The sequence below is a fragment of the Priestia sp. ABM2_011 genome, from assembly GCF_056158845.1.
The window spans coordinates 1-57,671 of record NZ_JBSWUB010000002.1; the positions used below are offsets into that span (position 1 = coordinate 1).

Consider the following 57,671-nt stretch of genomic DNA (forward strand, 5'->3'; position numbering starts at 1 on the left):
AGCGCCGCCCTTAAGCGACTTTAATATCATAACAATCCATTAAACAAATGTCAATAACTTTTTTAAAAATCGTTATCAACACTTTCTCTCTTAACGACGCTTTATTATCATAATTCACTTATTTTTAAAAATCAATAGTTTTTTATTTTTTATTTTAGTTGTATTTTGATCTCCTACCTGAATTGGTAACAATTATATTTCAGTTGTAAAATTTATAACTCAACCCAAAATAAGAGATTTGATGAAATAGTGTTCCATAGCTTAAACGAGACTTAATTAAAGTACAATACCCTTCAGAATATATGTTGAAACAAGAAAAAAGCAAAAAGATTAATCTTTTTGCTTTAAATTAACTATTGCTCTATTCTATAAAAAATAAAAACGATTAGTCTTTAGAAGTACAAGGTATATTAGGTACACAATTTGGAACGTCAGGTACACAGTTTGGTATCTTAGGCATACAGTTTGGCACTTTAGGTAGACAATGCGGTATCTTAGGCATACAACGTGGAACATCAGGTATACATCTTGGCATCATTTTTGTCCCTCTTTTCAATATTCATTTACTTATTATATGTATAAACCTAAGGACAAGCTTGTACGCTCGTCCAATATCATAGAAATTTTTCTAACTTAATATATTGACGCAGATAGAAATAAACTTAGTATAATTCCTTAAATCGCATAATCTTCAATTAACGTAATTCATTCAAAGAAATCAGAATCATTCAGTTCAATAATTTTTATCATGTCTAAATAGGTGCAACCTCTTTTTTCTTAATCCATAACCTTTCTAATAATAAAAATTTCTTTTCTAAAACATATTTATTACAAACAATACCTTTAACAACCTTGGCATATATTTTTTAGTTACTAGATAACTCACCCAAGAGTTTGTCCTATTTTCACATATACTAATATTAGAAATCTAACCTTTATTGGGAGTGAAATACATGTCAACACCGTTAACAGGACGAGTCATCTTTAAGGGAAATCCTGGCTATCAACAAGCGATTAAGAACTGGAACCCTTATGTTGATGTCTGTCCTCTTGTCTTTGTTTTTGCACAAAATTCTTACGATGTCAGTAATGCTATTAAATGGGCTCAGGAAAATAAAGTACCTTTACGTGTCAGAAGCGGACGCCATGCTTTAGATAAGAACCTTTCAGTAGTAAATGGCGGAATTGTTATTGATGTAAGTGACATGAATAGAGTTTGCCTTGATAAAAAAAGTGAGATTGCAACGGTTCAAACAGGAATTCACGTGGGTCCACTTGTAAAGATGCTAGCTCGAGAAGGCTTTATGGCTCCGTTTGGAGATAGCCCCACTGTTGGAATTGGAGGAATTACGATGGGAGGAGGATTTGGAGTAGTCTCACGATCAATTGGCCTTATAAGCGATAACCTTCTTGCCCTGGAAACAGTAGATGCCAAAGGCCATATTCTTCAAGCAGACCAATCTTGCAATAAGGACTTATTTTGGGCTTCTAGAGGTGGTGGCGGTGGGAACTTTGGATATAATACCGAATACACGTTTAAAGTTCACCGTGCCCCTAAAACTGCAACCGTCTTCAATATTATTTGGCCATGGGATCAATTAGAAACAGTATTTAAAACTTGGCAAGAATGGGCACCATTTGTAGACGAACGATTAGGGTGCATACTTGAGATTTACAGCAAAGTAAATGGTTTGTGTCATGCAGAAGGGATTTTCTTAGGTTCAAAAAAAGAACTGACTAAATTGTTAAAGCCTTTACTAAATGCTGGAACCCCAACACAAACAGTTATAGAAACATTGTCCTATCCAGATGCTATAGATTTCTTAGACCCTGACGAACCAATCCCTGGCAGATCCGATCAGAGTGTTAAATTTTCATCAGCTTGGGGACTTGATCTGTGGTCCGAAGAGCCTATTTCATTTATGAAAAAGTTTTTAGAAGAAGCTACTGGTACAGAAGCCAATTTCTTTTTTATAAATTGGGGTGGTGCTCTAAGCAGAGTACCAAGTAATGAAACAGCCTTCTTTTGGCGCCGTCCATTGTTTTATACAGAATGGACATCTAGTTGGGAAAATAAATCCCAAGAAGCTTCCAATCTTGCATCAGTTGAAAAAGTACGTCAACTAATGAAACCATATGTAAAAGGGTCCTATGTTAATGTTCCAGACCAAAATATTGAAAAGTTCGGAAAAGCATATTATGGGTCAAACTTCGCAAGACTTCGAGAAATAAAGGCTAAATATGATCCTGAAAATTTATTTCATTTCCCTCAAAGCATCCCACCATCTTGTTAATTACTCAAAATTCAATCAAGCCTCAACCTATACAACTGAATATTTAATATAGAAAGAACTATTGACGAAAAAAAGCAGCAATAGTTCTTTCTATATTTAAACCCTATATAGTATAGAAATCTCTTCAATACAATGGCCTGTATATCACACATAAAAATCTTTCACCTTAAAAAATTTATCCAAATCTATGAAAAAGAGCTTTACTATTACATATAACCCCTAAACCCCCTTGGCTTTTATAACAGGCTGTTTTAGAAGTCGTAGTTTCCTTAGGAAGGAAATGTTCGTCCAATTAGATCTTTTAACAATAAAAACACCCCTTGTACATTTAAATGTACTTACTCTCGTATCACAACAGCCACTAGACCTAATATGAAAGGCTCTTTTTACCAAATATAGGCTTTTTCATATTGCAGCTTGTCTACCTATGAATACACTATTAATGAGTAAAAGTGAATTTACTCACGTCTTCTCCCTAACTTATCAGAAAAGAGGTGATCGCAATAGAAAGGAATAATTATCATCATAATAAAAAATCTAATTGCAGCTCAAAAAACAAAAAGAAAAAAAGAGAAAAAAACTGCACCTATATTAGCATTTATATTTATAACCATGCAGAAACTGGAGGACAGATTAGTGGTAACCACAGTCAAAATGCTAATCAGGGCGGTCAGGTTGCTAAACATGGTGGACAAAATGCGAACCAAGACGGTGTAATTGTTAAAGAATGTGGAAGAAGAAATAAAAATGCTAAAGTAAAAAAAGTTCAGTTTTGAAGAGAAGTGAAGAAAAAACCATTCTAATAATATCTCGCAAAATCCCTCTAAAATATAAGGGGTATAGAAAAGGTGATTAAAATACAAACATATTATATGAAGTATAATTTTAAAAATGGTATGTATTATGTAGACAAGTCCTTCCCACAAAAAAAGAAGAAAAGAAGTGTAAGTATTAATCCCCCAGCAGAAACAGCCAGTAAGAACCCTAATTCTGAAATAGCTACTCATGCTTATAACGTAGGAATCGGATTTACAAACACTGAGATAATTTCTTCAAGGGTAATTGTAATAGATGGCGGTATGAAGTTTTAGCTAGTGTGGAAATTCCATTATATGTAAGGACTTAAAAGAGATTTCATATAACAATTCCCTCTTAAAGTCCTTATTTTCAATCACAAAAAAAGATTAAATGAAAATGATTAAATAGTACAAGCCTTTGCTTAAAACTTACATATAATAAATTAAATATAGATTCATATGATCTGTATTTAATTTGGTATAGCAAGGGGGGACACCGCGTATGATTCCAGAGGTTTTGAGAATTCTTGATCCTGGCACACCGATTGCAAGTGTACTTTTAAGCGGTACTCAAATTAATAACGTTATTTTTTCAAGCTTCGATGAGGCAAGATCTTTAGCTTATTTCGCTACTTCAGCAGGAGTGATTGTTTTAGACGCTGAAGAAATCCAAGGTCTGCAAACAGCTTAATTATTTAAATTAGGACAAGCATTTAGTAGGGAAGCTTGAAAGTATGCTTCCCTACTGTCTAAATATATATTAGATACAACTTTAAGAGATATAACTATTCATTTAGAACAAAAACGAAGATTGTAGGCCTAAAGGTTCTAACACAAACTTAATTACATAATATGTAAGTTTCTATACACCTTATATTTACCAATGCCTTTCCAAAGCCCATAATAAAGAATTTGCTTTGTATAGATAGTAAAATCACTTAAATGTTTGTCCAAAATTTGCTGAAGAATATCTTGATTAATGGCTTGATAATCGTGAACAGCAATATTTTTGAAACCTACCATAGCTTTCATTCTATAAACAATCTCGCTTGTAATAATAGATTGAGACTCCTACATATCAAAAGCTTCTCTGCTCGTTTTTGGAAGACCCAAACGTTCTTCAGCTACAATGAGCATCGCTAAATCAATAAAAGCTTGGCAAGCGCGTTGTATATTTAAAATAATAGAGTCCTGTTTCGTATAATCCAGTAAGTTTTGGGAATTTTGCTGGTATACGTGTAGGACATATTGCATGTTTCAATCACATTTATTTTATTTAAAATGATATCATTTTAAATAAATACTCCCAGTCTCATCTACTTTCTGCAGTACACCTTTGCACACACCTTTAAAGCCTTCATTTGCTCATTCATACGCAGCGTGTCATCATCTGAATAAATAACAATGCCTGTCGTATAATTTTGGCTAATGGCTTTTCTCATACACAAGATGACGTAGAACAACCTGTAAATCAGGGCATTAAAGAAGGCAAAATTGCAGATTTAGAACACGTTTCTGGACCTTTAGATGACGATGATTTCGAAGAATTTAGCGATTTTTAAAGACTAAGCCACTAGATATACTAGTGGCTTTCTTTCTAATTACAAATTTGGTGCTTTAAAGCGAGACATAACACTCATTATCTAAAGATAAATTAGTAATATGACAGATAGGATAACTTTTCACTTTTAATAACTCTCTTAAAATACACAATTATTTGTTTAAATAAAGACTCTGTCCAAACCCTTTTAATAAATCGTGAATACTCTATAAAAAGTGCGATTTCCAGGAGGGAACAAATGCTTAATTTATTAGCTACTACTTTATCAGTTTCTGTTGTTATCCTGTTGTTTTATGCAGTGAAATATATTATTAAGATTTTAAAACAACAATCAGTCAAAAACCTAAGAACCATTTCAATAAAAAAGGCATCACCACTATTTAAGCGCCGTATCAACGCTAGTACTAAGGAATTTACAGCTGATGATTTTCAGAACTCAAGCCAAATCATTGTAAAGTTCAAAAAGAATGTGTGCTTTGAAAACCAAGTAAATATTCATCGTAAGAATAAATGTACACTGATATATCACAACAAAGATCTTGATTTCCAGGTCTTACATTCTAAAAAAAAGATTAATGACTTAATTAAACGCTATAGTGAATTAACTGAAGTAGAATACGCAGAACCAGATTATACATTTAAAGCTTCATATACCCCGAATGACCCCTTTTTTCCTTATCAATATGGTCCTCAGAAGGTACAAGCCCCAGATGCTTGGGATGTTACTACTAGTAATGGAAATATAAAAATTGCTATTGTAGACACGGGAATTCAGTTAAATCATCCTGAACTATCTATTAAGCTTTGGCCTGGCTATAATTTTGTAGATGGAAATCTAGTTCCTAACGACGGTAATGGACACGGAACTCACGTAGCAGGCATAGCTGCAGCCCTTACAGAGAATGGTTTAGGCATTGCAGGAATGGCTCCGTCAGCATCAATAATACCCGTTCGTGCTCTTGACAACAGTGGAAATGGTCTATTGAGTAATATTGCAAATGCAATTACCTATTCAACAAATGCAGGAGCAAAAGTTATTAATTTGAGCCTAGGTTCAACTCAAAGTTCAATCACTTTAGAGAATGCCGTGAATTACGCTTGGAGCCAAGGAGTAGTAGTTATAGCTGCAGCCGGAAACGAAGCTTCTAGTACCCCAACATACCCAGCTGCTTATCAAAATGTAATCGCTGTGGCCTCTACAGATAGCAATGATCAAAAATCTGATTTTTCCAATTTTGGCACTTGGGTAGATGTTGCTGCTCCAGGTTCAACAATTTTGTCTACTTATATAGGCAGCTATTACGCATATCTAAGCGGTACTTCTATGGCTGCCCCTCATGTTTCAGGACTTGCAGCCTTGCTAGCAGCTCAGGGAAAAACCAATCTCCAAATTAGAAATACTATTCAATCCACGTGCGATGTAGTACCAGGTACAGGATTATACTGGACTTATGGAAGAATTAATGCAAATCGAGCAGTTCGCTAGCATTAAACTTTAAAGAATCCATCTATTGCGGGTGTTAACAATTTTATTTAACACAGGTCTATAAAGGGTATAAAAAGCGCTGAAACCCCGATTATCAGTGCTTTTTATATTATAAGAGCAACTGACTGAATAACCATGTACATGTATGTCTTCTAAGTAAATCTACCAATCAAATATGTGTATATAAAAATTTAAATAATAGGAGAATTAATGTGAATTTACAGGATGTTAAAGGGCAATATGATTTAATCATTAGCTTAGGTAGTGCTTGTAATCCTGCACTACAACTGAATCGATTAAATTTGAGAAGTTTTACCTCAAGTCCACTTGACTGGAGCTATTCTCCGTATCTTTCAGATGTAAATAGACTACTTCAGAATAAGTTTAATGGATTTATGCAGATTGAGAATATGAGTTTAGTAGATGACAGCGGAGATTATGTATATTTTAATGATAAAATGCTTAGATTTCCTCATCAAAATCTATATAAATCAACTAAATCTTATATTATACAGGACACTTATTACAATATCTTCTCAGCTCATGATTTTGCCATAGTGCCTAATAAAGATTGGACCGATATGTATCCAAAATTCAAAAAAAACCTTGATTACAGAGTTAACAGGTTTATGAAAAAGATGATGAGCAGTAAATCAATTTTGTTTATAAGGTGGGGAGCTAAATATGAGGAAGCAACTGAATTACAAAAAATCTTATCCTCTCTTACAAAAGCGCAGATTAGAATACTTATCCTTAATCCCGTAGACGGTATACAGACTCCTACCGAAGTTGACTGGGAAATTAATAATGTATGTATGGTCAGTGTACCACACGATCCAAATAATGTTTCGACTTGGGACTATGTTCTAGATGGAATATTACTACGTCACTAGATGGGCGCCACGTGGAAATCTATCCTATTCAGTCCCAGTGTCTTTTTAACTAAGACTTTCTTATAAATATATAGTTACTTTGTCCAATCAAATGTACAAGGTTTAGCATTTACTATAATAGGATTGCTAAATAAAAAGGGATGATTATATTGAATTTACAGGATATTAAAGGATCTTATGACTTAATGCTAGGGCTAGGTAGTTGGTGTGGTCCCTCCCTTAATTTAAGAAGACACAATTGGAGAAGATTTTCATTCCCTCTAGACTGGATGATATCTAATTCAATTGCTGATGTCAGTAGGTTGTTAAAGAATAAATTTAGTGGATTTATGGACCTTGAAAATCTACAGCGAACTGATGGATATGCTCATTTTCTTGATGACGGTGTCGCAATTTTCCCTGAAGAAGGTGGAACAGAACCAGTTAATGCTCATTTTATTCACGATATGCATTACAACATTATTTCTGTTCATGATTTCCCAATCATTCCAAATGTAGACTGGACTGTAATGTATCCTTCTTATAAAGAGAAGCTTAATCAACGTATCACGAGATTTTTTGAAAAAATTGAGAATAGCCCTTCTGTTTTATTTATTAGATGGGGAGCAGCTACTCCAGAAGAAGCGATAGAATTAAAAACCACATTATCGGAATTAGTAAAAGGTCCATTCAATATACTACTACTTCAACCTTTAGACGGATTAAAAGGCGTAATAGATATGAACTGGACAATTGATGGAATTTGTTCAGTTCAAGTACCTCTAGACAACCCAAATGATGAAGCTGTTTGGGACTATGTGCTAAATGGATTAAGTCTAACTAATTTTTGGGCTTAATTTCCACAACTATTTTCATACAATTTTATGTAATAAGAATAAAATTAAGCATCAAAGACCTTGTTTCTTTTTAAAAAGGAAGCAAGGTCTTTTCTGATTTTCGAACCCCTGTATTTACTCTTTAAATATTCGTACTCGACGGCCTAAAATATAAGATTTTAGCCTCTAGGAGAGAACTTACAGAGAAAGATTTAAACATTGAACCACAAAAAAAGCAGCCATCATTCTTATTAAATTAAAGAGGAGGGCTTATCATTTTAGACTTATCACTTTTTATTGGGAAGATTAATAGATTAGCCTATAGCAAGAAAAAAGGAAAAGCATATTTTAATAAATAAGGGGCCGAATGCGAGTTAGGAGAGGGTAATTATGCTTATAAATAAGGTGGATAGGGTGTGTAAAGAATGAAAGTTATGACTATTTTGGGTACAAGGCCCGAAATTATACGTTTAAGCCTCATTATTAAAAAGTTAGATGAATATGCTTCACAGCACGTTTTAGTGCATACAGGACAAAATTTCACTCCTTCATTAAGTGAGGTATTTTTTCAAGAGTTAAACATACGCAAACCAGACTATATATTGGCTAATCAGCAGCTCTCATTAGGTGAACAGTTATCGAAGATGTATAAAGAGCTCGAACAGCTATTTTTAAAAGAAAAGCCGGACAAAGTTTTAATATTAGGCGATACTAATAGTGGTTTAAGCGCAATTCTAGCAGAAAGAATGGGTATATCAGTCATTCATATGGAGGCCGGAAACCGTTGTTTTGATTTAGAAGTGCCAGAAGAAAAGAATCGTCGAATTATTGATGCAATATCGAGCTTTAACCTCCCCTATACTCCTCAAAGTAAAGAAAATTTAATTAAAGAAGGTATTCCCTCAAATCGTATTATTACTTCTGGAAATCCAATTAACGAGGTTTTAAAACATTATGAATCTTCCATTGAAAACAGCAACATTCTTAATGAACTATCCTTAGAAAAAAGTGACTATTTTCTAGTTACAGCCCATCGTGCGGAAAATGTAGATCATGAAGATCGACTGTTGGAAATCATGAAAGGTATTAATATGGTAGCTGAATTTTACCAAAAGAGAATAATATGCAGTATTCATCCTCGTACTAAATCCCGGATAGAAAATATTCCACTGCTAGAAGTCCATCCATTAGTAGAATACCATGAACCTTTTGGTTTTTTTGATTTTGTAAATCTAGAAAAGAATGCTTTTTGTGTCTTAACAGACAGCGGAACAGTTCAGGAAGAATGCTGTTTGTTTCATATTCCTACGGTAACTATTCGCAAAACAACTGAAAGACCAGAAACCATTCAGTGTGGAAGTAACATGCTGTCAGGAATAGATGCTAACCAAATCGTAACCTGTGTTCATGTAATGGTGAACCAATTAAAAAATTGGTCGTACCCTGAAGGATATGGTCATGTAGATGTTTCAGACAAAGTAATTAAAGTGGTACTAGGAGGAATGAAAGGTGTTTAATAATAAGACAATTTTAGTAACAGGTGGCACAGGTTCTTGGGGGTATGAACTTGTTAAACAATTACTAACACATAACCCTAAAGAAATACGTGTTTTTTCAAGGAATGAATCAAATCAATTTACTATGAAGCAAGAATTTGATAATCATCCTAAGTTAAATTTCATTATTGGAGACATTAAGGAAAGAGAAGCACTAATTGAAGCGTGTCAGGGCGTAAATTATATCTTTCACTTAGCTGCTTTAAAACATGTTCCTGTATGTGAAGATCAACCAATCGAAGCCTTAAAAACCAACGTACATGGTACTCAAAATGTAATAGACGCAGCAATAAGCTGTGATGTAGATAGAGTAGTTTATATTTCCACTGATAAAGCGTCAAATCCAGCTAATTTTTACGGTTTATCAAAAGCAATGGGGGAAAGATTAATCATTCACGCTAACACATTAAATACTAAAACTAAATTTGTTTGTATACGTGGAGGAAACGTTCTAGGAACTAACGGAAGCGTTATTCATGTATTCAAGAAACAAATTCAAGAAAAAGGGAAAATCGGTATTACTGACCCTGGGATGACTCGTTTCTTTTTAACATTAGAGGATGCGATAAAGCTGGTTTTTAAAGCCACATTTGAAAGTCTAGGTGGGGAAATATTCGTCATGAAAATGCCTACTTGTCGAATTATTGACTTAGCAAATGTACTAATAGAAGCTTCTGGAAAAGACAAGATTGAAATTGAAATATTAGGTATAAGACCTGGAGAAAAAATTCACGAGCTTCTGTTATCCGAATATGAAAGCGCAACAACTGTTACTTATGATGATGAGTATTATGTGATTCTACCTCCAATTTATATTAAAGGCTTAAAAGAATATTATTCAAACTATGCTCAAGTAAACTTAGAAAAATATGATTCAAGTAAACAAGTGATTAGTAAAGAGGAAATTAGAGAGATGTTGCTGAAAGGCGGGTTTATCTAAATGAAAGTACTAATTCTTGGTGGAAAAGGAATGGCAGGGCATGTAATTACTAAATATTTTATACAGCATACAAATCATGATGTTTTCTGTACATCAAGAGACCCGAAAGATAAAGATGCTATTTACTTGGATGTAACTGACTTTAAGCATGTTGAAGAGACTATAGAATCTATTAAGCCCCATGTCCTCATTAATTGTATCGGAATTTTAAATGAACACGCTAGTCATAATCCGATGCGTGCTTTTCAGGTAAACAGCCTACTCCCACATCAGTTGGCCAAATTTGTTGAACGTCATCAAGGAAAATTAATTCATATCAGTACAGATTGTGTTTTTTCAGGGGCAAGAGGAGATTATACAGAACATGATGTTCCGGATGGTACCTCTGTATATGCTCAATCTAAACAGCTTGGTGAAATTATTGACGAAAAACATTTAACAATCCGCACCTCTATAATAGGACCTGAGTTAAAGGAGAATGGCATTGGCTTATTTCTTTGGTTTATGAAACAAAAGGGTACCATTAAGGGTTATAAAAAAGCATTATGGAATGGAGTAACAACATTAGAATTAGCTAAATCGATTGACTTCTTCTTAGAAAATAATACTTCCGGACTCTATCATTTGCACTCACCGAAAAAAATATCAAAGTTTGCATTACTAGAATTAATTAAAGATATCTTTAAAAAAGATGATGTCAAAATTATTCCTAATCAGGATGTAATATTGGATCGTACTATTATTAGTACTCGGACAAATATTTGTTATCCAACTCCTAGTTACCAACAGATGTTAATGGAGCTGAAAGAGTGGATGTCAAAATAAATAGCACTAACTATGAGTAAAAGAAAAACATGATAAAATGAGAAGCACTAAAAATGATTTCTCCTTTATTGTATTATGGGAAACAGATAATAAAATTCATTGTATACTTCTACAAGAATAGACAGCTAGACTATTTCTATAAAAATAGCTTAGCTGTCTATTCTTATTCTAATTTATAGTAAAATGAAAATAAAGTTACATTAGAGATTATTCAATGTGCTCAGGTATCACGTATACAGTAAGACCGTAGCGTTCTTTTATTTCCTTTGCAACTTGTTCTGCTATAATCTTATCAATAAATGCTCCTGTTACAATTCGATAACGTTGCTTTCCAGTTATATCGTATCCTTGTTTCAACTCTATTTGTTTATTATCCATATCCTTTCCCCCCTTATCCGGTTAACAAATTAGTTTTTTTAACATTGACTTTTATATAGGCACCTCGAAAAGCACCTTAACCTTCGCAAGGAAAAGTTTTTTGCACTGTATCCATTTCAATTAATACAACTTGTCCATTAGTATTGTATAGAGATTATATGTATAGAAAATATTAAATAAGCTTCAAGAGGCAAGTGAGTACATACACCAAATAAGTATGGTGGAGGTTTTCTTCCCATTCAAATCTCCTAAAGATGTCATTTGAAAAACATAACCTTTTATAAATACATTAAAGGGAAAGCTAACGTACTTATAAAAGGGAAACACCATCAAGTATCCTTTTCCAATAATGATTATTTGCGTTCCATTTATCTTGATTGGGTAATTCAATAGCACAAACTTTATTTAGCGACCATTCTTTTTCAACTAAATCATTCACATCCGTATGATTAATAATTAGAATGCTAAAGTCACTTTCAATCATAGTAGATAAAATGCTCTCAAGCTCTGCAGCTTCTTCACGATTAGCTTCCGTTCTAATAAACAGAATACGCTGGCCAGTAGATAAATTCTCTAAAAACCGGTGAATTCTTCTATCGTACTTCTCTTTAACCTCCCCGTATCCTCCTAAGTGAGAAAGTGTATTTTTATCAGTCTTAAAATCGTGGTTAAACCCTATATTATAAATTTCATCCCACACTAATAAATCCCAATCAGATACGTACTGGATTATCCTTAAATTATCCGGGTTTAAAAAGTCAGCAAACTGATCTTTCAAAAGCATGTTTACCTTTTTCAAATCCGGTGAGGATACCCAATCTAAAATCCCCGCAAATTTTCTTAAGTTATTGTCTCTCAGTTGAAGAGATGTCAAACATAAATCGCCTAAACTAAAAATGGCGCTATATGCCCCTTTTAAATCTTCTAGTTTCATATGGGTTGCTCCTTAAAGGGTCTTATTGTACAAGGCTATACAATATTAAATGCAGGCCTATCCTAAAATGTTAGGGCTAATGAGCATATAGTTAATAAAATAGACAACTAGTTAAGAAATGTAGAAAAGCTTAAATACTAAGCTTTTTTTCTAGAGAAAGTATATGTTTCCTTTAACCCCTCTAAAACAGATACTCTTGAAGACCATTCTAATAGCTTTTGTGCTTTCTCACTGTCGAGACAACTATGTTTGATATCCCCAGGTCTTCCTTCTGTATAAACAACATCAATATTAGAACCATGAATATACTCAAGGTTTTTTAATAAATCGTTCACTGAAGTTTTGTTTGTAGTACTGGCGTGAACAACCTCTTGGTTCCCTTTTTTAATTGCTGCAATATTAGCTTGAACAATATCTTTTACATATATAAAATCACGTGTCTGTTCCCCATCACCATGAATATTAAATGAAAGCCCTTTGCTCAACCTTTCTAAAAAAACTGCTACTACTCCGCCTTCTCCTTTTGGCGTTTGCCGTGGCCCATATACATTTCCGTATCGAAGAATTGTATATGGTAAATTATACAAATAATGAAATAGACGTATATACGATTCAGCAGCTAGTTTCGACAGACCGTAATAAGAAGCTGGCACAGTTGCATCTTGTTCAGTAATTAAGTCCTTTTGTAGATTTCCATATACAGCTGAAGTAGAGGCAAATATAAACTTACCTACCGAAGCATCTCTACAGGCTTCCAGCAAATTTATAGTTCCTTTTATGTTCACATCTGCGTCATATTGAGGCGATTGGATAGATCGTGAAACATCTGCCTGAGCAGCTAAGTGAAAGACTACGTCAGGCTTTTCATCTAGAATGATTTGTTTGGCTTGATCACTACATATATCTTCTATATGAAAAGTAGCAAGAGGGTGTATATTATCATACTTTCCAGAAATTAAGTTATCAATTATGTGGACATTAAAGCCTTGTCTAATGAGCTCTTCTACAAGATGGGAACCAATAAATCCCGCCCCACCAGTTACTACAGCCTTCATATACTATTCTCTCCTCTTTAAAGTTTTAATAGTATATGTCACCTATAGGGCTCCTGTATAAGCTACATACCCAATAATTTCCAAAAAAGACATTTAGCTTCCTTTTCGATATATTTACATTTCACTCTTATGTGAAAGCACCTCTTTATAAACATCTAGAACTTTTTGAACTGCATCTTTCTGATCCCAATGTTTTAAAGCCCATTCTTGTGCATTGGCTCCTAACATGCCTCTATATGCTGGATCTATTAGCAAATTATAAAGATTTTCACATAACGATGTGGCATCACCTGCCGGGAAAATTAATCCTGTGGATCCATGCTGAACCATTTCAGGTAATCCCCCTGCGTCACTTACTATTACTGGTTTTTTAGCAATCTGAGCTTCAATAACTGATAAAGGTTGATTCTCTATAAGACTTGGCAAAACAAAAATGTTAGCAAGAGAGAGTAAAGAAGGCACATCGTTTCTATTACCTAAAAATAAAACCCTCTTACCTAAACCGAGCGCTCTACTCTGAGCCTTCAACTCAGCTTTTTGATCTCCATCTCCAACGACCCAGCAGACCCAGCCTTTCTTAATTTTTTTGAGTTCACTGAGAGCCTTTAATAGATGATGAATACCTTTAATTTCAGCTAATCTCCCTGTATAAATAATTACTTGTTGACCAACTGGTGGATGAACCTTAGATGGTGTTTGCATTCGCTTTAAAAAAGAATCTATATCATATCCGTAATGAAACACTTTAAGTTGATGCTCATTAACCCTAAATTCCTGAATTAAAATTTCCTTTAACCAATGATTTGCAACTATAGTACAATCAGCAGCCATAGCACCTGTATGTTCAAGTTCATTAAAATATTTAGTAGCTATATCAGCTGTAGGAGCCTTCAAAATGTCTTTGATGTAGCGATTTAACTCGTGAGCAACACAACCATGTATAGTTGCTACCACCGGCGTTTTTACACTCTTTAAGGAACGAATACACGCAGTTGCTACAACGTCTTGTGTGTGAATTAAATCATATTGGTTGATATTTAACCGAGAAACACCTCTTGTATAACCAATACGTTCTTTTTCATAAAATTTCACTACTGGATCTTTATATAGAATAGGAGTATTTTTCTCATGTTGTTCCAATTCTTCTACTAATGATAGTTCATCTTTAATTACCTCTATATTTTTATTAACAATATGAACTGATTTATTTCCAAGTCCATGTCCAAGTAAATCTACTTCATGACCTAACCCTTCAAGTTCTTGCTTTAATTGCTGCATATAATTCCAAACTCCACCTACATGGGGAACTTCCCAAAATGTAGCAAGCAGTATTTTCATTATGTTCTCTCCTCTTCCCATAGCATTCACGTTCTAAAAGTCTCTCTATATAGGTATTCATGGAATTTGGTAATGCTATAGACCTCTGCCTGTATTTTTACCCTATGTTTTAGGATCGTGTCTTGTTGAGCATTAGATGAAATATTTAGCTTTTTAAGCATACATCTATAATAAGTTTTATTTATTAGATTATTATTCAGAGTGGGGTGTCGTTAGTGGATAAGAAACCTACGTTACTAATTACCGGTGCTAGTGGATTTACTGGACTTCACGCATGTGATTATTTTTCAAGATTAGAGTTTGACGTCGTAGCTATCACAAACATGAATTCATTTTCTAATAAGCAAATTAAATGCAGAACATGCAATCTATCTAATAATGAGTCAGTAAAGGAGTTAATTTCAATAACCAAGCCGGACTACCTCCTTCATTTGGCAGGTCAAAACGCTGTGGGATTATCCTGGGATAATCCCATTCAATCTCTAGAAGTAAATGCAATGGCTACAGCATACTTACTCGATGCTCTTAGAAAAGAGATGCCTTCTTGTAAAGCTGTTATTGTAGGTTCTGCTCTTCAGTTTGATCCAACGGTTCCAGCCACGTTTAATCACCCCTATGGTCTGAGTAAGACCATTCAAACCCTCATTTCGCAATTTTGGTCAAATCAATACAATATGAATGTTGTTGTCGCTCAACCATCAAATCTTATAGGTCCTGGCTTCTCTAAAGGAGTTTGTTCCATTTTCGCTAAAAAAATTATAGATATGGAGAAAGCAGGGGAAGAACAATATCTGAGGGTCAGTAACTTAAATAATCATTTTGACTTCTTAGACGTACGAGATGCCGTTAGAGCCTATGATTTTCTACTTAGAAAAGGAGAGAATGGGCGTTCGTACAATGTCTCCTCCGGAAAAAATCATTCTTTACAAGATGTTATAAATATCTTCAAAAAGATAACTTCTATCAAGTTTCAAGTGAAAGTAGATGATACAAGTCCGTTAAATACTTTCGTTACTTTAAACCCTACAGCACTAACTGAATTGGGTTGGCAACCAACTATAACATTAGAATCTACTATCCAAGACATTATTGAATTTTATCGTTAAAGAACCTTTCTATCGTTAGAATCCCTTCCCCTTTACCTTTATGGAGAATTAAAATTCAAGTGCGTAAAAGTAACCATTCTCTTATAAAATCGAATGTTTTATGTAAATGAAGTTTCTGAGAAAGCATGTCACTTAAGGAGGTTTATGCATATTCTAATCAAGAGTGTGCTTTCATTAATAAACTTAAAATGATCATCTTCACCTTTTATTCACCTGCAAAAGTCGTAATTTAGACTACGTTTCACTTATGCTATTAAAAATTTTTTTCGGAGGGGAAACAATGGGTCCAAAAGTATCAATAATTATTCCTTTTTACAACTGTGCCTTTGTCGATCAAGCGATCGAAAGTGCCTTAAACCAAACTTATGAAAATATCGAAGTAGTTGTGGTAGACGATGGTTCAACGTCCCACACTGCGAAGATAGAGTCATTTAAAGATAAAATTGTTTATATAAGAAAAGAAAACGGTGGAACGGCTACTGCAATAAATACTGGTTTATTCGTTGCTACAGGAGAGTATATAGCTTGGTTAAGCTCAGATGATTATTTTGTTCCTGAAAAAATTTCTAAACAGCTAAACTTTATGACGCAAAAGAACATAGATGCCAGCTTTACTAACTTTGACTACATTAATAAAGATAATGAAGTTTTAATACCTTGGTGCTGTAAACGTTTCTCCAGTTTAGAAGAAGTGTATAACGCCTACTTAACGTATAATGCTATCAACGGTTGTACCATTCTTATAAAAAAGAAAATCTTTGATGAAATTGGGATTTTTTCTCCGGATTTTCGCTATACTCAGGATTATGAGATGTGGTTTCGTATGCTTGTTAATGGCTATGAAATCCATTATTATGATGAAGCACTTACAAAATTTCGTTCTCATGAACATTCGGGCACCAGCAGATACCAAAATGAGATGAGAGAAGAAATGAAAACTATCGAGTTTCATTACCGCCCTCTGCTGCAAAAATATATCAGCAAGTCAAAATCACACCCTTCGCAAGATTAGGTGAGCTTACTCTTCTATGATTACCCTTCCCCCCCTATTTATTCCTTTTATAAGCATTCCACTCGTTACTTTCATTTAATAAATGAAACGCATTATTAGGACACAAGTTTATCTTTCACTCTAAAAACTTTACATGGAAATGTGTAAAGTTTATTACATACAAATCTGTATGGAAACTTTAATAAACACACTTTGTAAAAAAATTTGCAAAACTTGTCATTATATTTATCTACTATCAGCGTGCACTCGTCCGTGCCAATTAAAAATTTTGGACATATTATATAAATAGGGATTTGCAAAACAATAAAAATTTAAGCATATATCAATTTTGAGAAAAGAAGGGACATACATGAAGGATAATAAGGATTCGTTATTTGATGAACATCTAATTGAGTTTTTAAATGAAATAAAAACTAATTTACCTACCAATTATAAGATACCTGATCCTGGGGTTGTAAGTATAATTCTTTCTCATACTAAATGAAGTGCTTTAGACGTTGAAAATTCTTATTCTTCTCCTCTTCCTATTGAATAGAGAGAAAATAATTAAAGGATGATTATAAAATGAAGATTTTATTAGTTTCCTATTACCCACTCCCCTATACCGGAGGCGTTTGGACATTTGTCTCCTCACTCCAACAGTCACTGAAAGAGTCAGGTCATACAGTTCATGTCCTTAGTCAGACGCCTGATTTAAATAAATATCGAATCATTGGACAAAAGCCAGAAATAGATATTGAAGTTTTTTCCTCCTATATTGAAGAAAAATTGCTTACTGAGCTTCCTTCACTCCCAGTGAAGAGTTGGATATACAACACTGAGTTATTTCGTTATAGCTTAGAGCTTTCGGCAGCATGTTATAATCTTCAGCAATATGACCTCATACATGCGCTAGATGTCACAGCGGCAAACGCTATAAATCGAGTTAAACCTTCTCATACCCCACTTGTGACTAGTGCTCTTGGAAATCTGTCAAAAGATATTTTTTTCACACTCAAAACCATGCATCCTCATAAAACAGACAAACAAATAGAGGCCACATTTGAATATCAATATCACCAGGTAATTGAGAAGTTAGGATATGAGGCAAGTGATTTCATTCATAGTCCAACCGAATGGATGTCTCATAATATCGTAGATAATTTTTCTATTCCTTCAGAAAAAATTGTTACCTTTCCATATGGAATTAATAGCCAAAAGTTCCATATGGATGCCATAGAAAGGCCATTTATCGGGCCTAAGCAGAGTAGAAAAATTATCCTTTATATGGGAAGGCTCGTCTATTTAAAAGGCATTCATCACCTCTTAGATGCCCTTTCCCTCTTAAAAGAAGATAGAGAGGATTGGGAATGCTGGATACTGGGGGAAGGCGAAATTAAAGGGGCATTAGAAAAACAATGCACAAACTTAGATCTAAAAGATAAAGTTAGATTTTTAGGTGCTTCGAATAATGTTCTTCATTTCCTTAGAGAAGCCGATATCTTTGTTCACCCTAGTATTCACGATACTCAGCCTTATTCTGTTATGGAAGCCCAGCTTGCAGGTCTTCCTGTTCTTATTAGCGATACAGCTGGATTACCTGAAATGATTGAAGTGGGAAGGAGCGGGCTAGTCTCTTCTGTAGGAAATATTTATGAACTGTATGAGCAATTAAAGTATTTGCTTGCAAATGATTTACTTCGAAACCAGCTAGCTTCTTGTACAAAAGAGTGGGCTCAAGATAAATGGGACCTTAACAAAATGGTTACTAATTTTTTGTCGCTTTACGAACAAGCAGAAAAACTTAACACAGAAAATCAAGAAAAATAAAATACCAGATACTAGAAAATATCTGGTATTTTATTTACTTACTGAGGTTTAGTCCCAGTGATTGAATCATTGAAATAAAATTCACACAGTATAAATCTGGGTTGAAATTTACTTTTACGTGCTCAAAAGCATCTTTACGTATCTTTTCTCTTAACTGAGAATCCGTCATTAACTCCTTTGCCTCTTTAACAGCTTCGGTAACGTCACCTAATGTATAGTATTTCCCCGTTTTATTATGAATAATTGAGCTTCTTACGCCATCGGAGTCAGTGGTTAAAACCGGACATTTACAACTCATCGCTTCAAGAAGAGAATATGGGGCTCCTTCTACCTTTGAAGTAGAGCATAAAAATCCGCCTGATTCCCCTATCATGGAAAAATAAACGGCCATTTGATCATTCGGAACGTTTGCATGAAGAAAAAGATGTTTTTCTAAATCTAACTGTTTAATTAATTTTTCAAATTGACCTCTTTCCTTAGCTTCGCTTAGAGTAGGGTCTTCAAACATATGTAATCGTATGTTTGAATTGTGATTATGGATTAATTCGCTACCGATTTTTAAGAACTCTCTCCAATTTTTGTTATCTTCGATTCGCCCAATCCATGCGACGTTAGGCTGATGACTAGTAGGTACAGCTTTATAGGAGAACTGATTAGTATCAAAACAATTGTTGAAACTAAACTTTGGAAATGAGGGGTAGAGTTCATCTAGTAATTGCACGATATGAGGAGTCTTGGGATTAAGAAATCCTGAAGCATAGTTAGTGACAAGAGGTATAGCATCTGTAAGAGCAGATTTCGCTGTACTTTTTGGGCCGTATCCTTGTATTTCAATAATCATTTTCCCTTGATATCCAAGCGATCTAAACCGAGGAAGAGCTTGAAAATCTGAGACAATGACAATGAGACTATAATCTCCTTCATCAAGTATTTTTTTAATTTCATGGTCTTCATTCGTTACAAACGTTTGGGTCCCATGGTCATTTATGCTTTTCTTTCTATTTTCATAATAAAGGCAATGAGCATTAATGTTGTACTTTTTAAGGGCTTTACACCTTTGACGATTTAACGTTTCTACTCCTCCACTTGGAACATAAAACACGAATAATACATTCATTTTCCCTCTCCACCTTTACGTGTAGAATTAATAAACTTCTATTTCATATGTAAACCGTGTTACATATGTTAATAAATGCGATGTAAATTTAAAAATTGTTATTTTTCCTAAAAACATAATCACAGATTTTTAATTCTTGAAAGGAGAAGTGAATATGTCAAAAGTATCTATTGTTGTGCCATTCTTTAATTGCTCTTATATCGATCATGCACTAGATAGTTTAACTAAACAGACCTACACCAATATTGAAATTATAGTAGTAAATGATGGATCTACTAAGCATACGGATAAAATCCTTCCCTATTTAGATAAAATCATCTATATTATAAAAGAAAATGGTGGCACAGCGAGTGCTTTAAATGTAGGAATTCAGCAAGCAACAGGTGATTATATATGTTGGCTTAGTTCTGATGATATTTATGATCATCGTAAAATCGCCATACAACTAGAATCGATGAAAACTCATAATGCCTTTTTTAGTCACACAAATTACTACGCCATCAATTATAGAGGACGAATCATTAGTCCGCCTTTAGGTATTCAGACGTTAAATAAATTAGATCTTATCACTAGAATAAGCAAAGGAAATATTATTAACGGCTGCTCAATTATGATTCACAAAAGTGTGTTTGACCATGTGGGTCTTTTTGACGAGACACTTCTTTATACTCATGACTATGACTTATGGTTACGAATCATTCAAATATTCGATTTACAATACATCCCTCAGCCCCTTTTGTTATCAAGGATACATGAAAATATGGGGAGCAAAAAATATGCTTCTTTTATAAAAGAAGAAAACAAAATTGTAATTAATAGTCATAAACACGTAATGGAACAGCTAGCGTTAAAATATAAAGAACACTCTTAATTACTATTTAGTTCTTGCTACTGTATAAGAAAGGCGGATTTTTAAGTAAATTAGGTAAACCGCCGAGCACCTTAAAATCGGATAAGCATATTATAAAACATAGATAATAATGCAAAAACTTTGCTTTAAGAAAGGATGAATTCTATTGGCACTATCAAGTGAAGCAAGAGCAGCGTTGTTAAAAAACCTGCTTTCATTACCTCAAACAGTCAACACAACTACTACTTCTGCTACAGACCTTTTAAATGCTGTCAACCCTGCTACTACTGTAACTAACGCCTTAAATACTATTAATCCTACTACTGTCGTAACAGATCTTTTAAATACTGTTAATACAACTACAACTGGCCTTTTAAATACCGTTAATACGACTACAACTGATATCTTAAACACTACTACGGGCCTTGTAAGTACTACTACTACTTCTGCTAGTGATCTTTTAAGAAATCTTCTCTCCATATTAGCAGGACTACCAATTTCATCTGGTTCAGCCCCGATTAGAAACGACTTAAAAAATCGTGTTAATCAAACAGTTCAACTATCTACACCAAATGAAACCATTACAGGTGTTTTACTTGCTGTTTTATCAGACTACGTGGCAGTTGCCGAAAGTGACGGATCGTTAAACTATATCCCACTTTCTAAAGTTGAAACAGTATCATCACTTTAAGGAAGGAGTCATACTATGTTTGAAAGTACTTTAGTAGCTGAATTAACAAAGCGTATTGGTACACCAGTCGAAATCGCACTAGCAGATGGCTTTGTTGAAGGAATTATCACTGCTGTAACAAATGGCCTTATTACAATCCTTCAAACTGTGGGATATGGATATGGCGGAACTACTCTTCCTTTAACTATTGCTCTTCCATCAATTACTTCAATTAAAATTTCACCAGTTGCGTAAACTAGTCAAGGTATTTTAAGAAATCACTCCAACTGGAGTGATTTTTTTTCGTGATACTTAACGGATGTTCCCTGACGTTATAAACTGTCATATCCTTATATAACAATCGATGTGTTTTTATTAGATCATTTAATACACTTACATCCTCATACATTCGTCCTCCTTCAAAATCAATTAAAGGAAACCCGTTATTTTGTTTTAAAGTCGACGTGCGATAGATGCGAGGTCCTAAGGGAAATACATAAGAAAGAAGGTCGTTTCTATTGAGAATCGCTCGTCCTTTCCTTAACCCTTTATACCTTATATTTTCTTCTCCATTCTGCTTCCATGCTCTTAAATTACCGTAGAGAACAGCTACATCTTCCTTTAAATTTTCTAAACATCTTCTTATAGTGTAAAATGCATCTGGGTCTAGCCAGTCATCGGCATCTAACTCCATGACAAATTCTGTTTCAACATATGATAGAGCCGCATTAAGAGCCTTTGCTTTCCCACCATTATCTTTACTAAGAAACCTAAAACCTGGTGTGTTTTTAAAACTTTTTATAATCTCTAGGGAATGATCGTTTGATCCATCATCAACGACTAGTATTTGCTCTGGAAGGCTACTTTGTAGAATGCACGAGTTAATAGCTATTCCTACGTAATTACCCATATTGTAATTAGCTATCATAACCGTAATTGAAGGAGGTATGTTCTGTGTTTCTAATTTTTGCTGATACTTTTCGATAAAATTCAATTTTTGAAGGTGACTACTGGTCTTATCTATAGATACCTGATTAACTAATTTATTGGGTGAAGGAAGGATAGATAGTTCATTTATTTGTGAAAGCCAAGATGGAAGAACTGATTCTTTAAATGGAAGATAACTCTTAGATAAGAAAGGGTTTTGCTTCAGAAAAGATGTTTTTATGAGAAACGGTCTTTTTATAACTTTATTATTAATTATAAAATCGTAAGTCATAGCACCTTTTTTATCATTTAAAGTTAATGTGTGCTTCATTACATTATCATTCAAATAATCATAACTATACAAAAACATAACATATTCACACGACAATCCGTGAATGTAATAATTTAACGTTAATCCTAGGTCATTATTTATTAAGTTTATACATTGTATCTTTGTGTCTTCAAAAGTCATTCCTGATTGCAGTAAAGTCTCTGGTATGTCCAAGATTATAATTTCATTTATGCGGTTATTGATAAAATGTAACGAGTCCACGGCCTTTTTTATCGAACTTGAGTTTACATAACCAACTAAAAATATCTGAATATCCCTCATTTATATTCCTCCGTCCTTAAGAACGCTAACTATGCTGCAGCTTCATGATACCTTATTTATTGTTTTTCATACCTTCAGTTTATGTGTATTGATCTATATGTATGGTTTAAACCTAAACGCTTTTTATAAAAAAGCATTCTTAATTGTATCTTGATTTAATTGAGAACAGTTTAATTAACCTTATAAATTAATTAGTTTGTCCAATCACTGGGGGACAAGTTTTCATATAGTAATAGTACAAAGAAAGGGGGTTTAAAATACCATGACAATATTATTAGATTCTAGAACATCTCAAAATGCTAGTATTGCTAACTCTATTTCTATCCCTATTACACTTCTCTCTAATCCAGGTCTATTCGGTCAAATTGGCCTCAACGTTACAAGTGCTACAGGTGCTATCCGTACTCAATTAAGTGGTACTGTAGCTTGCCAATTACCACTCCTCCCTGTCGCAACTACTGTTACAATTACTATTGTAAGAGGTACTGCCTTTAACGACCCAGTTGTCTACTCTTCGTCGGAGGCGTTGAATATTAATCTTTTAGGACCACAGCTTTTTACGTTTACTGCTTCAGATTTTAACGTACCAAAGCCAGCTTCTAACCTTTTAATTTACACAGCTTTTATCACTTGTAACATCCTAGGAACTGTGAGAGTTGGACCAGAAAGTTTTAATGGAGTTGCTTATTCGGATTAAGGATATTATTGAATTTTATTTAATAAAAAAGTCTTCGCTTTTGCAAACGCGAAGGCTTTTTTACTTTCTTTTATTTACTAAAACACGCACGAATAAATTTAGCTAAATGCATTCACAGAATAAAAATTCCTCTTTATTCTGTTTTCCTATATAGGATTAAAATGATTTCCCTTCCTTGTTTTTACGCTCAGAAGGTTAGTTACATATTAAAGGATGTCTAATGTAACTAAGATAGCGATTAATACTTGTAATAGTACTTGAAGGTTTACAGCGATATCTGTGTCAGTAGCTGTAACATTTACATTTGTAGAGTTTTCAATAATTGTTTTTTGAGAATTTTTTTGTTTAATGCTAGCGAATTGTTTTAGTTCTTCAACGACGCTGTTTCCTTGAACATTATCACCGATTGTAATACGAACTACTACTGCAATAGCTATTTGTAAAGCTACTTGAATAGTTGCTGCTATTTGAGTATCTGTTGTTTGTACTCTAACACCTTCTGAATCTTTAACAATAATTTTCTCAAAAGATTTTTGTTCAGTAGCTGCTATTTGATCAGCTTCTTGCCATACGTCTCTACCACTGAACCGTTTATTTTCACAATGGTCTAGTGCTCTCCATTTTCTTTCACCCATTTTTCTCACCTCGTTTAATTTTTAATTAAAGAACATCGACAAGTACAATAATAGCTACTAATACTTGTAACAGTACTTGAACGTTAAGAGCCACGTCTGTATCAGTCGTTGTAATTTCTACATCTTTGGAATTCTCAATATAAATTTTTTGTTTATTTGTTTGCTCTATTTCAGATAGCTGTAATAAGTCTTGAAGCACACCATCTTTTTGAACAGTATCGCCGATGGCAATACGGATTACAATAGCGATGGCTACTTGGATAGCCACTTGAATACCGATAGCTGCTTGAGTATCTGTTGTAGTGACGTTAATATCGCAAGAATCTTTAATCCAAATTAATTCGTCTGATTCTTGATCGATTAAAGAAAGTTGATCTGCATCTTGAACTACTTCTGCATTAAAACTTTCGAAACTCTCGTTGCTTTCGAAACTCTCACGACTATTATAGTAATCATATTCTGTAGATTCACTTTCATAGTGATCTACTTTACAGCCATCTTTACAATGCTTCTTAGAATCATCTTTTTTATGTTTGCTTTTGCATTTTTTCTTTACATCGTAAGAATAATACTTTTTAGATGACATAACTAACACTCCTTTTTCATGGTATGTATTAATATATGAACATACCAATCAATAGGATTGGGCCAATTGACCATTGAGTGCAACCATTTTAAAAAACAACAAAAACGCCTATTTAACGGCGTTTATGAATGGTATAATTCATTTTTTCTTGTTGGTAGCATTTGTTTGTTTTACAAACTCATCCACTCGTTTTGACAAATCTTCAACCATTTCTTTAAGCATTTGCTTCTTCTCTTCAGATAAATTTCCTTTGATCTGTTCTTTATCTATGCCATGTTTAGAAAAAACGTCATTTACTAATAAGTCCATTAGCTTATTTGGAACAATCTCTGGTCTTTTGGGTGAATCACTCATATTAATCGCTCCTTTTGTATAAGGTCGTATTCATAACAACATATGCAGGAATGGCCTAAAAGGAAACAATTCCCCAGTGTTTTCCTGTGTTATTGAAGCGATTTTTTATTCACCTATATTTTCATTTAAATAAAACAGCAACATGTCTATCTCAGGTGCACTCTAAATAGTCATATCCTTTCCCTAAAAAATTTAAGATAATAAAATAAATTTAACATCATATATTTGTACATAAGGTAAGTGCCTTATGTTTTCAACGATTTTCCTAACAGTATTTATGAAAAGAGTTGAGTTAAATGGGAAAAAAAGCAAAGGTTGTGCATGTTGCAGGTGATTTTTTATCTCCAAGAGGAAAGTCATCTACTAATCAAATTTATACAATAAATGAGGATAACAATACGGTTTCTGTAATGGATGGATCAACAAATGATTTTATTGCCACTATAAATGTAGGTCGTCAGCCAACAAATGTAAATGGAAATCCATCTACTAATCGTATTTATGTAACTAATAAAGGTGATGATACTGTTTCAGTTATTGATGCAGGAACTAATACAGTTATTGGCATTATTCCAGTTGGTGATCAGCCTTCAGGTGTAGGAGTTAACCCCTACACAAATAGAGTTTATATCACAAATGCAGGTCAAGATACTGTTTCCGTCATTGATGGTGCAACAAATATTGTTATAGCCACAATTGCTGTAGAAACCCATCCAATTAATTTAGATGTTCATCCCTATATTAATCGTATTTATGTAGCAAACAAGTTCAAAAATACTGTCTCTGTTATTGATGGATTAACAAATACAGTAATGTCTACAGTGCGAGTGGGTGATCAGCCTACTGACTTAGGGGCTAATCTATCCAGCAACCGTATTTATGTAGCTAATAAAAATAGTGACACTGTTTCCGTCATTGATGCAGGTACAAACGCTGTAATTGGGATAGTACCAGTCATAGAACAACCGTCTATGGTTGATGTTAACGTCGATAATAATCAAATTCACGTAACGAACGAAGAAAATAGTGTAGTGTCTGTCATTGATGGTGCAACGAATATTGTCATTGCTACCCTCCCTGTAGGTGATCAATCAACTTATACAATAACTGATGCCTAATACAAGAACATAATGTGGATATTTATGCTCTATAAGAGGTGGCATAACAGTGATTTTATGTTATAACCTGTAGCGACAATAACCCTATTAGCACACAGTTATTGTTGCTACAATTAATAATTTTGACTACTGCTTAGAGAATTCACTTTTCATCAAATTTTTTCCACCTTTGATAAAGAGAAGGACGGATATCTTTAACATGAGATAAAAATTCTTTTGATAATTTTAGTTCCTTCAAATCGGTTAGCAATTTAATAGGAATAGGTCGGTTAGAAGTAAAAGCTCTTTTAAGATCAATCATTTTAAAATTCCCCTGTTCATTTATTAAAATATGTCGTAATTCGGTATCTTGTCTACGAAAATTTAATTTTTTTAATTCATCAAAGAAATCTATCAACTGTACAACCAATGACTTTTCTATATCTCCGTTTTTTTTAAGCTGTTTTGCCAAAGAAATCCCTTCAATATACTCCATGACTATGTAATTTGGTCCATAACCGTAGAGTTGAGGAATAATAGAAGAGGGCTGTCCCACTTGTATCGCTTCCAACTCTTTTTCATATACCTCCTCTTTGAAAAATACTTTTATACATCGATCAGAAGACAATCGATAAATAACACCATCTTTTCCTTGGCCAACTACCTCATACCTTTTAAAGCTCGTAAGTACATTCTCGTTTTTTTCCACCAACCTCTCAGAAGAGTGTACAAATACTTTGTCACTCAAAAAATCAAGTTGTTTAACGCTGCTAGACGAAATAAATTGATCATTATTATTACTAAGCATTTGATACTTTTTCTTATCCTGCCATTTAAAGAAAGTTGTTTTCGGCAACCTATCCCATCCATTATGATTATGTTGGTAATGAAAATATGATTTCCCCATTCTGTTCCTCCTTCCCCATTTATTATTCTATTCCTTTATAAATAAATTGCTTGTATGCTTATCTATCTACATACAATTTCATAAAAAATTTTTGTTAAAATCCAAGACAAGCACCCTCTCCTGTTACTAATGGTTACATATTATAGTAATGAAAGAGGTGATATTGGTATGAAATACAAAGAAGATTGGACTTTAGAAGAAAAAGCTCACAAAAATCCGTGCAAAAAGTGTGAAAAGCATGAGAAGCATGATTCTTGTAAAGATATTTGTAAAAAAATGAGAGTTATTAATTTATGGAAATTTAATTCTAAATAATAATTTTAGCTAAAAAAGAAATAAGACCTATTGGCTTTTATCAACAGGTCTTATTTCTTTTTTATTGGGAACCTTTCATTACTACTAAAATTACATAACAAAGGATACAACAAATATCTCTTCTATGTTAACTAGTAGAGCTCTAATTTTTAATTCTCCGCCAATGACGGTTTCTAATATATGGATAACCTCATATATTGTTTATAGTACAAGTATAGAAGAAAAAGTTACAGGAGGCACAGATATGAGCGATTGTATATTAGTGATCGGGGCTCATCCTGATGATGAACTATTGGGAACTGCAGGAACCTTAAAAAAATTTGTAAATGAAGGTTATAAAGTAATTTCGGTAATTACTGCTTTAGGGCGAAAGGAAGAAGCCCATCACATTCAAAAATTTGGTCGACTTGCCAATCAAGAAATTGGCATTGAAGAAGTAATATTTCTTGAGCATGTCAATCTGGAACTAGAAATGATTCCTCTTCACGAGTTAACTAAAGAGATTGAACAACTTATCAAACGATACAAACCCGTCAAGATTTTTACACATCACTATGGAGATTTAAATAAAGACCATCAGATTACTTTTCAAGCAGTGTTAACTGCAGCTAGGCCAATTCCTTATATGCCCCCCATAGAATTAATTACATTTGAAACCGTTTCATCGAGTGAATGGGGTGCTTTTGGTTGCGAAAAAACATTTAAACCGAATTACTTTGTAGATGTTACGGACACTATGGAAAATAAACTTAATGCCCTTAAACATTATGATCTCGAAATGAGAGCGTTCCCTCATCCCCGTTCTTACGAAGGCATTGAGTACTTAGGAAGGGTAAGAGGCATGAGTGTTGGCGTACCTTATGCTGAAGCTTTTGAAATTATAAGGAGGGTTTGGAAATGAACCATGAGATTGCCTTTCCCTACCCCTATCTAATTGAAACATTAGATCAATATTATGGACTTAAGTCACGTTCTCCTAAAAAATCCGTTGCAAAGGAAATCCCTAAGAGGAGAAGCTCATCAAAACAAAGTTCAAAAAAGAAATTTTCTATTTTAATTGCTACCTTTTGGAGCTTTCCTCACGTAGGTGGACTTTCAAATTATATTTCTACTTTAAGTAAAAGTTTAAAAAGCCAGGGACATAGAGTAGACATTATTTCCCCCAATCAATTTTCAACTTCAAAAGTAAAGCAATTTCGAGAATTTGCCACTCCAAACCTAAAACATTTGTTTACCAAACGCTATGGAAATTACAATGAGAGAATTTTAAATCATCAAAGGCTTATATATGTATACGAAAAAATGCTTGAAACAGTGAATTTAGAGAAATACGATATTCTTCATGCACAAGATTTGTTTACAGCAAATATTCTAGGAAGGTTTAATGAATTTTACAATAAACCCTTATTTTTTACACCTCATGGCATGTTTACATCTAATAGACTCAAATTTAACATCATCAAAAAAGGTTCCGTAGAAGAAGCGTATTTTACGGAGCTTGAAAGTAAAGCGATTGAATATGCAAGTCATATTATTGTTTTAAGTGATTCATTTCGTGAACCTTTAATAAAGCTAGGAGCAAAAAATAGAAACATTACTACAGTTATTACGGGAATTGATTATCCAGTGAACCAAAGGGAAAGAAAAGAAAAGAACTCACAAAAGCTAGTTATTACGTGCGTAGCTAGGCTTGGTCCTCGAAAAGGACATAATTATCTGTTTGACGCGCTGGCACGCCTGAAAAAATACACTTCCAATGTGGAGGTATTAATCGTCGGTGATGGACAAATGAGAGAGAAATTAGAAAAACAGAAAAAGGCTCTAGGTTTATCAATGGTAAACTTTTTAGGTTCCAGAGATGATGTACCTTCACTCTTAAATAAAACTGACATTTTTGTACTTCCAACAATTAATGATAGCTTACCCATTTCAATAATTGAAGCTATGCATAACGGCACTGCTGTAATTTCCACAAATTGCGGAGGAATTCCTGAGCTGATAAAGCATAATAAAACCGGTATTATTGTTGAACCTGGAGACCCTGAACAGCTAGCACATGCACTAAAATTTCTTATTACAAATAAAGAAGTGCGAAATAAAATGAGTATGAATGCGAAAATTCATGCTAAAAAACACTTAACTATAGACAGCATGGTAGGGAAAATACAGCATTTGTACACTGATTTTTGGGAGATGAATTAAAGTATGAACCATGAACATTCTGCAGTTATCCTTGACCTAAGTGCTAACGGAGTTGGCATTATTAGAAGTTTAGCAACAAAAGGCATAAAAGTTTATGCTTTTGACACGAAAAAAGCGTATAAAATAGGAAAATCACGCCTTGCTACTTGCGGTATATGTCCTAGTCCTTTAACTGAGGAAAAGAAACTATTAAACTTCTTGATTACCCTGTCTAAAAAAATCGGTTCAAAACCTGTTTTATATACAGGAGCAGATGACTACGTACAATTCATTTCCAAAAACCGAGACGAATTGCTAAATTACTTCTTGTTTTTATTACCTGATGATAATTTAGTTGAGCAAGTGCTTGATAAAAATAAAACTTACGAGCTCGCTGTCAAGCATAATATTCCATGTCCAAAAACATATGTAATAGATAGTAAAGAGGAACTTGAAGAGGCTATCTTAAATGTTGAATTCCCATGTATTTTAAAACCTGTTCTCGGCCACGAGTTCAGAAAGAAAATCAACAAAAAAGCAATTGTATTTGATACTCCAGAGCAGTTAAGGAATGATTATTGTTTTTATAGAGAATGCGGACAATTAGTTATTCAAGAACTAATTCCTGGAGACAATCAATGCTTTTATAAAGTAGCTACTCTCTATACTGAAAATATGGAACTACTTGCATTATTCTCCTTACAAAAAAACCATCAGTTTCCTGCAGAATTTGGAACAGGTGCTCATATTGTCAGCAAAAGAGTTCCTAAACTTATCGATATATGTCTTCCATTTTTTGAAGAAATAAAGCTCAAAGGCATAGGTATGGCTGAATTCAAAAAGGATCCAAGAGATGGAATTTATAAATTCATTGAAATAAACCCTCGCTTTTGGCTTACCCATAGTCTCACAGGCCCCTCAGGTATTGACTTTGCCTACACCTATTATTTATACCTCACTAACCAAAACCCAGAGCCTAGATTGAATCAAATAGACGGTATTAAATGGATTTACCTTATAAGGTATTATCTTACTTTCCTTCAAAAGAAAAAAACTTCCGAAATGACATTCAAAGATTTTTATCTGGGGCTGCAAGGTCAAAAAGAGTTTGCTTTATTTGCATGGAATGATCCAATGCCATTTTTTAGAAGCGCATGGTCTCATTTAGTTAATACGTGGAAACGTAAGCGAAAGGAATGACTACTATTGTATGATCCTAAGGCACTCTATTATCGGATTACAGATTTAAAAATAGCAGAAAAACTTTCTTATTCGATGGGTGAGAAAATTACAATTATCCCTTCAGAAATTAAGTGTTTAAAATCCACAAAACGAAGTAGTATATATAAATTACTGCTTCAAAGAAAAAATGGTTATTATCCAATTATCTTTAAGGTCTACAATTCAACAGCCTATAAAAATGAAGTAGAAATCAATATTTATAAAAAATCTTACCCAATTTTAAAGGAGTTTTTGCCTCGTATTTATCTTGTAGAAACAGTAAAAAATGAAACTTGGATCTTTATGGAATTCGTTAGTCAAATACGTGGACAATTGACCTTCTCTCCGTCTCACTTTCAATATATTATCCCAAGTATAGCTAAACTTCATGCTCAAACTTTTGAAAACAGGTTCAAAAAGAAGGAAAGCGTTTGGAAAAATTGGCTCCCTGTTTATACTTCTACAAAAAAGACTAGGGCCAAATCTATGAATGAAACAGTTGATCTGTTGCACGCATCAATAAAAGATGCTCGGGTTAATCATATTGTAAAACCTTATTATCTATCATTAATTAAGCTATACAATAAAGGACCAGATTTCTTCCCTGAATTAATTAAAAATGGATTAGCTATCACCCATGGGGATATGCATATGCAAAATATATGTAGCAAAAATGTTACTGGTCATACACCATGGCCTATTCAATTCATCGATTGGGAATCAGCAAAATACGCTCCAGTATGGTTTGACATGGTTGTATTAGTAGAACTACTGCTAGGCTTCAGAAAAGATTGGCAAGCCAATGCAGAAACAATACGTACTAAATGTGTACGTCTGTACGTGGAAGAAATGAAAAAATACGGAATTACGTTTAAAACAAACCCTATGACTCTTTATAAAATGGCCTACCTCCAGCGCACCTTAGAAAGAGGTCTTCATACTCAGTTGAGAAGGATTGCTGATAATCGTGAAGGTGAGCTCTTAAGTTATCACCTTGAAAAAATTTCAACATGGGGCAGGGAACTAGGAATATATGAATAAATAGATTTTGGAAAATAGCTTTTAGACTATCGATTTAACAATAGTCTAAAAGCTATTTTTACCTTAATGTACAAGCAATTTCCCTTTTCAAAAATACAATATATAGAAACACCAATTTTAAATAAAGGCAGGGAATTTATTTGACTAAATTTTATTATGATTCTAATGAAGAAAGTAAGCACTGCTTGAAAGCGATGTATGACATGCGTAAAAATAAAGAAGAAAAAGACTATGGCAAAGATAAATGCAAAGACAAACATGAAAAAGACTACGGCAAAGATAAATGCAAAGACAAACACGAAAAAGACTACGGCAAAGATAAATGCAAAGACAAACACGAAAAAGACTACGGCAAAGATAAATGCAAAGACAAACACGAAAAAGACTACGGCAAAGATAAATGCAGAGATAAACATGAAAAAGACTACGGCAAAGATAAATGCAGAGATAAACATGAAAAAGACTACGGCAAAGATAAATACAAAGATAAACATGAAAAAGATCATGGCAGAGATAAATGCAAAGATAAACATGAAAAAGATTATGGCAGAGATAAAGTTGTCTTTTACGAGAAAGACTATGCTAAAAATAAATGTAGATGCAGTAAAAGTTACTACAATTAAGCTATTTGATTCTAACTCTAATTACTTGTAACTAAATAAGTATCAAGAAAGGACTATTGACTCTCGGGTTAATAGCCCTTTTCTTTTTCACAGACAGAATGTCTAAAATATAGCTGCAGTAATCAAGATACTTAAAATTTTCTAGTAATAAAAAAACCACCATGCACAAAGTAAATTGTACATGGTGGTTTTTTATTATTTTAGAAGCAACAGCCTTTATTGGATTTTTTATTTTGACTGTTACAACCAATACAAAATGTTTTCTGTATAAAGACATTTAAAGTTCCAGCCGTAGTAGCAGAAGGATTCGAAACAGTTAATTTTTCAAAGTTTTCAACTTGAAAAGCTCTTGTAGAACCTGCAGGTATAGTCGCTGAGATCGGTAGCCTAGATCCTCTAACAAAAATTGATACCGTAAGACCAGTAGCTACACCAACACCAGTAGCTGCAGCTGATAACTGAAGAAGCGTTTTGTTATGGTTTCTAGTAAAGTCTTCAAAAACAGTTACATCTATAACATTAGCAGGAACTGCAATAGTTAATGGGATATTTCCTGTTAAATTGGTTCCAGAACCCTCAATTGTATGATTTTCAATAAAGAATTTTTCATTCTCTTTTTTCTTATTATATGAACCCTTAGATGGGTAAGCTGCTTCTACATAATATACTTCATCGTTTTTATTATGGTGACGATAGCTTTTTATAATAATCACTCCTTTTTTATTTATATACTATTTTATTCATTTGTTTATAAAATGTTTGTGTGCTTGTCCAATAATAGTCATTTTCATAAAAAAAGTGATTATTAGACTATCTAATTTCAGGTTAACAACACGTTAAAGGAATTATTTGTATGTAGAGATAAGGTAATTAGAGTAGAAATTTCGCAGAGATTGGTTGTTTTATAAGCTAATAGAAACAGTAGTAGTGAAGTTTAAGGCGTAAACAAAGATGTAAAATTCAAGTACAATACAATGCTTTAATTGCAGAATTTCACCCCCTCACCATTTGGTGAATAGAAAATGCATTCATGCATGATTACTTTAACAATTAGAGCATTCACCTTTTGTTCCCTCTCAGGTTTCTTTCTGGAATCAAAAGGTGAATCTCCACACCTATACAAATACATATAATAAACTGTTTACAGAGTTAGTTTACGTTCATTGATCATTTTGTAAACTATATCTTCATTGTTTTCTAAAAGCTCTTTAGTAGTGGCACTATGGTTTTTGGCATGGCGAGAAAAATTCGCTTTGCTATACCATTGGTGACATAGAGGACAAGGTAATTCGTTTTCAACTTCATAATTAATTGACGTCCACCTAGTAGAAAAAAAAGGAGATTTATCTGTATTTTCCTTTGTATACGAAGTGTTTTCACGATGTATACGATTTTGTATTCGCTGTGTAGTTGCAGCAACTTCATTTGTACTGGCGTTGTATAGACCATCTTCTAATTCTTCTTTAATGAGCAAATATCCAGCTTCAGACATAGATAACCCTAACTCTTCACAACGTTGTCGAAATTGCTCATATATACTTTCAGGTAACCGAATGGGCAGAACCTTACTTGGTTCTTTTGCTTTTGATTGCCGAGCGTACTTATCCAATTTCCCCAACCTTATCACCTCATTTATACAATTTGTATATACATTCAATACAATTCTTTATTGTTCCTGCTAACGCCTTAACTACATCCTGTATACGCTATGTAGTTAAAGCGTTTTAGAGTGAAACCTATTTACTTAATAAACTTGGTGGATGAAGAGGTGAAAATTGTATCGATAATGCTCCTAAACAATGAGCCCGGATGATGCTAGTTATCAGTAGGATTCACTCTTAGGTTATAGATTCTATATCACTTATACTATCATTAGGCGCTCATTTACCAAGTAAATGAATACCATAAGTATTGGAAGTTCTATTTGAAGAAACAACTGAAAAACTTACAGTTATTTTAATATTTGTTAACAAACCTATATATAATCATTTCAGATAAAGAAGGCACGTGTGAATGTATATGTTGGACAAAAGTCGCTAGAGTAATATTTTTTCATCTTTTCCTTATAACAGCTATAAAAGGTCAAGTTATAATTAACTACTCTAATGTATAAAGAACCTCAAGGTTACCTTTCTTCTTTTATCCTTCTTGTATGTCTACTCTCCCCTTCACTGATTTAAGGTAGATGAAATTGCAATAAAAGGAGGTATTGACACTTGATACGTAGATACGTTCTCTGTAAAAAGATCTCTTACAAAAAAAAGAAACGAAAAGCTCATTGTTACAGATCACCCCATTCTGTATATGTTTCCAATTCACAATCTATATTGGTATTTTGTTCCATCCATAACCTCTGTAATCAAAAGTACAGAGGGCCTCAGGGACCTCAGGGGCCTCAAGGGCCTCAGGGATCTCAAGGGCCTCAGGGATCTCAAGGGCCTCAGGGACCTCAGGGGCCTCAGGGACCTCAGGGGCCTCAGGGATCTCAAGGGCCTCAGGGATCTCAAGGGCCTCAGGGACCTCAGGGGCCTCAGGGACCTCAGGGGCCTCAGGGGCCTCCACTCTCAGATTTAATTCCCTCCACTAATTTATTATATTTTACTTTTTCAGATGGTCAAAAGCGCCTATATACCAATAATGATGGGATAGCTCAATATGGAACCACTGAAATATTGGCACCTGAAGAAGCTTCTTATATCAATTTATTTATTAATGGTATTCTACAGCCTCATATTAATTATCAAATTCAAAAAGGAAGCTTAACTTTACTCACAGAAGAAGTACCTTCAAAAGGGGTTCCTATTATTATCCAATTTGTGTTAATTAATAAGGAATTATAAAAAAGTTTATAAATTCTAAGATAGTCATAAAAAAAAGAACTGACTTCCCCAGTTGGGAAATCAGCTAAAAAATAGAATACATTAGTTAGTTTACAACAAACTCAACCACAATAGGGGTAGCAGATGCAAGGGTGTCTCCATCAGGAATGGTAATAAAACTATTAGTAACTGTTGAAGTATCACCTGTTTGAATTTGCCCGTTAATATAAAGATTATAATAAGCAGGAGCAGTTGGAAAAACTGTAGCAGCTGTTCCTCCATCAGTAGTAAAAGCTGTAGCAAGAATACTATAGGTAGCGCCAGTACCTGTTCCTGCTCCTGCAGTGCTACTAAACCTTAAAGAATTCATAAAGGGCTTAACGATTGGCATTTATGATCCTCCCTTCTTAATTATTGAATTATTTATCGCTCTTCTTTTTTAAAAATTTTAAAATGCTTCTTTACGAATACACTTTGAAATCATTAAAGGAAATATAAAACAACGCTAATTCTCTATTTATTATTCTTCTACTTTAATTTAGAAACGGCAAAAGACCTAAATGGTAAAAAAGATTCTTCACCATTTAAAAATTTGGACTACCTCTATAGACTATTGACCGTGGCAAATAATAGAAATCTGACTATTAATAGATAGAGGGGATATTAACATTCTTTCTACATCCCATGCTTCGAAAGGAGAATAAGACATATGCCTATTATTAAACCTGTTTTTACAGCCACTAGTACAATTGCTGGAGATATTACAGTAGCAACAGCAACGAGTGTGGCTCCTACCCCAGCAAGATTTACAACATTTGTAACGGCCCCAATGGTTGCAGGAGGAGTCACATCGATACCTGCTGGAAGCTTTATTGATGATGTAGGAGCAACAATCACAGCTTTGCCTGATGTAACAGCTAATTCTTACGCTAATATATATATCAATGGAGTCATGCAACCTACTAATGTCTACACTTTATCTACTACAGCTTTAAATATTGATGATACTGTAACTGTTGGAGCACCTGTAATTGTAGAATTTGTTACTCACTCTGCAACTTCTACCTCAACTCCAACTAGTACGTTATCTGTCACTACCGTAATTAATACGTAATCCTATATAAAATAAAAAACATGACAAACCTTTAATATTGTCATGTTTTTTATTTTATATTGGAGTGTAACATTTGAATTTCCAATATAACTAATTGCTCTTTATATAGACTCGTAAAAAAGATTCTTTTTAAATATGCCTTTCATTGTCCAATCAACTGAAAACCCTATTCTATATACTATAGTGTAAGAAAATAAAGGAGTGATTGATATAAACTTACAAGATATAAAAGGCTCTTATAATTTGGTGGCTGGCTTAGGAAGCTGGTGTGGCCCAGCGCTTTATTCCGAACGTCACGGTTTGAGAAGGCATTCGTTTCCTCTTGATTGGATGCAATCTCCTTTTCTCCCTGACGTAAATATATTATTAAGAAACAAATTTCAAGGTTTTATGGAAGTAGAAAACATAATTGAAAAAGACATACTAGCTAATTATGTAGATGATAATGGATATCCTATTTTTAAATCCGGTACTTCTGAATCAATAAGAGCTCATTATGTTACAGATATTAAATATAACATTGACTCTGTTCACGACTTTCCTATGGTTCCTAACCAAGACTGGTCTGTCCAATACCCACCTTATAAAATAAGATTAGATCATCGTATTCAAACATTTCTTAATCAAATTGCACAAAGTCAACGTACGTTATTTATAAGATATGAATGGATGCCCACAAGCTACGAAGACGTAATTAACTTAAAATCAATTTTAACAGACATGACTAACGGTAACTTTAACCTTCTGTTAGTTGAGACTGTTGACGAAGAATTACCTGGAGTAAAAGACATGAATTTTGGAACACCTGAAGACAAAATTTGTTGGGTTCAAGTTTCGCGAGATAATTGCACCAATACTTCTGTTTGGAATGATTTATTAAGCGGAATAACACTATTAAATTAAACGTTACTCTTTTTTCCTATAATATATAAAAGAAAAGGGACAAGTATACAAGCAAACCTCCTTAATTTTCATATTAATATAATAGAAACATATAAAGGAGGTTACACTTTGAGTTGTTCTAAAAAAAGAAAGTGCTACTGTAGTTGTCTAAATTCCAAACCTTCAAGAAAAAAAGAAAAAAATTGTAAAAAAACAAGATGTGCAGAGAAAAATTATTTTTGTTCCAATAGATATAATAATGCACTTATTGAAACTGATACAAGACAAGAGATCCTCAGTGATCAAGTTTCTGATTCAATCATTCTTGTGAAAAACTCCTGTGATGTTACTATTACTGCAACAGATACACAGACAACCATATTTCTTCAAAGCTTCATACAAATATTAACCATTTTCTTACTTTCAATAGGTCTCGATGCCAATTCAATAAGGCTGTTTTTACAAGAAGTTTCTCAGACCGCAAGGTCACTTCAATTAAATAGACAAAGAGTTATCGTTAAAAACAGTAAAGGTGTCAATGTAACAACATCCAATAACGATACAGCTGTTTTTATACAAAATTTTTTACAAGCGTTGACCTTATTACTAACTCCTTAGAAAACCATTGAACCTTTAATAACCTGTTAATAGAATTGTTGAAAATACTATGCGAACAGAGTTATGACAAGTAGTATCTTCAATATATCCTCATAAATTAACTAACAGTGTACAAGCTATTGAAAATTCTTTGCTACTACAGCCTGTACACTATTTTATTACAGAGAAAGTTATCTAAAGCCACTGCATTTATAGAATGCCTATGTTACAACAAAACGCAAAACACTTTTTATAACCTCTATTTAAACGATTTTCCATAACTATAAAAGAGTTTTTCATTCATCATAAATACATATGTAATACTCATAAAAAAGAAGCGTGTTAACACACATTCCATATCTAGGAACAAATAAGTAACGCTTGAAGGAAGAAATGGAGTAATTCAGTAACTTATAAATTACCTATAGGTAAACGTTTTTTCTATCCGTATTTCCCATTTCTTAATGTAGCAAGTAATTGTTCTAAATTGTATTTTCTCGCAATAGGAAATAAGCTTTTACCTGGTTCTCCTTCATACTTCTGAAAAAGATCCAATATAATAGGTCGGTTTTCTTCATGAAATCTATCTATTTTGTAAAAGCTTTGTTTAATCAGTTTTTCAGTTATTTTTATATGCATCTGTTGATTCTGTTCTCGTATTAAAAATCGTTCTTTAGATTCTTGGGGGACAACATCTAAAAAAATAATAATATCGGCTTTACTAAAACGTACATCATAAGTATCTACATATCCCCATCCCTCAACAATCCAACTCGCTGTATTTAACACCTTTTCCAACTTCTTTTTAAAATATCTCTTTCGTTGCCTAATTTGCGATATTCTTCTCATTTTAGGTTCTCTGAACCACAAATCTAAATGATGGATAGGTATATGCAAATTCTCACCTAACTGTGTAGCTAGTGTAGTTTTACCAGAACAACAATTACCAAATATAACAATTTTACACATAAATATCACCTCAATTCATATATAAAATTAAATCAAGCTATTTATTACCATTTTTATACATTTAATTATGCTCGCTACGTACAAAACATCATAAACCTTAATTGAAAAAGCTATCCAACAAATAACTTGTTGGATAGCTTTTTAGCTGCTACTTATTTCCTTATAACAAATTTAATAGTAACTTGAACCGATACCCCTTCTATACTTACTATCTGTACAACAGCTGAATCATCTCCTGCAAAGTTTACGTTAGGAATGTAAATGAACTCACCTGTCTCCGTGTTAAGTTTAAATTTACCGTTTTTCGTCCCCTTGAAGATTTGATATTTAAGAGGTAGGTTTTTGACTGTACAAGCATCAATTTCACCACATATTTTCTTGTTAATGGTTCCTTTTATGCATTGATCAGATACCTTTATAGGACATTTACCTTTTGATTTATTTTTGCGCGGATCTCGCAACGATTTCTTTTTATTTTTAGATTCACCAGGAACTGGTGTCGGTGCTGGCGATACTCTTCTTTCCACGATGAAAGTAAGTGCTGCTTCACTTGAAGCTCCATCCGAATTAGTGACCCTTATAATCACCCTATCGGTCCCCACAAAATTAACATTAGGAACATAAATGAACTGGCCTGTATTCTGATTAATTCTAAACTGACCATTTTGAGCACCTGTTATGGCTTGATAAATTAGTGGTAAAGAATTGGGATCAATAGCAATGAGCTGACCAGTAGTAAGAGTATTAACAAATAACTTTATTACTTGCCCTACCACATTAGGAGGCTGAGGGTCTCTGCCTACTACAACTGTTACCACTACCAGTAATTCTGTTCCTAGATCATCTCGTACTAATACAGTAAAGGTATCCGTTCCTACAAAATTAGGCGCAGGCTGATAGACAAACCTTCCATTGGAATCAACGGTTACGCTACCACTTAAAGGCGCTGTTGCTAGTGTATAATTTAATGGACGTGCCAGCAAATTTGTTACCTGAATATTACCAACTACTTGAACACCCTGCAAAGTAGCAAAGGTATTATTTCCTGGAGTAATTATATTATTGCTTGCGGTAGAATTAACAGTAACAATTGAAAACGCTTGTTGTCCGTCACTGTTTCTTACAGATACCACAAATTGATCCTGACCAATAAATCCTAAATTTGGTGTATAACTAAACGTTCCATCTGATCGTAGTACAAGTACTCCATTTGTTGGTGGGGTAGCCACAGCAAAGCTAAGAGGTCTTCCAAGTGCATCTGTTGCGATGATTTGGCTTTCAATAATTTGACCAGTTGGTGTAGTTAAAAGCTGATCTTCAACTGTAATTGGATCATTAACTCCCTGAATCAAAACAGTAACACTAGTTGTTGCTGACTGACCAAGATTATTTGTAACAATTACTGTGAAAGAATCTATACCAGTAAATCCGAGGTTTGGCGTGTATATAAATGAACCATCCGGATTAAAATTCACTGTTCCGTTTGCAGGTAAACTCTGAATTTGATAGGTTAATGGATTACCTAGTGCATCAACTGCCGTAACTTGACCGGTAACAGGTTGATTCGTTACTCCTTGAAGCGTAAGAGGGGTAACAACAATGCTATCTTGTTGTTCTTGAACAACTATCCGCACAATACCAATTGCAGAGTCGCCTCTGTCATTTTGAATTAATACAGTAAAACTATCTACTCCAAAAAATGCTGGACTTGGTGTATAGCTAAACGTTCCATCTGCATTTACCACAGCTGTTCCATTGGATGGAGATGCATTTAAAGAAAATCTAATTGGTCTCCCAAGAGTATCAGTAGCCGATATTGTCCCTGAGACAGTTACACCTTGCTGAGTCTGTACTGTGACGTCTTGTGGTGTAATAGTACTTTGAACCGGATCAATTATAATTGAAACTGAAGCAATTGCTTGATCTCCTTGGTCATTTTGAACCAGAACGTCAAATTGATCTGTTCCACTCACACCAATAGTCGGTGTATAAACAAACGTTCCATCTGGATTTAAAATAACCGTTCCATAAGCAGGGAGATTGTTAAGGGTGTAGGTTAGTGGCCTATTTAGCTGATCTCGAACTGAAAGTTCACCATTTACACTCTGCCCTTCTACTGTTCGAACAATGGTATTACTGGCTACAATTTGATTAGCCAATTGTGTAACAGTTATTTGAACCGTAGTAGCTGCATTTAAACCCGTTTCGTTTTGAACAGACACTGTAAAAGAATCCGTTCCGATGAATCCTGGATTTGGTGTATACGTAAAAGTGCCGTCTGGGTTTAGTATTAAAATTCCATTCACTGGTCCGCCAAGTAAGGTATAAGTTAATGCTTCTCCTTGTGGGTCAATAGCTGCAATACTTCCTGTTACAGGCTGCTGTTCGGTTGTTGATAGTGCTTGATTAGCTACAATTGGCGCCTGTTCTATCGGTCCCTGAGTGACAACAGAAATAGTTGCAACAGCTGTATTGCCAAGAACATCGCTTACAAGTACTTGAAATTGATCTGTTCCAAAGAATCCAGGATTTGGCGTATAGATAAATGTCCCATCTGGGTTAACTATGACAGATCCACTATTTGGATTAGACGTAAGCGTATAAAACAATTGGTTTCCACTCAAATTTGTAGCACTTACTTGCCCAGAAACTGGCGTATTGAATAAAGTCGTTATTTCAGTATTTACCACTGAAATTCTGTCTCCTACTACTACTGTCACAACAGCATTAGCAATACTTTGATTTCCAGCTGAATCTATAACAACGATATCAAAGATATCTTCTCCTGTGAATCCAGGATTTGGCGTATAAACTAAAGTTCCATCTTGATTTAATACAACAGTTCCATTTGATGGCGGAATGGCTACAGCATAACTTAATGGAGAGCCTGCTGGATTCACAGTAGCAATAGACCCACTTACAGGTTGATTTGCTAAAGTAGTTAAAGTTAGCCCTTCAGCGCTAATCGGTAAATCTTGAGACTGAACTTCTACAGTAATAGTTCCAAACCCCTGGTTTCCAAGAGGATCTCTGGCAAAAACAGAGAATGAATCTGTTCCTACAAAACTTGGGTTCGGCGTGTACGTAAATGTTCCATCTGAATTAATAATGGCAGTACCATTAAGTGGTGCTAAATTTAGACCATATACTAGTGGATCTCCTTCAGGGTCAAAGGCAGGAACTTGCCCTGTTATAAACTGACCCTGTACAGTTGATAGTGATAAATCTACGACAATCGGTGGTTGGTTCACTCGAATTACACTGACAGTTACAAGAGATTGTGCACTAGCTCCACGACTATCCCTTACCTCCACTGTGAAAGAATCCAAACCAATAAAATTAGGGTTTGGGGTATACAAAAAGGTGCCATCTGGATTTACCACAGCTGTTCCATTAAAAGGGGTACCCGATAAACTAAAAGTGAGTAAATTATCGTCTGGATCTGTGGCAAAAACTTGCCCACTAATTGCTACATTTTCTATAGTCTGAAGGATAACATCACTCGTAATTGGCGAATTGTTCACGTCAATAACTGTAACATTTACAATAGACACTGCTGTAAGACCTGTTGAATCTTCTACGATAACCGTAAATAAATCTGGACCTACATAATTAGAATTAGGTGAATATATAAAACTGCCATCTATATTTACTGTGGTGCTTCCATTCACTGGAGAAGTTCCTAAGCGATAAGTGAGCAGATCTCCATTGGGATCACTTCCTACTACCTGGCCAGTTACAGATTGATTTTCAAGAGCAGTAATCGAATAATTAGGTACAATGGGTGGCTGTTCAACTGGTATAACAATAACAAATACATTCGTAATAATAAACTGTCCAGTTGGATCGGCTATACGTACAGTAAACGTATCATTTCCAGCAAAATTCTCGTTTGGTACATAAGTGAATAACCCTTCTTGATTGATTACTGCTGTTCCATTAGTCGGTAAATCTTGTAAGGTGTACGTCAGGGGATCTCCTTCAGGATCAGTTGCTACGATTTGGCCTGTAACAAGGCTTTCTTCAAAAGTAGTAACCGTAATAACATCTGGACCTACTGGTGGATCATTTACTGGAAGAATCGTAATCGTGATGGTGGAAATGGCTGTTCCTCCTTGGCCGTCGCTTACTACGACACTAAAGCTATCTACCCCGTTGTAATTTTCATTTGGCGTATACGTGTAGGTTCCGTCTGGATTTACTACCACCGTTCCATTCACCGGACCTGTCAGTAACCCGTACGTTAGGGGATTTCCGTCCACATCTGTTGCCACCACTTGGCTATTTAAACTCGTGTCTTCGTCGATCACAAACTCATAGTTCGGCACCACTGGTACATCGTTCACTGGCGTGACCGTCACAAATACATTTGTCACTATAAATGCGCCCGACGGGTCGCTTATTAACACTGTAAATGTATCCGGACCATTATAATTTCCATTTGGCGTATACGTGAACGTACCATCTGGATTTACCGCAGCCACTCCGTTTGTTGGCGGATCTTGTAAGCTGTACGTCAGCACCTCTCCATCTGGATCAAACGCTGTAATTTGACTCGACACTGGCGTATCTTCATTGGTAACCAACGTCACCACCACTGGACCTACTGGTGGATCGTTTACTGGCAGAATCGTAATCGTGATGGTGGAAATGCCCGTTCCTCCTTGGCCGTCGCTTACTACGACACTAAAGCTATCTACCCCGTTGTAATTTTCATTTGGCGTATACGTGTAGGTTCCGTCTGGATTTACTACCGCCGTTCCATTCACCGGACCTGTCAGTAACCCGTACGTTAGGGGATTTCCGTCCACATCTGTTGCCACCACTTGGCTATTTAAACTCGTGTCTTCGTTGATCACAAACTCATAGTTCGGCACCACTGGTACATCGTTCACTGGCGTGACCGTCACAAATACATTTGTCACTATAAATGCGCCCGACGGGTCGCTTATTAACACCGTAAATGTATCCGGACCATTATAATTTTCATTTGGCGTATACGTGAATGTACCATCTGGATTTACCACTGCCACTCCGTTTGTTGGCGGATCTTGTAAGCTGTACGTCAGCACCTCTCCATCTGGATCAAACGCTGTAATTTGACTCGATACTGCCGTATCTTCATTGGTAACCAACGTCACCACCACTGGACCTACTGGTGGATCGTTTACTGGCAGAATCGTAATCGTGATGGTGGAAATGGCTGTTCCTCCTTGGCCATCGCTTACTACGACACTAAAGCTATCTACCCCGTTGTAATTTTCATTTGGCGTATACGTGTAGGTTCCGTCTGGATTTACTACCACCGTTCCATTCACCGGACCTGTCAGTAACCCGTACGTTAGGGGATTTCCGTCTACATCCGTTGCCACCACTTGGCTATTTAAACTCGTGTCTTCATTGATCACAAACTCATAATTCGGCACCACTGGTGCATCGTTCACTGGCGTAACCGTTACTAATACATTTGTCACTATAAATGCGCCCGACGGGTCGCTTATTAACACCGTAAATGTATCGGGACCATTATAATTTCCATTTGGTGTATACGTGAATGTACCATCTGGATTTACCACTGCCACTCCGTTTGTTGGCGGATCTTGTAAGCTGTACGTCAGCACCTCTCCATCTGGATCAAACGCTGTAATTTGACTCGACACTGGCGTATCTTCATTGGTAACCAACGTCACCACCACTGGACCTACTGGTGGATCGTTTACTGGCAGAATCGTAATCGTGATGGTGGAAATGCCCGTTCCTCCTTGGCCGTCGCTTACTACGACACTAAAGCTATCTACCCCGTTGTAATTTTCATTTGGCGTATACGTGTAGGTTCCGTCTGGATTTACTACCGCCGTTCCATTCACCGGACCTGTCAGTAACCCGTACGTTAGGGGATTTCCGTCCACATCTGTTGCCACCACTTGGCTATTTAAACTCGTGTCTTCGTTGATCACAAACTCATAGTTCGGCACCACTGGTACATCGTTCACTGGCGTGACCGTCACAAATACATTTGTCACTATAAATGCGCCCGACGGGTCGCTTATTAACACCGTAAATGTATCCGGACCATTATAATTTTCATTTGGCGTATACGTGAATGTACCATCTGGATTTACCACTGCCACTCCGTTTGTTGGCGGATCTTGTAAGCTGTACGTCAGCACCTCTCCATCTGGATCAAACGCTGTAATTTGACTCGATACTGCCGTATCTTCATTGGTAACCAACGTCACCACCACTGGACCTACTGGTGGATCGTTTACTGGCAGAATCGTAATCGTGATGGTGGAAATGGCCGTTCCTCCTTGGCCGTCGCTTACTATGACACTAAAGCTATCTACCCCGTTGTAATTTTCATTTGGCGTATACGTGTAGGTTCCGTCCGGATTTACTACCACCGTTCCATTCACCGGACCTGTCAGTAACCCGTATGTTAGGGGATTTCCGTCCACATCTGTTGCCACCACTTGGCTATTTAAACTCGTGTCTTCGTTGATCACAAACTCATAGTTCGGCACCACTGGTACATCGTTCACTGGCGTGACCGTCACAAATACATTTGTCACTATAAATGCGCCCGACGGGTCGCTTATTAACACCGTAAATGTATCCGGACCATTATAATTTCCATTTGGTGTATACGTGAACGTACCATCTGGATTTACCGCAGCCACTCCGTTTGTTGGCGGATCTTGTAAGCTGTACGTCAGCACCTCTCCATCTGGATCAAACGCTATAATTTGACTCGATACTGCCGTATCTTCATTGGTAACCAACGTCACCACCACTGGACCTACTGGTGGATCATTTACTGGCAGAATCGTAATCGTGATGGTGGAAATGGCTGTTCCTCCTTGGCCATCGCTTACTACGACACTAAAGCTATCTACCCCGTTGTAATTTTCATTTGGCGTATACGTGTAGGTTCCGTCTGGATTTACTACCACCGTTCCATTCACCGGACCTGTCAGTAACCCGTACGTTAGGGGATTTCCGTCTACATCCGTTGCCACCACTTGGCTATTTAAACTCGTGTCTTCATTGATCACAAACTCATAATTCGGCACCACTGGTGCATCGTTCACTGGCGTAACCGTTACTAATACATTTGTCACTATAAATGCGCCCGACGGGTCGCTTATTAACACCGTAAATGTATCCGGACCATTATAATTTCCATTTGGTGTATACGTGAACGTACCATCTGGATTTACCGCAGCCACTCCGTTTGTTGGCGGATCTTGTAAGCTGTACGTCAGCACCTCTCCATCTGGATCAAACGCTGTAATTTGACTCGACACTGGCGTATCTTCGGTTGTAACCAACGTCACCACCACCGGACCTACTGGTGGATCATTTACTGGCAGAACCGTAATCGTGATGGTGGAGATGGCTGTTCCTCCTTGGCCGTCGCTTACTAGTACGGTAAATTGGTCAGTTCCATTAAAGTTTGCATTCGGTGTATAGGTATACATCCCATCTAACCCTACGTTTACTATTCCGTTCACTGGAGCATTTTGTAACGAATAATCCAGCTGATTACCATCAATATCAGTTGCAATTACCATAGAAGTTACAGGTGTGTCTTCGTTAGTCGTCAACTGATAATTTGGAACAATTGGAGAATCATTTATTGGAATAACTGTAACGATAACTGATGCAGTAGCATTTCCTCCTAAGTTATCAGTTATATATACTACAAAAGCATCTGAACCGTTAAAGTTTGCATTCGGTGTATACGTAAATATTCCTGTATTAGAATCAATTGTTACTACTCCATTAATGGGTGGGTTTTCAATAGTGTAAACAAGTGGATTTCCATTTACATTAGTAGCAATTACTTGATTTGTTACTGGTGTGTCTTCATCAGTAGAGATTTGCAAATCCTGTGAAGTTGTAGTTCCGTTTGTTTCAAGGACCGTTACAAAAATAGTCGATAGTGCAGTGGCTCCTTCTGGGTCTGTTATTAATATGGTGAATTGATCATTACCTATGAAATTGTTATTAGGTGTATAAATGAATGTACCATCTTGATTTATGACGGCTTCACCATTATCTGGATTTTGTTGAAGAGTATAGGTTAGAGTAACGTTGTCAGGGTCTGAAGCAGGTATGCTGCTTGTAACAGGAAGATTAATGGTCGTTGTAACAGCTCTATCTCCTCCTAATGGCGGATCGTTTACAGGCACTATTGTTAAGGTCACAGTAGAAAGGGAAGTTCCTCCTTTACCATCTGATACCAGCACACCAAAAGTATCCATTCCGTTGTAATTTAAATTTGGTGTATAGGTAAATACTCCATTTGCCCCTAATACAACACTTCCATTTGACGGAGGCGGATTCAGCAAAGTAAATGTCAACGGATCCCCATCTGGATCAAAAGCTGGAATTTGATTTGTAAGAGGTGTATCTTCATTAATTGTAAATGCTAAATCAGCGGTGATTGGAGGGTCATTCACTGGAATTACGTTTATTGTAACGGTCGAAACCGCCGTTCCCCCCTGACCATCTGACACCAATACCGTAAATTGATCTGTCCCATTAAAATCTAGGTTTGGCTGGTAGCTAAATGTTCCATCTCCATTCACCACAGCTACTCCGTTTACTGGCGCAACCTGTAGCTGATAACTAAGAGGATTTCCATCCACATCTGTCCCTACCACTACTCCTACCACAGGACTATCTTCCTGCGTGCTGAACGTGTAGTTCGGCACCGTTGGTGCATCATTCACTGGCGTGACTGTTACCGTCACCGTTGAAACTGCCGTGCCGCCTTGACCATCGGACACCAACACTGTAAACTGATCCGTCCCATTAAAGTTCAGGTTCGGCTGGTAGCTAAACGTTCCATCCGTATTCACCACGGCCACTCCGTTGCCCGGTGCCGTTTGTAGGCTAAACGTTAACGGATTTCCATCGGGATCTACCGCCACTACTTGATTGATTAACGTGCTATCTTCCGCAATCGTAAAACTAACATCGGACGTAATTGGGGGATCATTGACAGGGATAACGTTGATGGTCACCGTTGAAACCGCCGTTCCTCCCTGACCGTCTGACACCAATACCGTAAACTGATCCGTCCCATTAAAATTCAAGTTTGGTTGATAACTAAACGTTCCATCTGCATTCACTGCAGCTATTCCATTTGTTGGACCATTTTGCAACTGATAACTAAGAGAATTTCCATCCACGTCCGTTCCTACCACTGCTCCTACCACAGGGCTGTCTTCTTGCGTACTAAACGTGTAATTTGGCACCGTCGGTGCATCATTCACTGGCGTGACTATTACCGTCACCGTTGAAACTGCCGTGCCGCCTTGGCCATCGGACACCAACACTGTAAACTGATCCGTCCCATTAAAGTTCAGGTTCGGCTGATAACTAAACGTTCCATCCGTATTCACCACGGCCACTCCGTTGCCCGGTGCCGTTTGTAAGCTAAACGTTAACGGATTTCCATCGGGATCTACCGCCACTACTTGATTGATTAACGTGTTATCTTCCGCAATCGTAAAGCTAACATTGGACGTAATTGGGGGATCATTAACAGGGATAACATTAACGGTCACCGTTGAAACTGCCGTTCCTCCCTGACCGTCTGACACCAATACCGTAAACTGATCCGTCCCATTAAAATTCAAGTTTGGTTGATAACTAAACGTTCCATTTGCATTCACTGCAGCTATTCCATTTGTTGGACCATTTTGCAGCTGATAACTAAGAGGATTTCCATCCACGTCCGTTCCTACCACTGCTCCTACCACAGGGCTGTCTTCTTGCGTACTGAACGTGTAATTTGGCACCGTCGGTGCATCATTCACTGGCGTGACTATTACCGTCACCGTTGAAACTGCCGTGCCGCCTTGGCCATCGGACACCAACACTGTAAACTGATCCGTCCCATTAAAGTTCAGGTTCGGCTGATAACTAAACGTTCCATCCGTATTCACCACGGCCACTCCGTTGCCCGGTGCCGTTTGTAAGCTAAACGTTAACGGATTTCCATCGGGATCTACCGCCACTACTTGATTGATTAACGTGCTATCTTCCGCAATCGTAAAACTAACATTGGACGTAATTGGGGGATCATTAACAGGGATAACATTAACGGTCACCGTTGAAACTGCCGTTCCTCCCTGACCGTCTGACACCAATACCGTAAACTGATCCGTCCCATTAAAATTCAAGTTTGGTTGATAACTAAACGTTCCATTTGCATTCACTGCAGCTATTCCATTTGTTGGACCATTTTGCAGCTGATAACTAAGAGGATTTCCATCTACGTCCGTTCCTACCACTGCTCCTACCACAGGACTGTCTTCTTGCGTACTAAACGTGTAATTTGGCACCGTCGGTGCATCATTCACTGGCGTGACTATTACCGTCACCGTTGAAACTGCCGTTCCTCCTTGGCCATCGGACACCAACACTGTAAACTGATCCGTCCCATTAAAGTTCAGGTTCGGCTGGTAGCTAAACGTTCCATCCGTATTCACCACGGCCACTCCGTTGCCCGGTGCCGTTTGTAAGCTAAACGTTAACGGATTTCCATCGGGATCTACCGCCACTACTTGATTGATTAACGTGCTATCTTCCGCAATCGTAAAACTAACATTGGACGTAATTGGGGGATCATTGACAGGGATAACATTAACGGTCACCGTTGAAACCGCCGTTCCTCCCTGACCGTCTGACACCAATACCGTAAACTGATCCGTCCCATTAAAATTCAAGTTTGGTTGATAACTAAACGTTCCATCTGCATTCACTGCAGCTATTCCATTTGTTGGACCATTTTGCAGCTGATAACTAAGAGGATTTCCATCCACGTCCGTTCCTACCACTGCTCCTACCACAGGACTGTCTTCTTGCGTACTGAACGTGTAATTTGGCACCGTCGGTGCATCATTCACTGGCGTGACTATTACCGTCACCGTTGAAACTGCCGTTCCTCCTTGGCCATCGGACACCAACACTGTAAACTGATCCGTCCCATTAAAGTTCAGGTTCGGCTGGTAGCTAAACGTTCCGTCCCCATTCACCACAGCTACTCCGTTGCCTGGCGCTGTTTGCAGGCTAAACGTTAACGGGTCTCCGTCAGGATCTACTGCCACTATTCGATTAATTAACGTGCTATCTTCCGCAATCGTAAAACTAACATTGGACGTAATTGGGGGATCGTTTACGGGGATGACATTAATCGTTACTATTGAAACCGCCGTTCCTCCTTGGCCATCTGAGACTAATACTGTAAATTGATCACTTCCATTAAAATTTAGATTTGGCTGATAACTAAATGTGCCATTTGCATTTACTACGGCAATTCCATTTGTTGGCCTATTTTGCAGCTGATAGCTAAGAGAATTCCCATCTACATCGGTCCCTACGACTGCTCCTACCACAGGACTGTCTTCTTGCGTACTAAACGTGTAATTTGGCACCGTCGGTGCATCATTCACTGGCGTGACTATTACCGTCACCGTTGAAACTGCCGTGCCGCCTTGACCATCGGACACCAACACTGTAAACTGATCCGTCCCATTAAAGTTCAGATTCGGTTGATAACTAAACGTTCCGTCCCCATTCACCACAGCTACTCCGTTTCCTGGCGCTGTTCGCAGGCTAAACGTTAACGGGTCTCCGTCAGGATCTACTGCCACTATTCGATTAATTAACGTGCTATCTTCCGCAATCGTAAAACTAACATTGGACGTAATTGGGGGATCGTTTACGGGGATGACATTAATCGTTACTATTGAAACCGCTGTTCCTCCTTGGCCATCTGAGACTAATACTGTAAATTGATCACTTCCATTAAAATTTAGATTTGGCTGATAACTAAATGTGCCATTTGCATTTACTACGGCAATTCCATTTGTTGGCCTATTTTGCAGCTGATAGCTAAGAGAATTCCCATCTACATCGGTCCCTACGACTGCTCCTACCACAGGGCTATCTTCTTGTGTAGTAAACGTGTAGTTTGGCACCGTCGGTGCATCGTTTACAGGCGTTACTGTCACTGTCACTGTCGAAACTGCTGTTCCTCCTTGCCCATCTGACACCAACACCGTAAACTGATCATTTCCGTTGAAATTTAAATTGGGGGTATACGTGTAAGCTCCACTATTAGTTACGACAACTGTGCCGTTTGTTGGGGGAGATTGTAATTGGAAAGTAAGTAAGTCACCATCTACATCTGTAGCTTGTATCTGACCAACTAAAGGGGTATCTTCATTAGTAATAACTGCATAGTTTTGAGTAACGGGATTATCGTTTACAGGCGTATTTATAATGGTTACTACAGAAGTAGCTGTTCCTCCTTGCCCATCGTCTACAATAACTGTAAATTGATCTGTTCCATTAAAATTTAAATTGGGGGTATAGACAAATTGCCCATTAGGATTAACAGTTACTACTCCATTAGCCGGTCTCGTGCCAATACGGTAAGTTAGAGGGTTCCCGTCAATATCATTGCCAATGACTGTTCCAATTGCTACAGTGTCCTCCGGATTTGTAATAGTATAATTAGGAACTGTAGGAGGAGTATTAATAGTTGTTACACTATTGACAGGAGAAGCACCTGATCCGGCTAATATATTTCCTGGTGTACTTTCAAATTGGTAATTAATAAAGACTTGATTACCAAGAGAAGAGATTGCTGTCAGAGGACCAACTACTCTAACCTGATATGTCAATACTCGAGTTTGGTTAATATTTAATGTACCAAGTGACAGGCCATTTCGGATATCTGCATTTGTCTGAGTAACTCCATCCACTTGCAAACTATTAGGAATAAAAGTTGTTGCTGAAGACAATGGATCTGTAGCTATTAGAACATTGGCAGAAGCTGTACCAGTATTACTTACTTGGACTGTATAAGTAATAATATCTCCTGTTCGAGCGGATGTAACATTGGCAGACTTTGATACATTTAAAACAGGTGCATTAATATCTACTTGAAGAGCTAAAGCACTAATAACGTAAGTATCTCCACTCGTCGTTCCACGTACGACGGCACTGGTTTGGTTATTTGATAAACGAGCTGAGACGTCAATATTGGTAATATCCCATCCCTGCCTCGCACCGGATAAGCTACCTCCTGGTGTGCTATTTAAACTGCCAAATTGTCCACTTGTATCTAATACACCACTATCATTATTAATTTGAGAAGCAAAAAAGTTATTTACAGGGTTATTCGGCCCCGAAACTGGTTGTAAAGCTGCAACCGTAGGGCCAAATTGGAGCTGATCACCTACTATAGCTGAATCCCCTTCAATAGCACTTACTAATAATCTACCATTTACTGTTCCTGTAATAGGCGTACCAAACCCAGTTACAGCTGCCGTAGAGCTTCCTGTAGCTGAACTTGTTAATTCTGCTCCAACAAAAATGGACAAGTTACGAGATTTCTGTAAAGGATCAGCATAGACTACGGCCAATGTCCATCCAGCTGCATTGGCATTGTTTTCTGTTGTACTTTGTGTTCCTGGAACTCCTAATACCGAATAAGTACCTGATTGAGAGATTAGGTTCGTAACATTTGCACTACGAACGTAATAAAAGCTTGAAGTTGTTAAGGTAAAACGTGTAGCCGTGTCTGGCTGCACGCTAACTGTTCTGGTAGGAGTAATAAAAGTCACAGCGTTATTTAAAGCTGCGCTAACATCTTCTCCACCATAAAGATAGCTTCCACCCCATATTAATTCTGCATAAAGAATTTGAGTAGTGGTAGATGGGATTCTTAAAACTGCACTAGAAGAGTTTTGTAGATAATTTGCCGTAGTTCCTGTAGGAAACGATCCATCTATGGAGCTTGGATTTACACTGAAAAAAGTTCCTATTGAGCCTGCTGTTCCAGGAGCATTAGCATTGGCTTGTTTATTTAAGCCAAAAGTGTTTCCTGTAAATGTAACAGCCCCATTAGCATTGGTTAAAAACCGATTAACATATGGCATTTACTCACCTCTGATAATAAAATAAATCGTAACAGTATATGTAAAGTACCAATAGAAATGTGTATATAGACCCGTCTTATTTTGGGTACAAAAGATAATAATTTTCAGATTGTTAAATCGTAACAACGCTCGTTCTGACTTAAAATATGTATAAATAATATTATCTGTTTTCTAATTTAGGAGTCTAAAAAGTTATAAAAAAGCCTACTCCCACCGTTTCGCTGAACTTCTTTTCTACGCTCAATCACAAATATTCCTCTAATCGTTCCAAAAAAATAAGCTGCAAAGTTAGTTTTTATACGATTGCTTTTATAAGCAAAAACAGTCTCTTTAAACGCTTGAACAGGAAGGAAACTTAAATCTTCCAGGGGCTTTTCTAAACAGCTCGCTTTGTAAGCTAATCGGACTTTTCTCCATAAATCATAAATATCATCTGCACATGAAAAAAAAGGTGTTACAGCATTTTTAAAAGATTTTGGTATGTAAGATGGTACATAATCAGACGAGAGTTTAAAATTAACATCATTACGTATATATTTATTTAAATCTTTTAAAGATAAATTATAGGTAGACTGTTTTTTTGTGTCTTTACTCTTACTCTCCCAAGCGTTCTCAGTATTTTCTGTTTTAACATCTGCTTCAACATTAGACTCTAAGTCAAGCTGTAAATACTTAACCCAGTGATTAAAAAAAGGGTGGTTCACAAATAAGTGCACTGGATTTCCCTTTCCATTGTTACGAGGGCAACGACGATATACAGTAATAATTTGTCCTTGTTTTCGTAGTTCTTTTAAATGACGATCGATTGTTCCTTTTGACTTTTCGTAGGTTTTACCTAAATATGTACTACCAGGAAAGCAAAATCCTTTTTCTGCAGCAAACCAACAAAGCCGATCTAAAGCTTTTCTAGTTCCTTCATGGAGGCGATAAAACTTTTCTCCGTAAAGGTTTATAATTTCTTTAAGTAATTTTCGTTTCATTGATTGATGTTGAGAACGGTTTTCTATGAAACTCTGATAATTTTTCATATAATCAAATTCTTCTGCGGTAAGCATACGTGTAGTAGACATTAGTCTATCCTCTCCTTTTCAGGAACAAAAAAAGACATCGCATCCCGTGAAATAGGAAAACGATGTCGGATTTTTTGACAGACTACGCCCTTGAAATAAATTTAATTATCCGATAAAATAAAGGCGTAACTAAATTTATGTATTAGGACTTCGACAAGTGTTTTCCCTAGTGGTTTTAGGGTTAACGGTGTAAGGGTGTTGGCGCACCACTTGCACACGTTGGAGTCTTTTTATATTCCGCACTGTTTTGGTGACTCTATTATACCGTCTATTAATCTTATAATTCAATAAGAATTCATGAACTCCTCATAAAACCTCTGTATTTTAACTATGATTAAAAATTGCTTCGTTTGGATATACTCCTAATATTCTAAAGAACTCACTAAAAATTTATCCCTTTACTTAATTATTAATCTTGAAAGTTGTAAAACAGTAAAACAACTACTATCTTATGTTGTTTTACTGTTTTACATATTGTTTTATATATTTGTTTTATTGTTTTATTGTTTTAGAACGTCTATAGACACTGATATTACAACGTTTATAAGCCTAAACTATCACTAATTTTGCGCGAACTATCACTAATTTTGCGTGAACTATCACTAATTTTGCGTGAAACTATCACTAATTTTGCGTGAAACTATCACTAATTTTGCGCGAACTATCACTAATTTTGCGTTTAAAATGCAAATATGGCTTAAGTATCACTAATTTTGCGTGAACAATCTAGATGTGCTTAAAGTATCACTAATTTTGCGTTTAAAATGCAGACATGCCTCAACTATCACCAATTTTGCGTATTAAAATGAAGATTGAGTTTAATAAATCAAGAATGAGTAAGGTTTCTAAAGTCAACAATCCTCATGAAGTATCACTAATTTTGCGTGATATTTAATTTCTAAGGACAGATTACTCTTTAACATGCAATTTACACAGTATCACTTTTATGATATTTTAGTGATAGTTTAGAAAAATATGGGGGATTTTATGAAGAAAACGACTGTCGTTCAACCATATGATATGGAAAGTATAAATATAAAAAATTGGGTAACTAAATCAAACATCCTCATTGAGAGTACATATAAATTGTCTTTACAAGAGCAAAGAATTCTTTTAATCATGGCATCTAAAGTGCAGCCTAATGATGAAACGTTGAAGACCTATAGGTTTCGAGCTAAAGATTTCATCGAAATCGTAGGCAATAAGAAAGGTACTGGTTTTTATTCGTACCTAAAAGAAATTGTAAATGGACTTCAAACCAAAATTCTTACGATAAAAGAAAAAGGCAGACAAAGAAATTACAACTGGGTAATCACGTCTATCTATGAAGAAAACGAAGGGTACATAACATTACAGTTTCATCCTAGCTTAAAGTATCTGTTTTTAGAGCTTAAGGAGAAATTCACATCGTACCAATTAGAGAATGTAGTGAGACTCAATTCGGTCTATTCCATTCGTATATATGAGTTGCTTAAGCAATATGAGCGTCTGCGAAAAAGGGAACTCACTCTTGAAGAATTACGTCATTTTTTAGCTATTGAACCTACTAAGTATAAACAGTATGGTCATTTTAAAAGCAAAGTATTAGCAGTAGCTCAAAAAGAAATTAATAATAAAACGGATATCTACTTTGAATTCGTGGAAATAAAAACTGGTAGAAAAGTAACCTCCATAGAATTTATTATTACCAGTTCGCCTGCATTGAATGGTTCTAGCTCTACTCAAGAGAAAAAACTAGAATTAAATCAATCCTTCTCGAAGTTAGAAGACAACACAAACAGCCTTGAGAATGATTTAGCAGGCTTAGGGGTTAAGCCAGAAAAAATAGAGTGGCTTTTATCAGAATTTACACAAGACCACCTAGAAAGAAATATAAGATACACCCAAAATCGTTTGATTACAGGAGATGTGACTCACCCTCATTCCTACGTAGTAAAAGCGATTCAAAAAGATTATGCCCAGGTCTCACAGGAATCAAAACGCATTAACTCTAAAAAGGCTGCAAAAAAAGAATTAGTTCCAGATTTTATAGCACAAGCTAGAGATAAAGAACAAATTCTTAACGATGCAACTTTAAAAGAGAAGCAAGAATTATTTTTAAAAGAAAATGGAACTCAAATAGAATTTGAAGAAAAGCTCTTGCAGTTTCAAGAATTAAAAAGAATGCTGATTCTAAGTTCAGATCAACCTACCCAAGAAGAAATAAAAAAAGCCCAAGAAGCAGGCTTACAAGAAGTCATTCGAAATATGGAAGAAGATTATAATAAACGTGAAAAATTAGGCTTAGAACCAAGAATTGTTAAGGATTTTAAAAATAAAGAGTTGAAAAAAATGTATAAAAACTTTTTACAAAGTAAAGTTTTAAATAGAAATTAGCTATAGAAAAAAAAGACGTGTAAAACCTTGCATTGCAGAGATGGCTTTTACGCGTCTTTTTTTTGAGCCCAGGTAAATTTAATATACATAAAGAAAAAGGAATCATTTTAGTAAGCTTGTTTAATCATTTTTGTTATAATAATAGTATATTAAATTTACCTAAAAGATTGGGTGTGTCTTATTTGAATAACTTTATTTTACTTGGAGATTTCTTATCTCATTTAGTTGAATCTAAGAAAAAAGCTTCTACAATATCAATGTACAAGCATGATCTAAAACAGTTTTTTGAATGGTTAAATCAATCTCACCCTAATATCCCTTCAGAAACTTTGCCAGGAGACAAGAAATATTACGACGAATATTTTACCTATTTAAAAGAAAAAAACTTGTCAGAAGCTAATCTGAGGCGTGTAGCATCACATTTAAATGGCATGTTAAAGTATTATAGCCTCACAGATGATATTGGATTTTTACAAGCAACAACAAAAAAACAACGAGCATTAACTGATACTGATTTTATAACTGAATCGGATGCTTCAATCCTTTTAGATTCAGTTATAAGTCACAAACATTTAAATGATATTCAATTACTGATACATAAATACATAGGTCCGCGTAACCATTCCATGTTCATCTTAATGCTTCGTTACGGTCTTACCATTAACGAAGTTGTATCTTTAAATATACAAGACATTAACTTTGCACAGAATACATTAACGGTAAACACAAGCAAATCAAAACGCACCTTAGAGCTTTCTAAACAAGATAAGAAAATCATATATGATTACCTATTAACAATCCCTCTATTATTTAGACCTAAAGATTATACAAATGATCCGTTATTTATTTCTTTTCATCCTCAAAAAATGGTTTATTGGTATGATTACAATTTAAATAAACCTAAAAGGATTAGTATAATCGGTACAAAACGTATGATTGAAAGAGAAGTCAAACGTTCAGGTATACAAGCAATTGTAAGGTCTACTCACTTTCGAAACAGTTGTATACTTAACAAAATTCATGGTGGATATTCAAACGAACACATTATTTATTACTTTGGATTGTCCAGCCGCCATGCTTTATATCGATTTAAGCGATATCTAAAGACAAAATAAAATATTAAGTTCAACTTATTTTTTACCAAAACATCTTTTATATAAGTAATTTTTATTTTACAAGTTAAACTTAATTTTATTTTCACCTTAGTTAATTTTAGAAAAAATCATTAAGTTTAACTTAAGTTGAAC

General features: G+C 35.6%; 46 protein-coding genes and 1 pseudogene. 30 read left to right on the forward strand and 17 right to left on the reverse strand.

Going from position 1 to position 57,671, the window contains the following annotated elements:
- The first annotated feature begins 953 nt into the window (after positions 1-953).
- The 4 genes from ACXAE4_RS26590 (at position 954) to ACXAE4_RS26605 (ending at position 3,782) form a co-directional block, all read left to right on the forward strand.
- Complete coding sequence (locus tag ACXAE4_RS26590) at positions 954-2,294, forward strand: FAD-binding oxidoreductase (protein ID WP_475237385.1); 1,341 nt, start codon at positions 954-956, stop codon at positions 2,292-2,294.
- 494 nt (positions 2,295-2,788) lie between these two features.
- A complete protein-coding gene (locus ACXAE4_RS26595) occupies positions 2,789-3,070 on the forward strand; it encodes a hypothetical protein (protein ID WP_098112998.1) in 282 nt (93 codons plus the stop codon).
- Positions 3,071-3,142: 72 nt separating this feature from the next.
- Positions 3,143-3,385, forward strand: a complete 243-nt coding sequence (locus ACXAE4_RS26600; protein ID WP_098112997.1) for a hypothetical protein — start codon at positions 3,143-3,145, stop codon at positions 3,383-3,385.
- 208 nt (positions 3,386-3,593) lie between these two features.
- The gene (locus ACXAE4_RS26605; RefSeq protein WP_014462141.1) at positions 3,594-3,782 is read left to right on the forward strand and encodes a hypothetical protein; all 189 of its coding nucleotides are present in this window, start codon (positions 3,594-3,596) and stop codon (positions 3,780-3,782) included.
- 152 nt (positions 3,783-3,934) lie between these two features.
- Here ACXAE4_RS26605 and hepT read toward each other — a convergent pair.
- Positions 3,935-4,338 (reverse strand): annotated as a pseudogene (gene hepT, locus ACXAE4_RS26610) (type VII toxin-antitoxin system HepT family RNase toxin).
- 552 nt (positions 4,339-4,890) lie between these two features.
- Between hepT and ACXAE4_RS26615 the strand changes: the two are divergent.
- The 6 genes from ACXAE4_RS26615 (at position 4,891) to ACXAE4_RS26640 (ending at position 11,167) form a co-directional block, all read left to right on the forward strand.
- Positions 4,891-6,138: a S8 family peptidase gene (locus ACXAE4_RS26615; protein WP_098112996.1), complete on the forward strand. Its 1,248-nt coding sequence runs from the start codon at positions 4,891-4,893 to the stop codon at positions 6,136-6,138.
- Between the two features lie 212 nt (positions 6,139-6,350).
- Positions 6,351-7,031 (forward strand): DUF1796 family putative cysteine peptidase, encoded by a 681-nt coding sequence (locus tag ACXAE4_RS26620; RefSeq protein ID WP_226556551.1) that lies wholly within the window; start codon positions 6,351-6,353, stop codon positions 7,029-7,031.
- Between the two features lie 140 nt (positions 7,032-7,171).
- Positions 7,172-7,867 (forward strand): DUF1796 family putative cysteine peptidase, encoded by a 696-nt coding sequence (locus ACXAE4_RS26625; protein WP_098112995.1) that lies wholly within the window; start codon positions 7,172-7,174, stop codon positions 7,865-7,867.
- A gap of 404 nt (positions 7,868-8,271) precedes the next feature.
- Positions 8,272-9,363: a non-hydrolyzing UDP-N-acetylglucosamine 2-epimerase gene (gene wecB / locus ACXAE4_RS26630; protein WP_098112994.1), complete on the forward strand. Its 1,092-nt coding sequence runs from the start codon at positions 8,272-8,274 to the stop codon at positions 9,361-9,363.
- Positions 9,356-10,342 (forward strand): polysaccharide biosynthesis protein, encoded by a 987-nt coding sequence (locus ACXAE4_RS26635; protein ID WP_048022242.1) that lies wholly within the window; start codon positions 9,356-9,358, stop codon positions 10,340-10,342. The genes wecB and ACXAE4_RS26635 overlap by 8 nt, the downstream gene beginning before the upstream one ends.
- Positions 10,343-11,167, forward strand: coding sequence for a dTDP-4-dehydrorhamnose reductase family protein (locus tag ACXAE4_RS26640; protein ID WP_475237388.1), 825 nt, complete (start codon positions 10,343-10,345; stop codon positions 11,165-11,167).
- Positions 11,168-11,374: 207 nt separating this feature from the next.
- Here the strand turns inward: ACXAE4_RS26640 and ACXAE4_RS26645 are convergent, their stop codons facing one another.
- The 4 genes from ACXAE4_RS26645 to ACXAE4_RS26660 form a co-directional block, all read right to left on the reverse strand.
- Positions 11,375-11,545: an SPOR domain-containing protein gene (locus ACXAE4_RS26645; RefSeq protein WP_176521415.1), complete on the reverse strand. Its 171-nt coding sequence runs from the start codon at positions 11,543-11,545 to the stop codon at positions 11,375-11,377.
- A gap of 310 nt (positions 11,546-11,855) precedes the next feature.
- Positions 11,856-12,479 carry a DUF1796 family putative cysteine peptidase gene (locus ACXAE4_RS26650; RefSeq protein ID WP_048022238.1) on the reverse strand — a complete coding sequence of 208 codons (624 nt, stop codon included), beginning with the start codon at positions 12,477-12,479 and terminating at the stop codon, positions 11,856-11,858.
- A 137-nt stretch (positions 12,480-12,616) separates the two neighbouring features.
- Positions 12,617-13,534: an NAD-dependent epimerase/dehydratase family protein gene (locus ACXAE4_RS26655; protein ID WP_098112992.1), complete on the reverse strand. Its 918-nt coding sequence runs from the start codon at positions 13,532-13,534 to the stop codon at positions 12,617-12,619.
- A gap of 114 nt (positions 13,535-13,648) precedes the next feature.
- Positions 13,649-14,872: a glycosyltransferase family 4 protein gene (locus ACXAE4_RS26660; RefSeq protein WP_098112991.1), complete on the reverse strand. Its 1,224-nt coding sequence runs from the start codon at positions 14,870-14,872 to the stop codon at positions 13,649-13,651.
- A gap of 215 nt (positions 14,873-15,087) precedes the next feature.
- On the opposite strand from ACXAE4_RS26660, the gene ACXAE4_RS26665 reads away from it, so the two are divergent.
- The 3 genes from ACXAE4_RS26665 to ACXAE4_RS26675 all read left to right on the forward strand — a co-directional run bounded on the left by ACXAE4_RS26665 (position 15,088) and on the right by ACXAE4_RS26675 (position 18,799).
- Positions 15,088-15,978 carry an NAD-dependent epimerase/dehydratase family protein gene (locus ACXAE4_RS26665; RefSeq protein ID WP_098112990.1) on the forward strand — a complete coding sequence of 297 codons (891 nt, stop codon included), beginning with the start codon at positions 15,088-15,090 and terminating at the stop codon, positions 15,976-15,978.
- A 280-nt stretch (positions 15,979-16,258) separates the two neighbouring features.
- The gene (locus ACXAE4_RS26670; protein WP_098112989.1) at positions 16,259-16,990 is read left to right on the forward strand and encodes a glycosyltransferase; all 732 of its coding nucleotides are present in this window, start codon (positions 16,259-16,261) and stop codon (positions 16,988-16,990) included.
- Between the two features lie 564 nt (positions 16,991-17,554).
- Complete coding sequence (locus ACXAE4_RS26675; protein WP_098112988.1) at positions 17,555-18,799, forward strand: glycosyltransferase family 4 protein; 1,245 nt, start codon at positions 17,555-17,557, stop codon at positions 18,797-18,799.
- Positions 18,800-18,833: 34 nt separating this feature from the next.
- Here the strand turns inward: ACXAE4_RS26675 and ACXAE4_RS26680 are convergent, their stop codons facing one another.
- The gene (locus tag ACXAE4_RS26680) at positions 18,834-19,916 is read right to left on the reverse strand and encodes a glycosyltransferase family 4 protein (protein WP_014462123.1); all 1,083 of its coding nucleotides are present in this window, start codon (positions 19,914-19,916) and stop codon (positions 18,834-18,836) included.
- A 154-nt stretch (positions 19,917-20,070) separates the two neighbouring features.
- Here ACXAE4_RS26680 and ACXAE4_RS26685 point away from each other — a divergent pair, with 154 nt between their 5' ends.
- From ACXAE4_RS26685 to ACXAE4_RS26695, 3 genes are all read left to right on the forward strand, one after another.
- Positions 20,071-20,787: a glycosyltransferase family 2 protein gene (locus ACXAE4_RS26685; RefSeq protein WP_205827165.1), complete on the forward strand. Its 717-nt coding sequence runs from the start codon at positions 20,071-20,073 to the stop codon at positions 20,785-20,787.
- Between the two features lie 145 nt (positions 20,788-20,932).
- Positions 20,933-21,457 (forward strand): hypothetical protein, encoded by a 525-nt coding sequence (locus tag ACXAE4_RS26690; RefSeq protein ID WP_014462121.1) that lies wholly within the window; start codon positions 20,933-20,935, stop codon positions 21,455-21,457.
- A 15-nt stretch (positions 21,458-21,472) separates the two neighbouring features.
- Positions 21,473-21,691, forward strand: coding sequence for a hypothetical protein (locus tag ACXAE4_RS26695; protein WP_014462120.1), 219 nt, complete (start codon positions 21,473-21,475; stop codon positions 21,689-21,691).
- A 1-nt stretch (position 21,692) separates the two neighbouring features.
- On the opposite strand, the gene ACXAE4_RS26700 is transcribed toward ACXAE4_RS26695, so the two are convergent.
- A complete protein-coding gene (locus ACXAE4_RS26700) occupies positions 21,693-22,976 on the reverse strand; it encodes a glycosyltransferase family 2 protein (protein WP_098112986.1) in 1,284 nt (427 codons plus the stop codon).
- A 262-nt stretch (positions 22,977-23,238) separates the two neighbouring features.
- Here ACXAE4_RS26700 and ACXAE4_RS26705 point away from each other — a divergent pair, with 262 nt between their 5' ends.
- Positions 23,239-23,673 (forward strand): hypothetical protein, encoded by a 435-nt coding sequence (locus ACXAE4_RS26705; protein ID WP_014462118.1) that lies wholly within the window; start codon positions 23,239-23,241, stop codon positions 23,671-23,673.
- 206 nt (positions 23,674-23,879) lie between these two features.
- Here the strand turns inward: ACXAE4_RS26705 and ACXAE4_RS26710 are convergent, their stop codons facing one another.
- The 3 genes from ACXAE4_RS26710 to ACXAE4_RS26720 all read right to left on the reverse strand — a co-directional run bounded on the left by ACXAE4_RS26710 (position 23,880) and on the right by ACXAE4_RS26720 (position 25,248).
- Positions 23,880-24,308 (reverse strand): spore coat protein, encoded by a 429-nt coding sequence (locus tag ACXAE4_RS26710; RefSeq protein ID WP_014462117.1) that lies wholly within the window; start codon positions 24,306-24,308, stop codon positions 23,880-23,882.
- Between the two features lie 25 nt (positions 24,309-24,333).
- Entirely contained in the window at positions 24,334-24,894 is a 561-nt protein-coding gene (locus tag ACXAE4_RS26715) for a spore coat protein (protein WP_048022224.1), read from the reverse strand.
- 138 nt (positions 24,895-25,032) lie between these two features.
- Complete coding sequence (locus ACXAE4_RS26720; protein WP_048022222.1) at positions 25,033-25,248, reverse strand: spore coat protein; 216 nt, start codon at positions 25,246-25,248, stop codon at positions 25,033-25,035.
- A 296-nt stretch (positions 25,249-25,544) separates the two neighbouring features.
- Here ACXAE4_RS26720 and ACXAE4_RS26725 point away from each other — a divergent pair, with 296 nt between their 5' ends.
- Entirely contained in the window at positions 25,545-26,366 is an 822-nt protein-coding gene (locus ACXAE4_RS26725; protein WP_098112985.1) for a beta-propeller fold lactonase family protein, read from the forward strand.
- Positions 26,367-26,508: 142 nt separating this feature from the next.
- Here the strand turns inward: ACXAE4_RS26725 and ACXAE4_RS26730 are convergent, their stop codons facing one another.
- Positions 26,509-27,252, reverse strand: a complete 744-nt coding sequence (locus ACXAE4_RS26730; protein ID WP_154974752.1) for a hypothetical protein — start codon at positions 27,250-27,252, stop codon at positions 26,509-26,511.
- A 168-nt stretch (positions 27,253-27,420) separates the two neighbouring features.
- Between ACXAE4_RS26730 and ACXAE4_RS26735 the strand changes: the two genes are divergently transcribed.
- From ACXAE4_RS26735 to ACXAE4_RS26760, 6 genes are all read left to right on the forward strand, one after another.
- On the forward strand, positions 27,421-27,567 hold the full coding sequence (locus ACXAE4_RS26735; RefSeq protein WP_165574263.1) for a hypothetical protein: 147 nt from the start codon (positions 27,421-27,423) through the stop codon (positions 27,565-27,567).
- A gap of 244 nt (positions 27,568-27,811) precedes the next feature.
- On the forward strand, positions 27,812-28,468 hold the full coding sequence (locus ACXAE4_RS26740; protein WP_098112983.1) for a PIG-L deacetylase family protein: 657 nt from the start codon (positions 27,812-27,814) through the stop codon (positions 28,466-28,468).
- Complete coding sequence (locus tag ACXAE4_RS26745; protein WP_289579120.1) at positions 28,465-29,769, forward strand: glycosyltransferase family 4 protein; 1,305 nt, start codon at positions 28,465-28,467, stop codon at positions 29,767-29,769. The genes ACXAE4_RS26740 and ACXAE4_RS26745 overlap by 4 nt, the downstream gene beginning before the upstream one ends.
- A 3-nt stretch (positions 29,770-29,772) precedes the next feature.
- Positions 29,773-30,948 carry a carboxylate--amine ligase gene (locus ACXAE4_RS26750; RefSeq protein ID WP_098112981.1) on the forward strand — a complete coding sequence of 392 codons (1,176 nt, stop codon included), beginning with the start codon at positions 29,773-29,775 and terminating at the stop codon, positions 30,946-30,948.
- 6 nt (positions 30,949-30,954) lie between these two features.
- On the forward strand, positions 30,955-32,010 hold the full coding sequence (locus tag ACXAE4_RS26755; protein ID WP_475237394.1) for a protein kinase family protein: 1,056 nt from the start codon (positions 30,955-30,957) through the stop codon (positions 32,008-32,010).
- Positions 32,011-32,150: 140 nt separating this feature from the next.
- On the forward strand, positions 32,151-32,633 hold the full coding sequence (locus ACXAE4_RS26760; RefSeq protein WP_289579118.1) for a hypothetical protein: 483 nt from the start codon (positions 32,151-32,153) through the stop codon (positions 32,631-32,633).
- Positions 32,634-32,833: 200 nt separating this feature from the next.
- On the opposite strand, the gene ACXAE4_RS26765 is transcribed toward ACXAE4_RS26760, so the two are convergent.
- Together ACXAE4_RS26765 and ACXAE4_RS26770 are read right to left on the reverse strand one after the other, a co-directional pair.
- A complete protein-coding gene (locus tag ACXAE4_RS26765; RefSeq protein WP_475237396.1) occupies positions 32,834-33,346 on the reverse strand; it encodes an exosporium protein D in 513 nt (170 codons plus the stop codon).
- 428 nt (positions 33,347-33,774) lie between these two features.
- Positions 33,775-34,251 carry a hypothetical protein gene (locus ACXAE4_RS26770; protein WP_033580848.1) on the reverse strand — a complete coding sequence of 159 codons (477 nt, stop codon included), beginning with the start codon at positions 34,249-34,251 and terminating at the stop codon, positions 33,775-33,777.
- Positions 34,252-34,960: 709 nt separating this feature from the next.
- On the opposite strand from ACXAE4_RS26770, the gene ACXAE4_RS26775 reads away from it, so the two are divergent.
- Positions 34,961-35,473, forward strand: coding sequence for a DUF4183 domain-containing protein (locus ACXAE4_RS26775; RefSeq protein WP_475237406.1), 513 nt, complete (start codon positions 34,961-34,963; stop codon positions 35,471-35,473).
- A gap of 85 nt (positions 35,474-35,558) precedes the next feature.
- Here the strand turns inward: ACXAE4_RS26775 and ACXAE4_RS26780 are convergent, their stop codons facing one another.
- Entirely contained in the window at positions 35,559-35,843 is a 285-nt protein-coding gene (locus ACXAE4_RS26780) for a DUF4183 domain-containing protein (protein ID WP_028412741.1), read from the reverse strand.
- A gap of 318 nt (positions 35,844-36,161) precedes the next feature.
- On the opposite strand from ACXAE4_RS26780, the gene ACXAE4_RS26785 reads away from it, so the two are divergent.
- From ACXAE4_RS26785 to ACXAE4_RS26795, 3 genes are all read left to right on the forward strand, one after another.
- Positions 36,162-36,566 (forward strand): DUF4183 domain-containing protein, encoded by a 405-nt coding sequence (locus tag ACXAE4_RS26785; protein WP_028412740.1) that lies wholly within the window; start codon positions 36,162-36,164, stop codon positions 36,564-36,566.
- Positions 36,567-36,767: 201 nt separating this feature from the next.
- Positions 36,768-37,469 carry a DUF1796 family putative cysteine peptidase gene (locus ACXAE4_RS26790; RefSeq protein WP_226556541.1) on the forward strand — a complete coding sequence of 234 codons (702 nt, stop codon included), beginning with the start codon at positions 36,768-36,770 and terminating at the stop codon, positions 37,467-37,469.
- Positions 37,470-37,577: 108 nt separating this feature from the next.
- Positions 37,578-38,066 carry a spore coat protein gene (locus ACXAE4_RS26795; RefSeq protein ID WP_033580849.1) on the forward strand — a complete coding sequence of 163 codons (489 nt, stop codon included), beginning with the start codon at positions 37,578-37,580 and terminating at the stop codon, positions 38,064-38,066.
- Between the two features lie 420 nt (positions 38,067-38,486).
- On the opposite strand, the gene ACXAE4_RS26800 is transcribed toward ACXAE4_RS26795, so the two are convergent.
- The 3 genes from ACXAE4_RS26800 to ACXAE4_RS26810 all read right to left on the reverse strand — a co-directional run bounded on the left by ACXAE4_RS26800 (position 38,487) and on the right by ACXAE4_RS26810 (position 54,048).
- Positions 38,487-39,014, reverse strand: a complete 528-nt coding sequence (locus tag ACXAE4_RS26800; RefSeq protein ID WP_098112975.1) for a P-loop NTPase family protein — start codon at positions 39,012-39,014, stop codon at positions 38,487-38,489.
- Positions 39,015-39,166: 152 nt separating this feature from the next.
- Entirely contained in the window at positions 39,167-52,978 is a 13,812-nt protein-coding gene (locus ACXAE4_RS26805; protein ID WP_475237398.1) for a tandem-95 repeat protein, read from the reverse strand.
- Positions 52,979-53,154: 176 nt separating this feature from the next.
- Positions 53,155-54,048 (reverse strand): helix-turn-helix domain-containing protein, encoded by an 894-nt coding sequence (locus ACXAE4_RS26810; RefSeq protein WP_098113942.1) that lies wholly within the window; start codon positions 54,046-54,048, stop codon positions 53,155-53,157.
- Positions 54,049-55,035: 987 nt separating this feature from the next.
- Here ACXAE4_RS26810 and ACXAE4_RS26815 point away from each other — a divergent pair.
- Together ACXAE4_RS26815 and ACXAE4_RS26820 are read left to right on the forward strand one after the other, a co-directional pair.
- Entirely contained in the window at positions 55,036-56,424 is a 1,389-nt protein-coding gene (locus ACXAE4_RS26815; protein ID WP_475237400.1) for a replication initiation protein, read from the forward strand.
- Between the two features lie 173 nt (positions 56,425-56,597).
- Complete coding sequence (locus tag ACXAE4_RS26820) at positions 56,598-57,539, forward strand: tyrosine-type recombinase/integrase (RefSeq protein ID WP_475237408.1); 942 nt, start codon at positions 56,598-56,600, stop codon at positions 57,537-57,539.
- Positions 57,540-57,671: the final 132 nt, after the last annotated feature.

Excerpts from the sequence above, each read along its gene's own strand:
- ACXAE4_RS26590 (WP_475237385.1), top strand. The coding sequence starts at position 954 with ATGTCAACACCGTTAACAGGACGAGTCATCTTTAAGGGAAATCCTGGC.
- ACXAE4_RS26605 (WP_014462141.1), top strand. The coding sequence starts at position 3,594 with ATGATTCCAGAGGTTTTGAGAATTCTTGATCCTGGCACACCGATTGCA.
- ACXAE4_RS26615 (WP_098112996.1), top strand. The coding sequence starts at position 4,891 with ATGCTTAATTTATTAGCTACTACTTTATCAGTTTCTGTTGTTATCCTG.
- ACXAE4_RS26625 (WP_098112995.1), top strand. The coding sequence starts at position 7,172 with ATGATTATATTGAATTTACAGGATATTAAAGGATCTTATGACTTAATG.
- wecB (WP_098112994.1), top strand. The coding sequence starts at position 8,272 with ATGAAAGTTATGACTATTTTGGGTACAAGGCCCGAAATTATACGTTTA.
- ACXAE4_RS26640 (WP_475237388.1), top strand. The coding sequence starts at position 10,343 with ATGAAAGTACTAATTCTTGGTGGAAAAGGAATGGCAGGGCATGTAATT.
- ACXAE4_RS26645 (WP_176521415.1), bottom strand. The coding sequence starts at position 11,545 with ATGGATAATAAACAAATAGAGTTGAAACAAGGATACGATATAACTGGA.
- ACXAE4_RS26650 (WP_048022238.1), bottom strand. The coding sequence starts at position 12,479 with ATGAAACTAGAAGATTTAAAAGGGGCATATAGCGCCATTTTTAGTTTA.
- ACXAE4_RS26655 (WP_098112992.1), bottom strand. The coding sequence starts at position 13,534 with ATGAAGGCTGTAGTAACTGGTGGGGCGGGATTTATTGGTTCCCATCTT.
- ACXAE4_RS26660 (WP_098112991.1), bottom strand. The coding sequence starts at position 14,872 with ATGAAAATACTGCTTGCTACATTTTGGGAAGTTCCCCATGTAGGTGGA.
- ACXAE4_RS26670 (WP_098112989.1), top strand. The coding sequence starts at position 16,259 with ATGGGTCCAAAAGTATCAATAATTATTCCTTTTTACAACTGTGCCTTT.
- ACXAE4_RS26675 (WP_098112988.1), top strand. The coding sequence starts at position 17,555 with ATGAAGATTTTATTAGTTTCCTATTACCCACTCCCCTATACCGGAGGC.
- ACXAE4_RS26680 (WP_014462123.1), bottom strand. The coding sequence starts at position 19,916 with ATGAATGTATTATTCGTGTTTTATGTTCCAAGTGGAGGAGTAGAAACG.
- ACXAE4_RS26685 (WP_205827165.1), top strand. The coding sequence starts at position 20,071 with ATGTCAAAAGTATCTATTGTTGTGCCATTCTTTAATTGCTCTTATATC.
- ACXAE4_RS26695 (WP_014462120.1), top strand. The coding sequence starts at position 21,473 with ATGTTTGAAAGTACTTTAGTAGCTGAATTAACAAAGCGTATTGGTACA.
- ACXAE4_RS26700 (WP_098112986.1), bottom strand. The coding sequence starts at position 22,976 with ATGAGGGATATTCAGATATTTTTAGTTGGTTATGTAAACTCAAGTTCG.
- ACXAE4_RS26705 (WP_014462118.1), top strand. The coding sequence starts at position 23,239 with ATGACAATATTATTAGATTCTAGAACATCTCAAAATGCTAGTATTGCT.
- ACXAE4_RS26710 (WP_014462117.1), bottom strand. The coding sequence starts at position 24,308 with ATGGGTGAAAGAAAATGGAGAGCACTAGACCATTGTGAAAATAAACGG.
- ACXAE4_RS26715 (WP_048022224.1), bottom strand. The coding sequence starts at position 24,894 with ATGTCATCTAAAAAGTATTATTCTTACGATGTAAAGAAAAAATGCAAA.
- ACXAE4_RS26720 (WP_048022222.1), bottom strand. The coding sequence starts at position 25,248 with ATGAGTGATTCACCCAAAAGACCAGAGATTGTTCCAAATAAGCTAATG.
- ACXAE4_RS26725 (WP_098112985.1), top strand. The coding sequence starts at position 25,545 with ATGGGAAAAAAAGCAAAGGTTGTGCATGTTGCAGGTGATTTTTTATCT.
- ACXAE4_RS26730 (WP_154974752.1), bottom strand. The coding sequence starts at position 27,252 with ATGGGGAAATCATATTTTCATTACCAACATAATCATAATGGATGGGAT.
- ACXAE4_RS26735 (WP_165574263.1), top strand. The coding sequence starts at position 27,421 with ATGAAATACAAAGAAGATTGGACTTTAGAAGAAAAAGCTCACAAAAAT.
- ACXAE4_RS26740 (WP_098112983.1), top strand. The coding sequence starts at position 27,812 with ATGAGCGATTGTATATTAGTGATCGGGGCTCATCCTGATGATGAACTA.
- ACXAE4_RS26745 (WP_289579120.1), top strand. The coding sequence starts at position 28,465 with ATGAACCATGAGATTGCCTTTCCCTACCCCTATCTAATTGAAACATTA.
- ACXAE4_RS26750 (WP_098112981.1), top strand. The coding sequence starts at position 29,773 with ATGAACCATGAACATTCTGCAGTTATCCTTGACCTAAGTGCTAACGGA.
- ACXAE4_RS26780 (WP_028412741.1), bottom strand. The coding sequence starts at position 35,843 with ATGCCAATCGTTAAGCCCTTTATGAATTCTTTAAGGTTTAGTAGCACT.
- ACXAE4_RS26785 (WP_028412740.1), top strand. The coding sequence starts at position 36,162 with ATGCCTATTATTAAACCTGTTTTTACAGCCACTAGTACAATTGCTGGA.
- ACXAE4_RS26800 (WP_098112975.1), bottom strand. The coding sequence starts at position 39,014 with ATGTGTAAAATTGTTATATTTGGTAATTGTTGTTCTGGTAAAACTACA.
- ACXAE4_RS26805 (WP_475237398.1), bottom strand. The coding sequence starts at position 52,978 with ATGCCATATGTTAATCGGTTTTTAACCAATGCTAATGGGGCTGTTACA.
- ACXAE4_RS26810 (WP_098113942.1), bottom strand. The coding sequence starts at position 54,048 with ATGTCTACTACACGTATGCTTACCGCAGAAGAATTTGATTATATGAAA.
- ACXAE4_RS26815 (WP_475237400.1), top strand. The coding sequence starts at position 55,036 with ATGAAGAAAACGACTGTCGTTCAACCATATGATATGGAAAGTATAAAT.